This is a genomic window from Bradyrhizobium sp. SUTN9-2 (assembly GCF_003122645.1).
In the GTDB taxonomy this organism is placed as follows: domain Bacteria; phylum Pseudomonadota; class Alphaproteobacteria; order Rhizobiales; family Xanthobacteraceae; genus Bradyrhizobium; species Bradyrhizobium yuanmingense.
Window position 1 is genome coordinate 7,182,978 of record NZ_LAXE01000001.1, and the last position, 57,671, is coordinate 7,240,648.

The 57,671-nt window shown below is 63.3% G+C and carries 48 protein-coding genes and 1 pseudogene (1 of these 49 only partly in view); 24 read left to right on the forward strand and 25 right to left on the reverse strand.

Annotated features, from left to right (window positions below):
• The 4 genes from XF30_RS33300 to ggt all read right to left on the reverse strand — a co-directional run.
• The coding region (locus XF30_RS33300; RefSeq protein ID WP_146207816.1) for a xanthine dehydrogenase family protein molybdopterin-binding subunit at window positions 1-1,295 on the reverse strand (1,295 nt) is incomplete at its 3' end.
• Window positions 1,296-1,297: 2 nt separating this feature from the next.
• Complete coding sequence (locus XF30_RS33305; protein WP_109145028.1) at window positions 1,298-2,314, reverse strand: FAD binding domain-containing protein; 1,017 nt, start codon at window positions 2,312-2,314, stop codon at window positions 1,298-1,300.
• A 4-nt stretch (window positions 2,315-2,318) separates the two neighbouring features.
• On the reverse strand, window positions 2,319-2,933 hold the full coding sequence (locus tag XF30_RS33310; protein ID WP_109145029.1) for a (2Fe-2S)-binding protein: 615 nt from the start codon (window positions 2,931-2,933) through the stop codon (window positions 2,319-2,321).
• 166 nt (window positions 2,934-3,099) lie between these two features.
• Window positions 3,100-4,686, reverse strand: coding sequence for a gamma-glutamyltransferase (ggt, locus tag XF30_RS33315; RefSeq protein WP_036024766.1), 1,587 nt, complete (start codon window positions 4,684-4,686; stop codon window positions 3,100-3,102).
• 196 nt (window positions 4,687-4,882) lie between these two features.
• Between ggt and trhO the strand changes: the two genes are divergently transcribed.
• Together trhO and XF30_RS33325 are read left to right on the forward strand one after the other, a co-directional pair.
• A complete protein-coding gene (trhO, locus tag XF30_RS33320; RefSeq protein ID WP_109145030.1) occupies window positions 4,883-5,650 on the forward strand; it encodes an oxygen-dependent tRNA uridine(34) hydroxylase TrhO in 768 nt (255 codons plus the stop codon).
• Window positions 5,640-5,858 carry a SlyX family protein gene (locus tag XF30_RS33325; RefSeq protein ID WP_036024763.1) on the forward strand — a complete coding sequence of 73 codons (219 nt, stop codon included), beginning with the start codon at window positions 5,640-5,642 and terminating at the stop codon, window positions 5,856-5,858. Before trhO ends, XF30_RS33325 begins: the two co-directional genes overlap by 11 nt.
• A 6-nt stretch (window positions 5,859-5,864) precedes the next feature.
• Here XF30_RS33325 and XF30_RS33330 read toward each other — a convergent pair whose 3' ends face one another.
• Together XF30_RS33330 and XF30_RS33335 are read right to left on the reverse strand one after the other, a co-directional pair.
• Entirely contained in the window at window positions 5,865-7,766 is a 1,902-nt protein-coding gene (locus tag XF30_RS33330; protein WP_109145031.1) for a diguanylate cyclase, read from the reverse strand.
• A gap of 174 nt (window positions 7,767-7,940) precedes the next feature.
• Entirely contained in the window at window positions 7,941-8,156 is a 216-nt protein-coding gene (locus XF30_RS33335) for a hypothetical protein (RefSeq protein ID WP_036013926.1), read from the reverse strand.
• Between the two features lie 106 nt (window positions 8,157-8,262).
• On the opposite strand from XF30_RS33335, the gene hemE reads away from it, so the two are divergent.
• Entirely contained in the window at window positions 8,263-9,297 is a 1,035-nt protein-coding gene (gene hemE / locus XF30_RS33340) for a uroporphyrinogen decarboxylase (protein WP_109145032.1), read from the forward strand.
• A gap of 264 nt (window positions 9,298-9,561) precedes the next feature.
• Here the strand turns inward: hemE and hemC are convergent, their stop codons facing one another.
• The 3 genes and pseudogenes from hemC to XF30_RS33355 form a co-directional block, all read right to left on the reverse strand.
• Window positions 9,562-10,542 carry a hydroxymethylbilane synthase gene (gene hemC, locus XF30_RS33345; RefSeq protein ID WP_109145033.1) on the reverse strand — a complete coding sequence of 327 codons (981 nt, stop codon included), beginning with the start codon at window positions 10,540-10,542 and terminating at the stop codon, window positions 9,562-9,564.
• A 25-nt stretch (window positions 10,543-10,567) separates the two neighbouring features.
• Window positions 10,568-12,194: pseudogene (locus tag XF30_RS33350) on the reverse strand (GMC family oxidoreductase).
• Window positions 12,195-12,247: 53 nt separating this feature from the next.
• Window positions 12,248-12,838, reverse strand: coding sequence for a TetR/AcrR family transcriptional regulator (locus tag XF30_RS33355; RefSeq protein WP_109145034.1), 591 nt, complete (start codon window positions 12,836-12,838; stop codon window positions 12,248-12,250).
• 101 nt (window positions 12,839-12,939) lie between these two features.
• Here XF30_RS33355 and XF30_RS33360 point away from each other — a divergent pair, with 101 nt between their 5' ends.
• Window positions 12,940-13,305: a nuclear transport factor 2 family protein gene (locus tag XF30_RS33360; protein WP_036013913.1), complete on the forward strand. Its 366-nt coding sequence runs from the start codon at window positions 12,940-12,942 to the stop codon at window positions 13,303-13,305.
• 11 nt (window positions 13,306-13,316) lie between these two features.
• Here the strand turns inward: XF30_RS33360 and XF30_RS33365 are convergent, their stop codons facing one another.
• On the reverse strand, window positions 13,317-14,327 hold the full coding sequence (locus tag XF30_RS33365; RefSeq protein WP_225186851.1) for a hypothetical protein: 1,011 nt from the start codon (window positions 14,325-14,327) through the stop codon (window positions 13,317-13,319).
• A gap of 203 nt (window positions 14,328-14,530) precedes the next feature.
• Here XF30_RS33365 and XF30_RS33370 point away from each other — a divergent pair, with 203 nt between their 5' ends.
• From XF30_RS33370 to XF30_RS33380, 3 genes are all read left to right on the forward strand, one after another.
• On the forward strand, window positions 14,531-15,091 hold the full coding sequence (locus XF30_RS33370; protein ID WP_463671658.1) for a TetR/AcrR family transcriptional regulator: 561 nt from the start codon (window positions 14,531-14,533) through the stop codon (window positions 15,089-15,091).
• A 71-nt stretch (window positions 15,092-15,162) separates the two neighbouring features.
• Window positions 15,163-16,023, forward strand: a complete 861-nt coding sequence (locus tag XF30_RS33375; RefSeq protein ID WP_036013915.1) for a DMT family transporter — start codon at window positions 15,163-15,165, stop codon at window positions 16,021-16,023.
• 171 nt (window positions 16,024-16,194) lie between these two features.
• Complete coding sequence (locus XF30_RS33380) at window positions 16,195-18,156, forward strand: putative bifunctional diguanylate cyclase/phosphodiesterase (RefSeq protein ID WP_109145036.1); 1,962 nt, start codon at window positions 16,195-16,197, stop codon at window positions 18,154-18,156.
• A gap of 165 nt (window positions 18,157-18,321) precedes the next feature.
• On the opposite strand, the gene XF30_RS33385 is transcribed toward XF30_RS33380, so the two are convergent.
• The 4 genes from XF30_RS33385 to pgm form a co-directional block, all read right to left on the reverse strand.
• Window positions 18,322-19,302 (reverse strand): PDR/VanB family oxidoreductase, encoded by a 981-nt coding sequence (locus XF30_RS33385; RefSeq protein WP_109145037.1) that lies wholly within the window; start codon window positions 19,300-19,302, stop codon window positions 18,322-18,324.
• Window positions 19,303-19,313: 11 nt separating this feature from the next.
• Complete coding sequence (locus tag XF30_RS33390) at window positions 19,314-20,066, reverse strand: GntR family transcriptional regulator (RefSeq protein ID WP_036013918.1); 753 nt, start codon at window positions 20,064-20,066, stop codon at window positions 19,314-19,316.
• A 3-nt stretch (window positions 20,067-20,069) separates the two neighbouring features.
• On the reverse strand, window positions 20,070-21,119 hold the full coding sequence (locus XF30_RS33395; protein ID WP_109145038.1) for an aromatic ring-hydroxylating dioxygenase subunit alpha: 1,050 nt from the start codon (window positions 21,117-21,119) through the stop codon (window positions 20,070-20,072).
• Window positions 21,120-21,314: 195 nt separating this feature from the next.
• Window positions 21,315-22,961, reverse strand: a complete 1,647-nt coding sequence (gene pgm, locus XF30_RS33400) for a phosphoglucomutase (alpha-D-glucose-1,6-bisphosphate-dependent) (RefSeq protein ID WP_109145039.1) — start codon at window positions 22,959-22,961, stop codon at window positions 21,315-21,317.
• A 163-nt stretch (window positions 22,962-23,124) separates the two neighbouring features.
• Here pgm and XF30_RS33405 point away from each other — a divergent pair, with 163 nt between their 5' ends.
• Window positions 23,125-24,261: an alpha/beta hydrolase family protein gene (locus XF30_RS33405; protein ID WP_192893326.1), complete on the forward strand. Its 1,137-nt coding sequence runs from the start codon at window positions 23,125-23,127 to the stop codon at window positions 24,259-24,261.
• On the forward strand, window positions 24,188-25,084 hold the full coding sequence (locus tag XF30_RS33410) for a transglycosylase SLT domain-containing protein (protein ID WP_244609062.1): 897 nt from the start codon (window positions 24,188-24,190) through the stop codon (window positions 25,082-25,084). The genes XF30_RS33405 and XF30_RS33410 overlap by 74 nt, the downstream gene beginning before the upstream one ends.
• 68 nt (window positions 25,085-25,152) lie before the next feature.
• Here the strand turns inward: XF30_RS33410 and XF30_RS33415 are convergent, their stop codons facing one another.
• Window positions 25,153-25,956 carry a response regulator transcription factor gene (locus XF30_RS33415; protein ID WP_036024738.1) on the reverse strand — a complete coding sequence of 268 codons (804 nt, stop codon included), beginning with the start codon at window positions 25,954-25,956 and terminating at the stop codon, window positions 25,153-25,155.
• A gap of 247 nt (window positions 25,957-26,203) precedes the next feature.
• Here XF30_RS33415 and XF30_RS33420 point away from each other — a divergent pair, with 247 nt between their 5' ends.
• Complete coding sequence (locus XF30_RS33420; protein ID WP_109145042.1) at window positions 26,204-27,052, forward strand: MBL fold metallo-hydrolase; 849 nt, start codon at window positions 26,204-26,206, stop codon at window positions 27,050-27,052.
• Window positions 27,053-27,076: 24 nt separating this feature from the next.
• Here the strand turns inward: XF30_RS33420 and XF30_RS33425 are convergent, their stop codons facing one another.
• A complete protein-coding gene (locus tag XF30_RS33425; RefSeq protein WP_109145043.1) occupies window positions 27,077-27,964 on the reverse strand; it encodes an aldose 1-epimerase family protein in 888 nt (295 codons plus the stop codon).
• 181 nt (window positions 27,965-28,145) lie between these two features.
• Between XF30_RS33425 and XF30_RS33430 the strand changes: the two genes are divergently transcribed.
• The 7 genes from XF30_RS33430 (at window position 28,146) to XF30_RS33460 (ending at window position 40,492) form a co-directional block, all read left to right on the forward strand.
• A complete protein-coding gene (locus tag XF30_RS33430; RefSeq protein ID WP_109145044.1) occupies window positions 28,146-29,249 on the forward strand; it encodes a glycosyltransferase family 4 protein in 1,104 nt (367 codons plus the stop codon).
• A 253-nt stretch (window positions 29,250-29,502) separates the two neighbouring features.
• Window positions 29,503-30,642 (forward strand): glycosyltransferase, encoded by a 1,140-nt coding sequence (locus XF30_RS33435; RefSeq protein ID WP_109145045.1) that lies wholly within the window; start codon window positions 29,503-29,505, stop codon window positions 30,640-30,642.
• Window positions 30,642-31,982, forward strand: coding sequence for a hypothetical protein (locus XF30_RS33440; protein WP_109145046.1), 1,341 nt, complete (start codon window positions 30,642-30,644; stop codon window positions 31,980-31,982). The genes XF30_RS33435 and XF30_RS33440 overlap by 1 nt, the downstream gene beginning before the upstream one ends.
• Window positions 31,983-32,012: 30 nt before the next feature.
• Window positions 32,013-33,281 carry a glycosyltransferase family 4 protein gene (locus XF30_RS33445; RefSeq protein WP_109145047.1) on the forward strand — a complete coding sequence of 423 codons (1,269 nt, stop codon included), beginning with the start codon at window positions 32,013-32,015 and terminating at the stop codon, window positions 33,279-33,281.
• A complete protein-coding gene (locus XF30_RS33450) occupies window positions 33,278-34,669 on the forward strand; it encodes a hypothetical protein (protein WP_109145048.1) in 1,392 nt (463 codons plus the stop codon). The genes XF30_RS33445 and XF30_RS33450 overlap by 4 nt, the downstream gene beginning before the upstream one ends.
• A gap of 539 nt (window positions 34,670-35,208) precedes the next feature.
• The gene (locus tag XF30_RS33455) at window positions 35,209-39,117 is read left to right on the forward strand and encodes an RHS repeat domain-containing protein (RefSeq protein WP_109145049.1); all 3,909 of its coding nucleotides are present in this window, start codon (window positions 35,209-35,211) and stop codon (window positions 39,115-39,117) included.
• A gap of 250 nt (window positions 39,118-39,367) precedes the next feature.
• On the forward strand, window positions 39,368-40,492 hold the full coding sequence (locus XF30_RS33460; protein WP_109145050.1) for an acyltransferase family protein: 1,125 nt from the start codon (window positions 39,368-39,370) through the stop codon (window positions 40,490-40,492).
• A gap of 25 nt (window positions 40,493-40,517) precedes the next feature.
• Here the strand turns inward: XF30_RS33460 and XF30_RS33465 are convergent, their stop codons facing one another.
• Window positions 40,518-41,984 (reverse strand): lipopolysaccharide biosynthesis protein, encoded by a 1,467-nt coding sequence (locus tag XF30_RS33465; protein ID WP_158284434.1) that lies wholly within the window; start codon window positions 41,982-41,984, stop codon window positions 40,518-40,520.
• A 124-nt stretch (window positions 41,985-42,108) separates the two neighbouring features.
• On the opposite strand from XF30_RS33465, the gene XF30_RS33470 reads away from it, so the two are divergent.
• Together XF30_RS33470 and XF30_RS33475 are read left to right on the forward strand one after the other, a co-directional pair.
• Entirely contained in the window at window positions 42,109-42,942 is an 834-nt protein-coding gene (locus tag XF30_RS33470; protein ID WP_109145052.1) for a polysaccharide pyruvyl transferase family protein, read from the forward strand.
• A gap of 1 nt (window position 42,943) precedes the next feature.
• Window positions 42,944-44,056: a glycosyltransferase family 4 protein gene (locus XF30_RS33475; protein WP_050991697.1), complete on the forward strand. Its 1,113-nt coding sequence runs from the start codon at window positions 42,944-42,946 to the stop codon at window positions 44,054-44,056.
• Between the two features lie 17 nt (window positions 44,057-44,073).
• Here XF30_RS33475 and XF30_RS33480 read toward each other — a convergent pair whose 3' ends face one another.
• From XF30_RS33480 to XF30_RS33495, 4 genes are read right to left on the reverse strand one after another with little or no spacing between them, the layout of a single operon-like run.
• A complete protein-coding gene (locus XF30_RS33480) occupies window positions 44,074-45,165 on the reverse strand; it encodes an acyltransferase family protein (RefSeq protein WP_036035380.1) in 1,092 nt (363 codons plus the stop codon).
• Window positions 45,162-46,268 (reverse strand): acyltransferase family protein, encoded by a 1,107-nt coding sequence (locus tag XF30_RS33485; RefSeq protein ID WP_036013947.1) that lies wholly within the window; start codon window positions 46,266-46,268, stop codon window positions 45,162-45,164. Before XF30_RS33485 ends, XF30_RS33480 begins: the two co-directional genes overlap by 4 nt.
• A gap of 9 nt (window positions 46,269-46,277) precedes the next feature.
• Window positions 46,278-47,615: a hypothetical protein gene (locus tag XF30_RS33490; RefSeq protein ID WP_109145053.1), complete on the reverse strand. Its 1,338-nt coding sequence runs from the start codon at window positions 47,613-47,615 to the stop codon at window positions 46,278-46,280.
• Window positions 47,616-47,622: 7 nt separating this feature from the next.
• Window positions 47,623-48,735 carry an acyltransferase family protein gene (locus XF30_RS33495; protein WP_244609118.1) on the reverse strand — a complete coding sequence of 371 codons (1,113 nt, stop codon included), beginning with the start codon at window positions 48,733-48,735 and terminating at the stop codon, window positions 47,623-47,625.
• Window positions 48,736-49,429: 694 nt separating this feature from the next.
• On the opposite strand from XF30_RS33495, the gene XF30_RS33500 reads away from it, so the two are divergent.
• The 3 genes from XF30_RS33500 (at window position 49,430) to XF30_RS33510 (ending at window position 52,938) form a co-directional block, all read left to right on the forward strand.
• Window positions 49,430-49,996: a hypothetical protein gene (locus tag XF30_RS33500; protein WP_244609063.1), complete on the forward strand. Its 567-nt coding sequence runs from the start codon at window positions 49,430-49,432 to the stop codon at window positions 49,994-49,996.
• A gap of 31 nt (window positions 49,997-50,027) precedes the next feature.
• Complete coding sequence (locus tag XF30_RS33505) at window positions 50,028-52,259, forward strand: Wzz/FepE/Etk N-terminal domain-containing protein (RefSeq protein ID WP_109145055.1); 2,232 nt, start codon at window positions 50,028-50,030, stop codon at window positions 52,257-52,259.
• 391 nt (window positions 52,260-52,650) lie between these two features.
• Window positions 52,651-52,938 carry a hypothetical protein gene (locus XF30_RS33510; RefSeq protein WP_109145056.1) on the forward strand — a complete coding sequence of 96 codons (288 nt, stop codon included), beginning with the start codon at window positions 52,651-52,653 and terminating at the stop codon, window positions 52,936-52,938.
• A gap of 43 nt (window positions 52,939-52,981) precedes the next feature.
• Here the strand turns inward: XF30_RS33510 and XF30_RS33515 are convergent, their stop codons facing one another.
• Window positions 52,982-54,412, reverse strand: coding sequence for an undecaprenyl-phosphate glucose phosphotransferase (locus tag XF30_RS33515; protein WP_036035390.1), 1,431 nt, complete (start codon window positions 54,410-54,412; stop codon window positions 52,982-52,984).
• 615 nt (window positions 54,413-55,027) lie between these two features.
• Here XF30_RS33515 and XF30_RS33520 point away from each other — a divergent pair.
• Window positions 55,028-55,765, forward strand: coding sequence for a metallophosphoesterase (locus tag XF30_RS33520; RefSeq protein ID WP_109145057.1), 738 nt, complete (start codon window positions 55,028-55,030; stop codon window positions 55,763-55,765).
• Between the two features lie 65 nt (window positions 55,766-55,830).
• On the opposite strand, the gene XF30_RS33525 is transcribed toward XF30_RS33520, so the two are convergent.
• Window positions 55,831-56,106, reverse strand: coding sequence for a hypothetical protein (locus tag XF30_RS33525; RefSeq protein ID WP_192893327.1), 276 nt, complete (start codon window positions 56,104-56,106; stop codon window positions 55,831-55,833).
• A 632-nt stretch (window positions 56,107-56,738) separates the two neighbouring features.
• Between XF30_RS33525 and XF30_RS33530 the strand changes: the two genes are divergently transcribed.
• Complete coding sequence (locus tag XF30_RS33530) at window positions 56,739-57,002, forward strand: hypothetical protein (protein ID WP_109145058.1); 264 nt, start codon at window positions 56,739-56,741, stop codon at window positions 57,000-57,002.
• Between the two features lie 283 nt (window positions 57,003-57,285).
• Here XF30_RS33530 and XF30_RS33535 read toward each other — a convergent pair whose 3' ends face one another.
• On the reverse strand, window positions 57,286-57,633 hold the full coding sequence (locus tag XF30_RS33535) for a hypothetical protein (RefSeq protein WP_146207767.1): 348 nt from the start codon (window positions 57,631-57,633) through the stop codon (window positions 57,286-57,288).
• Window positions 57,620-57,671, reverse strand: partial view of a hypothetical protein gene (locus XF30_RS33540; protein WP_109145060.1) — the 3' end only. 896 nt of this gene lie beyond the right edge of the window; only the last 52 of its 948 coding nucleotides appear in the window; its start codon lies beyond the right edge, outside the window; the stop codon is at window positions 57,620-57,622. Before XF30_RS33540 ends, XF30_RS33535 begins: the two co-directional genes overlap by 14 nt.

Below are 57,671 nucleotides of genomic sequence, written 5' to 3' on the forward strand. Positions count from 1 at the left end.
TCGCCGTCGGATATCGATTTCGGCTGTGGCGAGCGCTGCGACCAGCCGAACGCCTTGGCGGCTTCGTCGAAGCACGCCATGAGCGATCGCGACGTGTAGGGCTTGCCATCGATGGGATCCCTGGTGGCGTCGTTGATGCGGCGAAGCTCGACTGGATCCATGTTCAGTTTCACCGCGAGCTCGTCCAGCGCGCTCTCCAGCGCGAACAGATACGGCACCTCGGGGGGCGAGCGCATGAAGCCGGGCGTGTTGCGATCGGCACGCACAATCGAGACCAGGCTGTCCACGTTCGGGCAGGCATAGAGCCGCGTGGTGGTCTTGGTGCCGCCGACGCAATAGGCGTCGGGGCGCGAGGAGACTTCGGCCCCCTCATGCCTCAAGGCGACCAGCCTGCCGTCGCGGCTCGCACCAAGCTTGATCTCGTGACGGGTCTCGGCGCGATGAGTGGTAATGGTGAAGCCCTGGTCGCGGGTCGGGACCAGCTTAATCGGACGGTTCAGGCGCCTGGCCATGGCGGCGATGATGGCGGTGCGCGGCGTCATCGAACCTCGCGAGCCGAATCCGCCGCCGACATAGGGATTGACCACGCGCACCTTGTCGGCGTCGATGCCGAGCTGCTCTGCCACGCCGTGCTTCAGGCCATGGACATACTGGCTGCCCTCGTAGATGACGAGATTGTCGCCCATCCAGGTGCAGCTGGTCGTGAACAGCTCCAGCGGATTGTGATGCTGCGTCGGCGTCTCGTAGGAGGCGGTCAGCTTGACCTCGGCCGCGTCGAACGCCTTGGCGAAATCCCCGACCTTCGGGTCTTCCTTGAACTGCGAGTTTTGTCCTTTCGCGGCGGCTGTCGTCGTCCCCGGCGAATCGAAAGTCGCGCTGGGCGTAGCAGCGCTATAGCTGACCTTGACGCGGTTGGCCGCTTCGCGCGCGGCCTCGTAACTCTCCGCCACCACCACGGCGATGATCTGGCCGTCATGGGCGATCTCGGCCGATTTCAACGGCTGGATCGTCGTGCCGGCATAGCCGCCATTGCTGTACAGTTTCGACTCGTTCAGCTTCGGGGCGTTCTCGTGCGTGACGATCTCGATCACGCCGCGGACGCGCTTGGCATCGTCGAGGTCGAAGCGGTCGATCCGGCCCTTGGCGATGGCGCTGGTGACCAGGAACGCGTAGGCCGGATTGTCCAGCGGCATGTCCGAGGCATAGGTCGCCCGCCCCGTCACCTTTGCGGCCGCATCATAGCGCGGCACGGGCTGCCCCATATTCGTCCTCGGCCCGGGAGCTGCAGCGGTCATGGTCAGATCTCCATCGTTACGGCCTGCTGGAGCGCGCGTGCCACGACACGCTTGCCGAGCGCAATCTTGAAGCTGTTGTGCCGGCGCCCGCGGGCGTCTGCGAAAGCTGCATCGGCGACGCGCTGTGCCAGAGCTTCGTCGAACCTCTGTCCCTTCAACAGCGCCTCGGCCTCACGCGCCCGCCACGGTACGGTGGCGACGCCACCGAGCGCGACGCGCGCGTCGCGGATCGTGCCGTCTTGGACGTTGAGCGCGATCGCGGCTGACGACAGCGCGAATTCGTAGGATTGCCGGTCGCGGGCCTTCAAATACACGGAGCGTGGCCAGCGGCCGGAGATCGAGAACGCCGAGATCAGCTCGCCGGGCTGAAGCGCAGTCTCGATGTCGGGCGTGCTGCCTGGTGCCCTGTGAAGCTGCGCGAACGGCATGCTGCGCGTACCGGCCTTGCCGGTGATCTCGACCATGGCATCGAGCGCGATCAGCGCCTGCGCGAAATCGCCAGGATACGTCGCGATGCACTGATCGGAGGTCCCGAGCACCGCATGAATGCGATTGACGCCGTCCATTGCGGCACAGCCGGAGCCTGGATTGCGCTTGTTGCAGTTCTCATAGGAGACATCGCGGAAGTAGTTGCAGCGCGTCCGCTGCATCACGTTGCCGCCGAGCGTTGCCATGTTGCGCAGCTGGGCGCTCGCGGCGAGCTTCAGCGAATCCGCGATCACGGGATAGAAGCGCTGGATCTCGGCGTGCGCGGCGACGTCGGACATCTTGGCGAGCGCGCCGAGGCGCAAGCCGTCGCCGCCTGGCGCGATCGCCGACCAGGCGGGGGCCAGCGGATTGATGTCGACGATCGCGGTGGGTCGCATCACGTCGAGCTTCATCAGATCGATCAGGGTGGTGCCGCCGGCAAGCGGCTGCGCCGCCGCCTTCGTCAGCGGATTGTTTGCAGCTGCGGCGACGCCGAGCGCCTGCACGGCCATGTCGGGGTCTGATGCTCTCTGATACGAAAACGGTCGCATGCGCCTAACCTTTCATGATCTCGGGCGCGGCCTGCTTCACGGCGGCGACAATGTTGGGATAGGCTGCGCAGCGGCAGATGTTGCCGCTCATATATTCGCGGATGTCGGCCTCGCTGCCGGCATGGCCCTCCTTCACGCACGCGATCGCCGACATGATCTGGCCGGGCGTGCAATAGCCGCACTGGAACGCATCGTTGTCGATGAAGGCCTGCTGCATCGGATGCAGGCGGTCGTCAGTGGCGAGGCCTTCGATGGTCGTGATCTCCTGTCCCTCGGCGGCGAGTGCCAGCGTCAGGCACGACAGCACACGGCGATCGTCGATCAGCACCGTGCAGGCGCCGCACTGGCCGTGATCGCAGCCCTTCTTGCTGCCGGTGAGCTTGAGATGTTCGCGCAAGGCATCGAGCACCGTGGTGCGCGCATCGATGCTCAGGCGCTTGTCCTTGCCGTTGACGTTCAGCGTGACCTCGACGGGAAGCGACGGATCCTGCGCGGCCGGCGCCCGGGCATCCTCCGACGCCGCGCGCGCCGTGATCGGGATCAGCGCGCTGCCCGCCGCGCCGGTCATGAAGGCGCGCCGGTCGAATCCGGATGATCTGGAACCTGGTTTGTCGGGCATGGCAGGCCTCCGCCGCTGATCTGCAAAGCAGCGCACGCCTGCACCGCTCATCGCCCCTTAACCTGGAGCAATGGGCGCAGTTCCGATGAGAGAAGGGCGGCGCAGCAAATGCCGCGCCGCCCTTGGTCAACTTTTCCTGATCTCGCGTGGGGAACTGCGCCGGCGATCAATAACCCAGCGCGCAGCCGTCCTTGCGCGGATCGGAGCCGCCGGTGAGCGTACCCTTGTCCCAATCGATCCAGATCGCCTGGGCACCGCCGAGCGGGCCGACCACGCTGGTGGTCTTGTGGCCGAGCTTCTTCAGGCCCTCGACGACGGCCGCCGGCACGCTGTCCTCGAGCTGATACTGTCCCTCGTAGTGCAGGCCGCGCGGCATGTCGATCGCCTCCTGCACGTCGCAGCCGTAGTCGAGGATGTTGGTCAGGAGATGAGTCTGGCCCGTCGGCTGGTACTGGCCGCCCATGACCGCGAACGACATCGTGGAACGGCCGCCCTTGGTGAGCAGGCCCGGCATGATCGTGTGCAGCGGGCGCTTGCCGCCTTCGATGCAATTGGGATGGCCCGGCTGGATTCGGAAGCCGCCGGCGCGGTTCTGGAACAGGACACCGGTCTTGTTCGAGACGATCGCCGAGCCGAAGGAATGCGCAACCGAATTGATGAACGAGCAGACGTTGCGGTCCTTGTCCACGACCGTGATGTAGATGGTCGAGGGATTCATCGGCGGCGCGACGTTCGGCAGGTCGAGCATGCCGTCCAGGCGGATCTTGCTGATGTACTCGTCGGCAAAGCCCTTCTCGAGCATCTCGGCGACGTTGATCTTCATGTGCTCGGGAGAGGCGACATGCATCTCGCGGTTCATGTAGGCGATGCGTGCCGCTTCCGCTTCGAGATGGAAGCGCTCGACGCTCACGGGCGCGTACTTGGTCAGATCGAACCGCGACAGGATGTTGAGCATCAACAGCGCGGTGACGCCCGGGCCGTTCGGCGGGCACTGCCAGACGTCATAGCCCTTGTACATGGTGCCGATCGGCGTGGTCACTTCGGTCGTGTGCGCGGCGAAATCGTCGAGCGTGTGCAGGCCGCCGATGCCCCTGAGGGTCTCGACCATGTCCTCCGCGATCTCGCCCTTGTAGAACGCGTCGCGGCCGTCCCTGGCGATCGCGCGCAGCGTCTTGCCGAGCTCGGCCTGGCGAATGACGTCGCCGGCGACCGGCGGCTGGCCGCCCGGCAACAAATAGCGCACGGTGTTGGTACCGTTCTTCAGCTTCTCGAACTGGTTCTTCCAATCGAAGGCAATCCGGGGCGCGACGACGTAGCCCTCCTCGGCCGCCTTGATCGCGGGCTGGAGCAGCCGGTCGAAGCCGAACTTGCCGTGATCGCGCAGCACGGTCGCGAAGGCATCGATCACGCCAGGGATCGAGACCGCATGCGCCGAGGTGAGCGGCACGGAATTGATCTTGCGTTCGAGATACCAGTCGGCATTCGCCGCCTTTGGCGCGCGGCCGGAGCCGTTATAGGCGACGATCTTGCCCTCGCCCCGCGGCTGGATCAGCGCAAAGCAATCACCGCCGATGCCGGTCGATTGCGGCTCGATCACGCCGAGCAGGGCCGAGCCGGCAACCGCCGCGTCCACCGCGGTGCCGCCCTCGCGCAGCACCTCGATCGCGGCGAGCGAGGCCTGCGGATGCGAGGTCGCCACCATCGCGTTGGTGGCGTGGACCGTGGACCTGCCGGGGAAATGGAAGTTTCTCATCGAATGTCTTGCTCTCTTGGCCGTCGGCGCGGTTGGCGCGCCATCTCGAAAACCGCGTCTACATGGCACATTCCCGCCCCGCGGGGCAATGCTGGCATACCAGGAAAATGGCTGCTATCCGCTGGGCGTATGGACCTTTTGCAGGCTCTTGCGATGCGGGTTTTCCGGGCGCGAGCCGCCTGCTAAACGAGCGGCCATGACGTCCAGCAATACGCCTTACAAGGTCTGCGCCTTCTATCAATTCGTCGCCCTCCCGGATTACCGCGAGCTGCGCGAGCCGCTGCGCGCCTGCTGCGCCGGCCTTGGGCTGAAGGGCAGCGTGTTGCTGGCGCAGGAGGGCATCAACGGCACGGTCGCCGGCGCACCGGAGGCGATCGAGGCTTTCGCTCACGAGCTCGCACGCGGCGACATGTTCGGCGGCAGGCTCGACAATCTCGAATTGAAATTCTCCGCCGCGGAGGCGATGCCGTTCGGACGGCTGAAGGTGCGGCTGAAGAAGGAGATCGTCACCCTGGGCGATGCGGCCGCCGATCCGACGCGTCGGGTCGGCACCTATGTCGATCCGCACGAATGGAACGCGCTGATCGCAGCACCCGATACCCTCGTGCTCGACACCCGCAACGCCTTCGAGGTCGCGATGGGCACGTTCGAGGGCGCGCTCGATCCCGGCATCAAGAGCTTCGGCCAGTTCAAGGACTTTGCCGCCGAGCAGCTCGATCCGGCACGGCACCGCAGGATCGCGATGTTCTGCACCGGCGGCATCCGCTGCGAGAAGGCGAGCGCGCATCTGCTCGCACGCGGCTTTGCCGAGGTCTATCATCTCAAGGGCGGCATCCTGAGATATCTGGAAGACGTGCCGGAGGCGGAGAGCCGCTGGCGCGGCGAATGCTTCGTGTTCGACGAGCGCGTGGCGCTCGGCCACGGCTTGCGCGAGCGAAACAAGGACGTAACGCGTGACGAATGAGATCAAGACGCTGAGCGAGCGCATCGACACGCTGGAGACGCGCCTCGCCTATCAGGACGATACGATCGAGACGTTGAACCAGACCATCACCGCGCAGTGGAAGCAGATCGACAGGCTGACGCGGCAGATCACCGAGCTCAATGCTCGGCTGCAGGACGCCGAGGCAAATGCGCCAGGGCCTGCCAACGAGCCTCCCCCGCATTATTGAACGGTGTTACTGGCCGGACGCCTTGGGCAGCAGATCCATGACCTCGCCGGACATTACCAGGCGGTTGCGGCCTGCGGCCTTGGCGGCATAGAGCGCCCGGTCGGCAGCTTCGACCAGCGCAGCGACCCCCGCGGTTCGTTCGAACGCCGGCCGGCAGGCTGCGCCGCCAAGCGAAGCGGTGACGCATCCAGCCGCCTCATTGCTGCCATGCACGAGGCCGGCCTCGTGAATGGCGTTGCGGATCCGTTCGCCGATCCGGGCGCAGCCGGCGGCATCGATGTTCGGCAGCAGCATGGCGAATTCCTCACCGCCGTAACGCGCCGCCAGATCGCCGGCGCGCTGCGCTTCGGCCGCGATGATCTTGGCGATCAGGCGCAGGCAGGCATCGCCCGCGGGATGGCCATATTCGTCGTTGTAGGCCTTGAAGTGGTCGACATCGATCATCAGCAAAGCAAGGCTGGAGCGGTCGCGATAGGCACGCGCCCATTCCTCCTTCAGGCGCTCGTCGAAGCGGCGGCGATTGGCAAGGCCGGTGAGGCTGTCCTCGATCGCAAGCGTCTCGAGCCTGGTTTCCAGCCTCTTGTGCTCGGTGATGTCGCGGGAGATCGCGACCACGCCATCGACCTGGCCATTGTCCTTGCGCGTCACCCGCATGGTCGATTCGAGCCAGATCTCGCCGTTCTGCCGATGCGAGTTGCGGTAGGTGAGACGCGCCTCCTCCTTCTCACCGCGCTTCATCGCGTCGACGATCGCCTGGACTTCCGGCAGGTCCTCCGGATTGATACCCGCGAGGGCCGGCGAACCGACCAGTTGATTGGGACGCCAGCCGACGATGCGGACCGACGAGGGCGAGACATAACGCAGTCGCTCATCGAGGCCGATCCGCGTCACCATGTCGCTGGAGCCTTCGGCGAGCAGGCGGAAATGCGCCTCCGTCTCGGTCAGCGCGACAGCCATGCGCTGGCCGCGCTGCAACTGCCGCACCAGCACGCCGCCGATGACTGCGATCAGCATCACCAGCGCGAACACGTAGAGCATGCGGGAGATCGCCGCCGCGCGCCACGGCGCGAGCAGCTCGTCCTTGTCGACGGTGGCGAGCAGGAGGAGCGGGAACCGACCGCTGCGATTGAAGAAGCTGACGCGTTCGACACCGTCCAGCGACGAGGTGAAATGATGGGCGCCGCTCGGCCGTTGCAGGCTCGGCTCGCGGAACAACGGCTTGTCGGCGACGCTGCGCCCGACGAATGTCTCGTTGCTGGGATTGCGCGCGACGATCAGTCCGTCGCCATGCGCCAGTGACACGGAGCTGTTGCGGCCGATCTCAAACTGCTTGTAGAAGTGCGACAGATAGTCCGAGCTGATGGTCGCGAGCACCACGCCGCCGAAGCTGCCGTCCTGCTTGCTGAAGCGGCGTGACAGGGTGACGACCCATTCGCCGTCCAGCAGGCTCTTCACGGGACGGCCGACATGGGCCTCGCGCTTCGGCGAGAGCTGGTGATGTCGGAAGAACGCATCGTCGCTGAAGGTCGTGCCGATCGTACCGGGTGAGGTCAGCCAGTTGCCCTGATCGTCGATGATGGCGAGGCTGTGAATGCGCGCGATCGCCTTCTTGCGCACATCCAGCAAGGTGCGCAGCTTCGCGATCGTGACCGGTGCGGTGCCGTCCATCTCCAACCGGCTGACCACGCCGACGACACCGGAATCCAGGAGATCGAGGCTGTCTTCGGCATGCTGGGTCAGCGAACGGGCCACGTTCGCCATCTCCATCTCGGCGGCCTTGAGCACCGCATCGCGTGCCGTCCATTCACGCCAACCGCTGACGCCGAGGATCGTCGCGCAGGTCAGCGCCACGAAGGCCGCCGCGCGCAGCGGCAGGCGGCTCCATCCGGCTCGTTGGGTAGCGCTCATGTGGCAGGGTTCTCCGATCGTTCGGAAACCTCTGCCGCTTCTGTTATTTAATTCTGAAATCGCTACCGGACTACGCGGCGGTTTCCGCCCTTTCCAGTAGTCTTACGGACGCGGCGATCGGTGCATCGCTAACAAGACATTAGCGGGCCGATCAGAATCCGGCGCCCGCCGCCGCTAGCTGAAGATGGCCTTGACCTTGGCCCAGAGCGAAGGATGCTCGGCATCGGCGTCGGCCTTCGAGGGCGTCGGCTGCGCCACGCTCACGGGATCGGACGCTGGGAACGTGTCCCTCAGCCCGTCGTCGAGCTTGGACTGCCGATCGGCAGCGAGCGCCTCGCGCAGGTCTTCGGCGTGCTTGTCGTGCGGCGCGGGATTGAATGTCTCAGCCATGATCTCCTCCATTGGCTGGTCAACGCGGCCCGATCATCCAGGTTCCCCTGTTCCGCTGCGGGCCGCGGCGGTGTATCAGGAAGCACAACCTGCTTCAGGACCATTCGTGCCCCAGTCTTCGACGAAACGCTTCATCGACGTCCTCTCCGGCCAGCGCCGGAGCGTCCCGCCCATGTGGATGATGCGCCAGGCCGGGCGCTACCTGCCGGAATATCGCGAGGTGCGCGCCAAGGCGGGCGGCTTCCTCGATCTCTGTTTCAACCCGGAGCTTGCCGCCGAGGTGACGCTGCAGCCGATCCGAAGGTTCGGTTTCGACGCGGCGATCATCTTCTCCGACATCCTGGTGATCCCCTATGCGCTCGGACGTTCGGTGCGGTTTGAGGCTGGCGAGGGCCCGCGGCTCGAGCCGCTGGACGATCCGGCCAAGGTGGCGACGCTGGCGACGCGCGCCGACTTCGGCAAGCTGGAGCCGGTGTTCGAGGCGCTGAAGATCGTGCGCGGCGCGCTCGATCCCAGGACCGCCCTGATCGGCTTCTGCGGCGCGCCGTGGACGGTGGCGACCTACATGGTCGCGGGCCACGGCACGCCGGACCAGGCGCCGGCCCGGATGATGGCCTATCGGCATCCGGAAGCCTTCTCGCAGATCATCGACGTCCTGGTCGACAACTCGATTCAGTATCTGCTGGCACAGCTCGCCGCCGGCGCCGACGCGTTGCAGATCTTCGACACCTGGGCCGGCGTGCTGCCGCCCACCGAGTTCGCGCGCTGGTCGGTCGAGCCGACACGGCGCATCGTGGAGGGCGTAAGGGCCAAAGTGCCGGACGCGAAGATCATCGGCTTCCCGCGCGGTGCGGGCGCGCAACTGCCCGGCTATGTCGAAGCGACCGGCGTCAATGCCGTCAGCATCGACTGGACCGCGGAGCCCGCCTTCATCCGCGAGCGGGTGCAGAGCAAGGTCGCGGTGCAGGGCAACCTCGATCCACTGGTGCTGATCACGGGCGGCGCCGCGCTCGATGGCGCGGTCGACAACGTGCTGGCCAATTTTGCTGCCGGGCGGCTGATCTTCAACCTCGGCCACGGCATCCAGCCGGAGACGCCGATCGCCCATGTCGAGCAGATGATCCGGCGCGTGCGGGGGTGAGGGCCGTCTATCCACGTCGTCATGGCCGGGCTTGTCCCGGCCATGCACGCCTTGCCATGCGACGCGAAGAACGTGGATGCCCGGGACAAGCCCGGGGATGACGAGCCGTTGTGATCGGGTCTTGCAAGAAGTGCAAAAAACAACCCCATGCACAGTAGGCAAGTCGTTGAAAATATTAGGCGGGCATGACTCGCCCGTGCGTTTTGACTTGTCGGGCAAAACAGGTGCAAAATGACGTCATCAGAGATCGTGATTTCGGCATGCTTACCGCGGCCGGCTGCGCTCGATGATCTCCGCCGCACCCTTCGTCAGCAGGTCCAATCCCACCGCGCGGCCGAGCTCGCGCGGACGGTTGGCCGGCCCCGTATGCGAGGCTTCGATGATGGTGTTGCCGGAGAGATCGAGCACCGAGGCGGTGAGCGACATCCGATCGCCCGTGATGGTCGAGAAGCCCGCCACCGGTGAATTGCAGTGGCCGTTGAGCACCCACAGCACCTCGCGCTCGGCGTCGGCGGAGGCGTGCGCAGCGGCGTCGTCGATCGACGACAGGATCTGCCGCGTCTGCCAATCCTGCGCGGCGCATTCGACCGCGACGATGCCCTGCCCTGCCGCCGGCAACATCTCCACTGCTGTGAATTCGTACGCGATGCGGTGGGACAGGCCGACGCGATCGAGGCCCGAGCGCGCCATGATCAGCGCATCGGCGGGCCCCACAGCGCCGCCATCCGGCAGGCGCTGTTTCTCGCCATTGTCGAGCTTGCGCACGCGCGTGTCGGCGGCGCCACGGAAGTGGATCACCTCGACATCAGGGAACAGCCGCCGCGCATAGGCTGCACGGCGCACCGCGTTGGTGCCGATCTTGAAACCCTTGCCGCGGGACTGCCGCAGCGCCTCCAGCGTCACATCCTCGCGCAGCACCAGCGCATCACCAGGCGGATCGCGCGACAGCGTGGCACCGATGACGAGACCCGGCGTGTCCTCGTTACCAGGCATGTCCTTTAACGAATGCATCGCCGCCTGGAGCTCACCCGACAGCACGGCGGCGCGGATCTGCGCCACGAAGGCGCCGCCTTTGCCGCCATGCGGCAGCAGCTTGCTGGTCTGGTCGAGATCGCCCGTGGTATCGAATTTGACGATCTCGACGTCGAGACCGGGCACCGCGGCGGTCAGGCGGCGCGCAATCTCTTCCGTCTGTGCCAGCGCCATGGCGCTCTTGCGTGTGCCGATCTTCAGTCGCGTAGCCAAGTCCGGATCCTTTCAAAGCGCGAAACTAACGCGCATCCTCCAATATCATGTCGGAGGCCTTTTCGGCGATCATGATGATCGGCGCATTGGTGTTCCCTGACACCAGATCGGGCATGATCGAGCCGTCGACGACGCGAAGGCCGTCGAGCCCCCTCACCTTCAGCCGCTGATCGACCACCGCGAGCGCGTCATTGCCCATACGACAGGTCGAGGTCGGATGATAGATGGTGCTGCCGCGTTCGCGGCAATAATCCAGGATCTCGGCATCCGAAGATACTTTCGCGCCGGGGTCGTACTCGCTGACCACGAACGGTTTCAGCGCCGGAGCGTTCAGGATCTTGCGCAAGATCTTGATGCCCTCGACGTTGGTGGTGCGATCGGTCTCGGTCGACATGTAGTTGATGCGGATTTCCGGCGGCACGGCCGGGTCGGCACTCTTGATGCGGAGGGAACCGCGACTTTCAGGACGGAGCTGGCAAACCGAAGCGGTGAAGCCGGAGAAATCGTGCAGCTTCTCGCCCATCTTGTCGGTCGAGAACGGCAGGAAATGAACCTGGATGTCGGGCGAGGCGAGGCGCGGACTGGTCTTGAAGAAGGCGCCCGCCGTGCCGGCTGCGATCGTCAGCCATCCCTTGCGAAACAGCGCATAGCGTGCGCCGGCCATGGTGCGGCGAAGCGGATGATTGATGGTGTCGTTGAGCGTGATCTTCTGCGAGCAGCGCATGACGATGCGGACCTGCATGTGATCCTGCAGATCATGCCCCACGCCGGCAGCATCGAGCACCACCTCGATGCCATGCTTGCGCAGGAGATCGCCGGGCCCGACGCCGGAGAGCTGAAGCAGCTGCGGCGAGTTGTAGGCGCCGCTCGACACGACGACTTCCCGCCGCGCACGGGCGCGGCGCAAGGTGGCGCCTTGCCGGTATTCGACGCCTGCGGCTCGGCGCCCTTCGAACAGGATGCGCTGAGCGTGGGCGGAGGTCTCGATCTTCAGATTGCTGCGCGCCTTCGCGGGACCGAGATAGGCCACCGACGTCGAGGCGCGCCGGCCGTTGCGCGTCGTGGTCTGAAACAGGCCGACGCCTTCTTGGGTCGCGCCGTTGAAATCAGGATTGTAGGGCAGACCGCTCTCGACGGCAGCGTCGATGAAGGCCTTCGACAGCGGATCGGTCACGATCATGTTGGACACCGGCAGCGGCCCGCCCGTGCCGTGATACTGGTCGGCGCCGCGCGACTGGTTCTCGGCCTTCTTGAAATAGGGCAGCACGTCGTCATAGCCCCAGCCGGTGTTGCCGAGCTGGCGCCAGCGGTCGTAGTCCTCGTGCTGGCCGCGGACATAGAGCAGGCCGTTGATCGAGCTCGATCCGCCCAGCGTCTTGCCGCGCGGCTGGAACACCTGGCGACCCTTTCAGCTCCGGCTCCGGCTCGGTCTGGTACATCCAGTTGACGCTCTTCTCCTTGAACAGCTTGCCGTAGCCGAGCGGGACGTGGATCCAGATGTTGGAATCCTTCGGGCCGGCCTCGAGCAGCAGCACGCTGTGCTTGCCGTTCGCGGTGAGGCGGTTGGCAAGCACGCAGCCGGCGGAGCCGGCGCCGACGATGATGTAGTCGAATTCGGGATCGGTGGGTGTGAGGGCGGAATTTGCGTTCATGCGCTACTGTTCTTCTTGTTAGAGCGGGCGTTTCGAGTTTGTGAGTAGCACACTCAGGCCTTGACGCGCAGCGCCTCGACCAGCGACTTGAACGCACGGGCATATTCCGCGCCGGCCTTGGCGATATCGGCGCGGCCGGCGCAGGCGACCGCGGCCTCCGTCACCGCGCCGAGCAGCAGCCGCGCCAGCGGCTCGACCGGCTGCCGCGCGATCAGGCCGGCCTCCATCGCGGCGGAGAGCGCACGCGGCATCTTGCCGCCAAAGTGCTGCGCGTCGATCTCGCGCCAGCGCTCCCAGCCGAGCACGGCCGGCCCGTCACGCAGAATGATCTGGCCGGTCGGCCCCTTCGCGGTCGCGGCAAAGTAATGCTGGGTGCCGGCGACCATGGCGGCGAGCACGTCCTTCTCGGCGCGTGCCGTGCGGTCGATCTCGGCAACGAGGTCGCGCGACACCTGGTCGAACACAGCCTCAAACACCGCCTCCTTGGTCTTGAAGTGATGATAGACCGCGCCTTTGGCCACCGAAGCGCCTTCGGCAATGTCGTCCATAGTGGTCGCGGCAAAGCCTTGCGTCCCGAACAGGCGCCGCGCCGCCGCCAGGATCGCCTCCGATGTCGCCGCCCGCCGCTCCGCCTGTTTGGCCATAAGCTCTCGTCTAGTCGAATTCGCGAGAGCCGGCCAGTTGACTTTTCGACTATCGGTCGGTAATTACCGACTATCAGTCGGTTTTAAATTGTGAGGTCACCATGCCGAGCCGTGAGATCGTGGAAGCCTTTGCGAAGCGGCTGGAGGATGGCGACTTCGTCGGCGCGATCCTCGACTACTACACCGCTGATACCGCGACCTATGAGAATCTCGCCGCGCCGGTGGTCGGGCGCGACAAGCTCGCGGATAAGGAGCGCGGCGTGCTGGCGGCGTTCAAGGAGGTCACTGCCGTGCGCCTCGGCCCGAGCCTGATCGATGGCGACGTCGTCGCCAGCCGCTGGAAGTTCTCCTTCACCGACGCCGAGGGCGCGACGCGGACGCTGGAGGAGATCGCATGGCAGACCTGGCGAGGCAATGAGATCATCGAGGAGCGCTTCTTCTACGATCCGAAGCAACTCGGACGCTGAGCGGGATTCCCCTATCGGTACAGCATGACCACGGCCAGACCGACGAGAGGCGCAAGAAACTGAACGGCCTGCCACCGAGAGCCATCGATCGACCACCGTCCGTAGAAGACGGTGCCGCCGCGTTGGGGCGGCGATGCCGGTTGATCCCGAAATGTCTTCCACCGCGCCTCGGCAGGCCCGAGAAAATCTTCCGCTTTGACCGCCATGTCGGCGCTGCTCAGCACCACCTGGATCGCCTCGCCTTTCGGCTGGAACATGGCCTCGGCCCCGGGTGGCGAGAAGAAGCTGCGCTTCGGGGCGATATGCTGCTCATAGAAGTTTTGACCGACCGTGACGGCCGCAGCGTATGGACTGACATACGGCACCCCCGAGATGCCGGGAACGACCAGATGGCCCACCCCGCGCACCTCCTGCCAGGGAATGAAGAGACCCTTGAGCCATGGCCTGTGAAAGTGGATGCCCGCGGAAGACATGGAGACGACCGCCCGATCCGCGTAGAAGTGCCGGTAAGCTGAAAACGCGATCCATCCGAAACCCAGATAGAGCAACATCCAGCCGAAAACGTTCAGCGATGGGTTCACGAGATGAGTCCAATAGTGACTGCGCATCGTGCCGACATAGCTGGAGCCGCCGCTTGGCCCGCCGACGAATACGCTGATCACACCGATCAAGCCGGAGACGATGATCAGGACCAGGACGCCGATCAACAACTCAAGCAGCAAGGGCAGGCCGGACCGCCCGATCAGGCTCGTCAGGGCATAGCCTGCGAATGCCAGCCCCAGCAGAGCCACATAGACGACTGCCAAAACCGCTCCATTCTGGCCGCGGCTCTCTGCGTGAAGCGCGATCGCAAGGCCGGCGACGCAAGCCCACATGGCCCAGGGAAGGCGGTCCATCCGCCATTTGTCCATCGTGTATTCGACCGTTGCCGACACGTCGGCTGAAGGCTCGCTCATGGACAGGCCCTCGGAATTTCGAACGCATCCGGTGCCGACGCGGCGCACGGTGGCCTGCCGGTCCACGAAACGTATCACGCGATCGAGGGGGCGTCTCGATCCGCTGACGAGAAGAAAACATCAGCGCAGATTCCGGTGTTGAGGTCCGGATAGGAGGCTGATGATCCCCGGAGCTTGGCCTTGTCATTTAATGACTGATCGGTCTATATATTGGCATGAGGCAAAATACTGCAACGCCGATGCCCCGTGGCCGGCCGCGAAGTTTCGACGTGGACGCTGCCGTCGAACGCGCGATGGATGTGTTCTGGTCGCGCGGCTATCACGCCACGGCGCTGCCAGATCTCCTTCGCGCGACCAGGCTGTCGCGGGGCAGTCTCTACGCCGCTTTCGGCGACAAGCATTCGCTCTTCTTGCGCGCGCTCGATCGCTACATCGCGGATGCCTTGGCGCGGATGGATGTCGAATTCGATCCCCGGAACGATCCGGTCGACGGCCTGCGGGCCTACCTGGCCGGCTACGTCGAGCGCACCAGCGGAAGCAACGGCCGGCGCGGATGTCTCCTGGTGGCCACGGCCATGGAATTAGCTGGCGGAGATGCCGACGTCGGTCGACGCGTTGCGGGCTTCTTCAAGGCGATGGAGGCCAAAGTGACCGATGCACTGTCCCGCGCGAAAGCGGCGGGCAGGTTGGCCGATGGTGTTGAGCCCGCAACGGCCGCCCGGGTTCTCGTCTGTTTCGTTGAAGGGCTGCGCGTGGTCGGCAAGACGGCACCGGCACGGACCACATCGCAAGCGGCCGTCGACGCTCTCATCGGTCGTTTCGTCAGGTAAGCAACCCGTGACGCCTCCGCTGATGGTGCGCCCATATTTGGACTGATCGGTCTTTAAAAAGGACATCCGCCGTGTCTGCCATCCAGATCGTCTGCGCGATCGCCGTTCCCCTGATCTGGGGTTATCAGTTCGTGGCCATCAAAGTGGGCGTTGCGGAGTTTCCACCGCTCTTCTTCCTCGCACTGCGCTTTCTGGCCATTGCGCTGCTGCTTGTTCCGTTCGTGGACAGGCCCACGCGTCAACAGCTCGGCCCTGTCGCAGCTATTTCGCTCTTCCTTGGTGGACTGAATTTCGGGCTGTTCTACGTTGGCCTCGGGCTCGGCTCGGGAAGCATATCGGCCGTCGCATACCAACTCGCCACGCCCTTCACGGTTCTGTTGGCCTGGCCGCTGCTGGCGGAGAGACCGTCACTTGCCACCTGCGCCGGAGTGATGCTTGCATTCGTCGGCGTGACCGTGCTGGCGGCGGAGCCGGGCCAGTCCACCAACCCGCTTCCGCTGCTGCTTGTAGTCGGAGCAGCTTTCGCCTTCGCGGTGTCCAACGTCTTGACGAAGCGTTATGGCCCCTTCGATCCCTTGATGTTGATGGGGTGGTCCTCGCTGCTCACGGTACCGCAGGTCATGTTGATGTCGCTGCTCCTTGAACATGGACAAGCGGCGAGCCTTGTGACGGCGGGCGAACTTGGCTGGCTGGCGCTCGCCTACACGATCTTCGCCGGGGGAATTGTCGGGTTTGGCCTCTGGTTCTGGCTGATCGCCCGTTGCTCGATGGTGCGCGTCGCGCCCTTCGGTCTGCTACTTCCGGTGTTTGCCTTGCTTTCGAGCGTACTGTTTCTCGGCGACCGGCTTACGCCCAAGCTGATCGTCGGCGGACTGCTCGCGATCTCCGGGGTCGCCATCACCCAGCTGAGACCGCGCCCCCGCCCCGTTTGATGTCCGGCCTGTCGGGCATTTGTATCGATTTGTTATCGATACTGCGTGAAGAGCACGCAGTAGTGGTCGCGGCCGGCGCGGCAAGCGGGGATAATTCATAGTTCGTCAAAGGTTTACGGCGAATTCTCCGGATCGAGCCGAAAAGAACGGCCCGTGCTGCTAGGCTATTGAATGCGGACTCAAACGACCAGCTATGTCGCACGGCTGTTCGCCGGCGATCTGTCGGCCTTTGGCGGTCCCGCAACGGACGAGGCCGTGGCCGGGCATATCCGCGCCGAGCAGATGTCGCTGGTGCTCGGCTATTCGGTCGGCATCATGCTGGCCAATGCCTGCAACGCCATCGTGCTCGCCATCGCGCTGTGGCAGTCGCCGGACAGGATGCCCGCCCTGATCTGGGCGGCGGCTGTCGCCGCCGCCGCGATCGGATTTGGCCTGCAATCCCACGTCGCGCGCCGCATCACCAAGCCGCAATTCGTCTCGCGTCGCGCGATGTACCGGCTGGTGCGCAACGCCTTCATCCTCGGCGCCGCCTGGGGCATCGTCCCGGTCGCCTTCTTCGCCGACGCTTCCAGCGGCGGCCAGCTCGTCATTACCTGCCTGTGCGCGGGCATGCTGGCCGGCGGCGCGCTCGCCTTCGCCACCATTCCGATCGCGGCGATCGCCTTCACGGCGCCGATCTTCCTCGGCATCGCCATCTGCCTCGGCCAGAACGGCGATCTCGCCTTTCTCCTCATCGCCTTTCTCGTCGTGGTCTACGGCAGCGTCCTTTTGCGCGGCGTGTTCGTCAATTCGTTCTCGTTCGCCCGGCGCATGATGCGGCAGATCGAGGCCGAGCGCACGGTGCGGCTCGATCCCCTGACCCACCTGCCCAACCGCGTCGCCTTCAACGAAACGCTCGATGCCGCGCTCAAGCGGCTGGCGCTATCGGGCGAGGAATTCGCGGTGCTCCTGCTCGATCTCGACCGCTTCAAGGAGGTCAACGACCAGTTCGGCCATCCCGCCGGCGACGAATTCCTGGTCCAGGTCGCCAGCCGCCTGCAACGCTGCACGCGCGCCGCCGAGCACGTCGCGCGGATCGGCGGCGACGAGTTCGCGCTGGTGATGGCCAATCTGACACGGCCCGAGGATGCGCTCGAGATCGCCGAACGCTTCGTCGCGGCCTTCAGCGAGCCGTTCCAGATCGAGGGTCGCCAGATCGTCGGCGCGACGAGCGTCGGCATCGTGCTGGCGCCACGCGACGGCAACACACCGCTCGACCTCATGAAGAATGCCGACGCCGCGCTCTACCGCGCCAAGAAGGCGGGGCCGGGCACAGTCTGCTTCTTCGAACAGGCCGACGACAAATCGTCCCGCGAGCGCAAGGCGCTGCAAGCGGACCTCGCAGGCGCGATTGCGCGCAACGAGCTGTTCCTGGTGTTCCAGCCGTTCCTCGATCTCGGCACCAACCGGATCACCGGCTTCGAGGCGCTATTGCGCTGGCAGCATCCTTCGCGCGGGCTGGTTCCGCCGAGTGAATTCATACCAGTCGCCGAAGAGACCGGGCTGATCCACGAGATCGGCGAATGGGTCATCCGCCGCGCCTGCGCGACGCTGGCGAATTGGCCCGAAGACATCAGGGTTGCCGTGAATTTCTCGGCCGCGCAATTTCACAACACGGCCATCCTCCAGACCATCGTGCAGGCGCTCGCCGAGGCCAGCATCGCCCCGCATCGGCTCGAGATCGAGATCACGGAATCGATGCTGCTGGCGAAATACGGTTCGGCCGCGACGGTCCTGAACGCGCTGCTGGAGCTCGGCGTCACCCTCGCGCTCGACGATTTCGGCACCGGCTTCTCCTCGCTGACTTACCTGCGCAAGCTGCCGTTCAGCCGCATCAAGATCGACCAGTCCTTCATCCGCGACATGCTGGTGCAGCCGGACTGCGCGGCCATCGTGAAATCGGTGATCTCGCTTGCGCGCGATTTGCGGATCGGCGTCGTGGCGGAGGGGGTCGAGAGCGCCGACCAGCTCGAATATCTCAGGCAGATCACTTGCGACGAGGTGCAGGGCTATCTGATCAGCCGGCCGGTGGCCGCGGACGGGGTGATGGCGCTGCTGGAGACGAAGAAGTACCGGGCGATTTACGCGGCGTAAGCACCAGTTTGGGATGCTCACGGTTCGACAGCGTCATGGCTGGGCATAGCCGTCCGAAGGACGGCGTCGCTTCCGCTCGCCTATGTCCCGGCCATCCACGCCTAACCTCACGCGGAAGAACGTGGATGCCCGGGACAAACCCGGGCACGACGACCTTTCCCAGTGTCAAACCGCATCCGCCCGCAGCAGCGTGTCCACCGTGATGGTGCCCCGCGCGCGGGAGACGCAGGCGCAGATCTTCTGGTTGCTCTGTTTCTGATGGTCGCTGAAGAAGACGTCGCGATGGTCGATCTCACCGTCGACATCGACCACGTCGATGGCGCAGAGGCCGCATTCGCCGCGCTTGCAATCGGATATCACCTCAAAGCCGCTGGCATTGAGCACGTCGAGCATCGAGCGCTCGCGCGGGATCTCGAGCTCGACACCGGAGTCCTTGAGGCGCACCCTGAACGTTTCGGTGGGCAGCGTGCCGCTGGAGCCGAACGTCTCGTAGCGGAGATCGGGGAGCGGATGGCCGGCGCCGATCCAGGCATGGCGTGCGGCGTCGAGCATGCGCATCGGGCCGCAGAACAGCGCTAGCGTGCCTTGCGGCAATGAGGCGAACAGGGCGTCCATATCGAGCCGGCTGCCTTCGTCGCTGGCATGAACGACGAGGCGATCGCCAAGCATCGCGGCGAGATCGTCGAGATAGGCGGCCTCGCGGCGCGAGCGTACGGCATAATGCAGCGTGAGATCCGCCCCGCGCCGCGCCAGCGCCTGCGCGGCGCCGAAGATCGGGGTGATGCCGATGCCGCCGGCAATCAGGCAGTAGTTCTCGCGCGCCCAGTCCACCGCAAGCAGCGAGGCGGGCTGGGTGATGTCGAGCCGCGCGCCCGGCTGCAAGGACCACATGTAGCGGGAGCCGCCACGGGAATCCTCAGCGCGGCGCACAGCAATTCGGATGCCGTGCGACGAGGCCTCGCCGACCAGCGAATAGGACCGCGTCTCCGGCAGGCCGTCGATGGTGACGCTGACATTGATGTGGCTGCCGACCGGATAGGCCGCGGCCTCGAACTGATCCGGCTTGATCAGGAATTCGCGGACGTTCGGGGTGAGATCGCGGGTGGCGACGAGCGTTGCCGGGGTCCAGGTCTCGATGAAGCGCATGGTGACTGCCCTCAATCGGTTGCGGTCTTGATCAGCGCGAGCGCCGGCAAGAGGTCGAGATGGGTGCGGTTGCGCAGCGCGAGCCTCAGGTTTCGCACCGCGAGCCGGGCATGCTCGCGCATGACGGCCTCGGCGCGCGCGCCTTCGCGGTTCTCGATGGCGTCGATCACGACGCGATGGTGCTCCTGGGCGATGATCAGGATCTGCTGTGCCTCCGGCAACGCCGATTGCGCCATCACGAAGCCGCTCGGCGAGGCAAACGGCAGCGCCGAGGCGCGGTCGATCTGCCGGATCAGCGGGGGGCTGCGCGACAGCTCCGTGAGCTGGGCGTGGAAGCGCGCATTCAGCGCGACGTAGGACGAGAAAGCATCGACCGAGATCGGGACCTGCCGCAGCAGCTCGTCGATCGCAGCAAGGCACTCCTTCAGCGGCTCGAGCTCGCGCGCAGAGACGCCGCGCTCGGCGGCAAAGCGCGCCGCCAGGCCTTCCAGCGTGCCGCGCAGCTCGATGGAATCGGAGATGTCGCGCTCCGAAAACGCCTTCACCATGAAGCCGCCGGAGGGGATCGCCTCCAACAGCCCCTCCTCCTCCAGCCGCACCAGCGCCATGCGCACCGGCGTGCGCGAGGCGCCTGTGGTCTCCACCGCCTGAAGCTCGGAGATGCGCTCGCCGGGGCGCAAGGCGCCCGACAGGATCTGGTCGCGCAGCGCGAGCTGCGCCTTCACGGTCTGCGAGATGGAGCGGTCGACCTCACGCTCGGCCATGTTCTACTCCGCGGCCTGAAGGTGCTTTGGGGCGTTTTCCTTCGCCACCATCCGATCGATCAGCTTGCGCGACCACATCGCGCCGGCGTCGATGTTGAGGTTGTAGAAGATGCGGTCGGGGTTTTCGTCCATCGCGCGCTGCTGCGCTTCGAGGATCAGCTCGTCCTCGCGGAAGATGCCGGAGACGCCCTCGCGGATCTCGGTGGTGAGGCGCTGCTCACTGATGCGATAATTGCGGACGAAGGACCAGAAGTAATGGCAGGTCTTCTCGGTCTCCGGCGTGATGGTGTTGAGCACGAAGCCGTTGACGCCCTGCGAGCGGTCGCCTTCCGGCGCACCGGTGCCCGTCGGCGCGACGCCGACGTCGATCGCGATGGTGCACGGCGCCTCGAAGCGGATGATCTGCCAGCGGTCGACGAGGCCGGGCTTGCCGAGCTGCTTGGCCCAGAACGGCGGCGGCTCGATGCCGCGCATCCAGCGCGTCACCGTCACCGTCTTCTCGCCATGGGTGACGTCGAACGGCGCCTCGGCGACGGCATCGTTGCCGATGGAGGAGCCGTGCACGAAGGTCTCGTGGGTGAGATCCATGAGATTGTCGAGCACGAGGCGGTAGTCGCAATTGACGTGGATGGTCTTGCCGTCGCCGGCCCAGGCCGGGTCGTGATTCCAGTGCATGTCAGGGACGAGCGCGGGATCGGCGAGCGCGGGATCGCCCATCCAGAGCCAGACGTAGCGGTGACGCTCGACCACGGGATAGGCGCGCACGCAGGCCGAGGGGTTGATGGTCTCCTGCGAGGGCATGAAGGTGCAGCGGCCCTGCGCGTTGTATTTCAGGCCATGATAGCCGCAGACGACGGTGTCGCCTTCGAGCCGGCCCTTGGACAGCGGCACCAGGCGATGCCAGCAGGCGTCCTCCAGCGCGGTCACCGCGCCGTCGGCCTTGCGATACATCACGACATGCTTGCCGCAGATGGTCCGCGGCAGCAGCGCAGCCTTGACGTCGGCGTCCCACGCCGCGGCGTACCAGGCGTTCATGGGGAAGGGTTTTGTCATGTCTCACTCCCACGGCTTATGAATACGTTATGTATACAATAGCTGAGGGATGGAATTGTTCAAGATGGAATAAGCTTTACCTTAATACCTTTATCCTCGTGATTGTATACATAACGGGGGAATGACCGCGTCCGGCTCCGGCTCCGCTTACCCTCCCCTGGGGAGGGTAAGACAGCGGCGACCTCTCGGAACAACTTACGCCGCGAACACCTTGGCTAGGCCCGCCTGGGCTTCCTCCTGGATCCGTTTCAGGTGCTCGGGGCTGCGGAAGCTTTCGGCGTAGATCTTGTAGACGTCCTCGGTGCCGGACGGCCGCGCGGCGAACCAGCCGAAATCGGTTTCGACCTTGATGCCGCCGAAGGGCTGGCCGTTGCCGGGCGCCTTGCTCAGCGTCGCACGAACCGGATCGCCAGCGAGGTCCTTGAGGCCGAGCTGCTCTGGCGTGAGGGACTTCAGGATGTTCTTCTGCGGCCCGGTGGCGGCAACGTCGATGCGCGCGTAATGCGGCATGCCGAATTCGGCGGTGAGATCATTGAAGATCTGGCTGGGATCGCGGCCGGTCTTGGCCATGATCTCGGCAGCGAGCAGGCCGAGGATGACGCCGTCCTTGTCGGTGGTCCACACCGCGCCGTCGCGGCGCAGGAACGAGGCCCCTGCACTCTCCTCGCCGCCGAAGCCGAAGCCGCCGGTGACGAGGCCGTCGACGAACCATTTGAAGCCGACCGGCGTCTCCACCAGCTTGCGGCCGAGCTTTTTGGCGACGCGGTCGATGATCGAGCTCGACACCACGGTCTTGCCGATCGCCGCATCCTTGCCCCAGTCCGGACGGTGCGCGAACAGGTAGGAGATCGCGGTCGCCAGGTAATGGTTCGGATTCATCAACCCGCCGGTGCGCGTGACGATGCCGTGGCGGTCGGCGTCGGTGTCGTTGGCAAAGGCGACGTCGAAGCGGTCGCGCATGCCGATCAGGCTCGCCATCGCGTAAGGCGAGGAGCAGTCCATGCGGATCTTGCCGTCCCAGTCCACCGTCATGAAACGGAAGGTCGGATCGATCGCCTCGTTCACGACATTGGCGTTGAGGCCATAGCGCTCGATGATCGGATGCCAGTAATGCACGGCGGCGCCGCCGAGCGGATCGATGCCGATCTTGACGCCGGCGGATTTGACGAGGTCGAGATCGACGACATTGCCGAGATCGGCGACGTAAGGCGTGACGAAGTCATAGGCGTGGACATTCGCGGCCTTGCGCGCCTTGGCATAGTCGATGCGCTTCACGTCCTCGAGCTCGCCGGCGAGATAGGCGTTGGCGCACTTCTCGACGGCAGCGGTCACGTCCGTATCGGCCGGGCCGCCATGAGGCGGATTGTATTTGTAGCCGCCGTCCTCGGGGGGATTGTGTGACGGCGTGATGACGACGCCGTCAGCAAGACCAGAGGTGCGGCCCTTGTTATAGGTGAGGATCGCATGCGAGATGACGGGCGTCGGCGTGTAGCCGCCATCCTTGTCGATCATGACCTCGACGCCGTTGGCTGCGAACACCTCGACGGCGCTGACCAACGCCGGCTCGGCCAGCGCATGGGTATCGATGCCGATGAAGAGCGGGCCGGTCAGGCCCTTCTCCTTGCGGTAATCACAAATCGCCTGCGTGGTCGCGAGGATGTGGCCTTCGTTGAAGGTGTTCTTGAACGAGGTGCCGCGATGGCCCGACGTGCCGAACGCCACGCGCTGTGCCGGATCGGACGCATCCGGCTTGCCGGCGAAATAGGCCGTCACCAGCTGCGGAATATTGGTGAGCGCGTCCGGCGAGGCCTGCTTGCCCGCCGCGGGATGAACATCAGCCACTGGAATACCCTCGTCCTGTCGTGAGTGCGGGACACCATAGCATCGGCCAAGCCTCCGCCAAGGGCACAACACGCGCGACGGGGAAGGCGTTCCTTGGAGGCGCTGCAGTCCCCATGAGCAGGTTCGTGCTATGCTCGGCAGCACCGCCCTTTCGAATCGTCTGATGATCCCATCGCGCAAGCTGCTCGTGCTGATCGCCGGCCTGACCCTCGCCGGTGCACCGGCGCGCGCCGCGGAGTTCTACACCGAGGACCTGCGCATCCCGATGGCGGAGGCCGGACCGCAGGGGCTGGAGGCCTTTCTGGTCCGACCAGTCGGGACCAAGCGCTATCCGCTGGCGCTGCTCAGCCATGGCTCGCCGCGCAAGTTCGAGGACCGCGCGACCATGTCGGCACACAAATACTATGGCATCGCGCTGGAATACGCCCGGCGCGGCTTTGCGGCGCTGGTGGTGATGCGGCGCGGCTACGGCACCTCGCCGGGCGGGCGCGTCGACAGCGTCGGCGGTTGCGCAAAGGCCGCGTACCTGCCGGCGGCCGCCGTCGCGGTTGCCGATCTGCGCGCCGCGATCGATGCGATGGCGCACCGGGGCGACGTGACGACATCGGGCATGATCGCGGCCGGCCATTCCGCAGGCGGCCTTGCAACGGTGGCGCTGAGCGCACAGGCGCCGGCGGGCCTCGTCGCCGCAATCAATTTTGCCGGCGGCCGCGGCTCGCGCAACGACGACGATGTCTGCAATCCGGATGGGCTGGTGCAGGCCTTCGCCACCTTCGGCAAGACCTCGCACGTGCCCATGCTGTGGGTCTATGCCAGCAACGATTCCTATTTCGGTCCCGACCTCGCGCGCCGGCTCCATGACGGATTTCGCGCGGGCGGCGGCAATGCGAGGTTCGTCGCGGCGCCGGCTTACGGCGAAGACGGGCATTATCTCTATTCGGTCGCGGGCCGGCCGCAATGGACACCGTATCTCGACGCCTTCCTGCGCGAGCGCGGGCTCGGCCATGACCTCCTGAGCCTGCCCGATCCGCTGCCGCCGCCACGCCAGCTCAACGAGGCCGCGCGGGCCGAGTTCGCGCGCTATCTCGCCAGCCTGCTGCCGCACAAGGCCTTTGCGGTGTCGCCGAACGGCGGCTACGGCTGGCGCGCCGGACGGGCGACGACTGAGGAGGCCCGGCGCGACTCGCTGGCAGCCTGCATGAAATGGTCGCCCAGCTGCACGCTCTATGCGGTCGATGACCAGCTGGAGGAGCCGTCGCAGGCCAGATCCACCGACCAGAGCGCCCGCGCGCGACCGTGACGCACACACGCCTGAGGCCGGTTTGTTAACTCCGGCGCTCTATGACAAGCCCATGCTGCGGGATTGGGCACGCTTCATTCTCGGCGCGACGTGGAGGCACGTCGCGGTCGTCCTGCTCGTGTCGGCTCCGATCGGCGCACATGCGGCTGACGGCAGCAGCGAGCTCGGCGCCGGGGAAACGCCGTCGTCGCGGACCACGATCCGGAAGATCATCGAGAGGGAAACCAAGAGCACCAATCTGCCGGCCGATATCGCCGAGGCGGTCGTCTTCGTCGAAAGCGGCTACAACCCGGCGGTCATCGGCAGCGCGGGCGAAATCGGCCTGATGCAGGTGCGCCCCGAGACCGCGGCGATGCTGGGCTTCCGCGGCAGCAGCGCGGAGCTGGCCGAACCCGACGTCAACATCCATTACGGGGTGCTCTATCTCAGCCAAGCCTGGCGGCTTTCGGGCGGGGACCTCTGCCGCGCGCTGATGAAATACCGGGCGGGTCATGGCGAAGTGGAGATGAGCGCGCGGTCGCAGGTCTATTGCAACCGGGCCCGCAACCGGCTTGTCGCGATGAGCGCGATGCCGGGAGACCGCGAAGCTGCGGCTGCTCCGGATCCGGCGTCCACGGTTGCAGCTGCCGTTGCGGTTGCGGCTGCGGCGCCCGTGAAACCGGCGAGCCGCCCGAAGATGCCGGTGCAGCCGAAGGCGGTCTATGCCCGCTATCGTCAAGGCACCGCGGCCGCCAGCCGCGCCTATTGGGCGGCCCATGAGGCCAGGGTCAGCCGGATCAAGGCGCGCATCGAAGCACGTTGGAAGCGCGTCGCATCGCGCTGACGGCGATGTTGCTATTGTCTGAGCATGATCTTGCCGGAAAACCGCTGCACGCTTTTCCGGATCTTGCGCTACAGCCGCTCGCTGAGCGCGAGCTTGTAGCCGACGCCGGTGACGGTCGCGATCACGGGCGTGCCGCTGCCGACGAGCTTGCGGCGCAGCCGCGCCACCAGCGCATCGACGGTGCGGATGTCGACTTCGGCCTGGCGGTTGCTGACCACCTCGATCAGATAGTCGCGGCTGAGCGGCCTGCCGTCGGCGCCGACGAGCGCCGCCAGCAGGTCGAATTCGGCGCGCGTCAGCGCCACCGGCTTGCCGTCGTTGCCGAGCAATTCGCGCCGGGTCAGGTCGATGATCCAGTCGCCGAACGCGATCGAATTGTGGTTGCGCGCCGCCTTGCGGTCGATCGAGCGACGCCGCAGCACGCTGCGCGCACGCGCGAGCAGATCGCGCAGGTTGATCGGCTTGGTGACGTAATGGTCGCCGGCGACCTCGAGGCCGAGGATGCGGTCGACGTCGGTGTCGCGCCGCGTCACGAAGATGATGCCCGCGTTGCTGGTGGCCTGGATCTCCTTGGCGAGCTCGAAGCCGTCCCCGTCAGGCAGTTGCACGTCGAGGAAGACGAGATCGGTGCGCGCGCGCAGCGCCTGACGGCACTCCGTGCAGGTGCCGGCGCCGACCACGTCGAAATTGTTGTCGCTGAAATAGTCGACCAGCATGGTCCGCGTCACCGGATCGTCCTCGACGACGATCAGCCGCTCGCGGCCGGGCGGACGAGCGGAAGCTACCGCCGTCCTGGCGGTCCCATGTGCCTGCGTCCCGACCTGCAGATTCAAGTCGCCGCGCAACGCGCCGTCATGTGAACGGGCATTCACAGCCTGTTCGAGCCCCCGAAATTGCCTGCCGCGATACTAGGCGCGTTGTGATGCGCAAACAATATTGGTCATGCTCTTGGCACATTAAGTATGAATTGGCCCACAATTCTCATTTTGCGCACCGTTGCGCCGGCAGTCTCCCGATTTTCGGAAAAGCAGATCGTACTTCGGGCGGCGCTCTGCGGCTTGCTCCCCTGTGAGCTTCGCATCTACTGTGCCTCCAAAAGCCTGCACTCGGAGGTGGCGCATGGAGGTCATACTGCTCGGCACCGGCGGCCCGCGCCCGGACCCGCGCCGCATGGCGACGACCACGCTGATCAGGCTTGGCGAGGAGAACATCCTGTTCGACGCCGGCCGTGGCGTCATGGTGCAGCTTCACAAGGCCGGCGTGCCGCTCGGCGCCATCAACACGGTCTTCCTCACCCATCACCATTTCGACCACATCGGTGATCTCTACGATGTGATGTTGAATTCGTGGATGCACGGGCGCAAGGACGATCTCCGCATCTATGGGCCGCCGGACACTGAGCGGCTCGTCAACACGCTCATCACGCAGGTCTACGACAAGGACATCATCTGGCGGGACCAGGGCGAGCCGAGCTTCGGCGGCTGGAAGCCGGTCGCCGCAACGGACATCATCCCAGGCCCCGTGCTCGACACCGGTCGCTGGAAGATCAGTGCCGAACTGGTCTCGCATGGCGATGGCCTCGACATGCCGCCGGCCTTTCTGGCGCGCTGGATCTGTCTCGGCTATCGCTTCGAAGCGGAAGGCAAGGTCATTGCTATTTCCGGCGACACCGTCCCCTGCCCCGGGCTCGAGCGGCTGGCCGAGGGAGCCGACCTGCTGGTGCAGTGCTGCTTCCTCGCCACGCCGGAGATCAACAACGAGCATTTGCGCCGGCTTGCGAAATACACGATCGCCTGCGGCGACACGGTCGGGAAGATCGCGGCCAGAGCCGGCGTCAAGAAGCTCGCGCTGACCCATCACCGTCCGCGCACCGACGATGCCATGCTGAACGCATTGCTTGATGACGTCAGGCGGGACTATGCAGGACCGGTCGTGCTCGGCGAGGATCTCACGCGCATCGAGGTCTGATCATCATCGATCAGCTCGCCGGCCTCAGGACGATCCGACCTCGATGCGGAACGACAATTGCTCTTCCGCGCCGGCTGCGATGTGCATCAGTCCCGGCTTGTCGGTGAACTCGCCTTGGAAGTCGGCGGGACTTGCGTAGCCGCGCCAGGGCTCGATGCAGAGGAACGGCGCGCCTGACGGTTTCGACCAGACGCCGAGCTCGCGAAATCCGCGCCAGGACATTTTCAGCCATGGCCCGGTCGATGCACCGCCCGCCGCGGCATAGCGGACCGAAGTGCTCTCGATGCGGTCGAAGATGATGGCGTCGTCGACGAACAGGGAGTCCGACAAGGGAAGCGAGGTGCCTTTGACCGGGCTCGGCTCCGCTGCCGGCCGCAGCAATCCACCTTCGAGACGGCGGACCGGAGACGGTTCGGCGCTCGCGAAAGTCAGCGCATGGCTCTCCTTCGCCGCGCCGGGCTGCAGCGGCCAATTGAAGGCGGGATGACCGCCGAGCGAGGCCGGCAACGTCTCCTTGCCGGTGTTGGCGATCGTGAGCGTCAGATCGAGGCCGGACTCATCAATCGCATAGGCTGCCGTCAGCCGGAACGGGAACGGATAGAGCGCGCGCGTCGTCTCATTATCATCGAGCACCAGGGTGCAGCGGCTCTCGCCGCGTTCTGCCCACACGAAGCGGCTGTCGCGGGCGAAGCCGTGCTGCGTCATCCGATACGTCTTGCCCTGATGCCGCAATTCGTCGTTGGCAAGGCGCCCGACGATCGGAAACAGCAGCGGCGCGTGACGCGGCCATTCCGGTCCCGCCTGCCAAAGGAATTCGGTGCCGCCGCCCTTCAGCGAGCAGAGCTCGGCGCCGTGCGCCTTGACGGTCGCGGTGAGCGAGCCGCAGCGGAAGGAGTGGGTGTCATCGGTCATGGCCGACCTCTACACCCCGGCCTGGCACGCAGCAAGGCGACGCCGGGCCATGCAGGCGGCGCCTCCGAGCCATGCCCGGCTGCGTCATATTTCTGTACCTAACGATTGCTCACGTGCGGCTCCTCCACCGCGAGCTCCCCGCGAACCCGGCCGGAACTCCATGAACCATCGTGGTCCCCAATTGAAATTCTTCATCAACGGCCGCTTTCTGTCGCAAAAGCTCACGGGCGTGCAGCGTTATGCCGCTGAAATGGTCAAGGCGATGGACGTGCTGCTCGCGTCGGAGCAGATTCCGGCCTCGCTGCGCAACGCAGACTGGCAATTGTTGAAGCCCGCGGATGCAAGCGAGGAACTTGATCTCGACCGGATCAAGATTCGCGCTGTCGGCCGGCTGCATGGGCACGCGTGGGATCAAATCGATCTCGCCCGCGCTGCCGCCGGGAGCCGCTTGATCAGCCTGGCCAATTCCGGACCCGTCCTCCATCGCGACCACATTGTGGTGATTCACGACGCCCAGGTCTTTCGCAGGCCCGACTTCTTCAACTGGCGCTATCTGACCGTCCATCGCACGATGGGGCGGATGCTCGCCCGGCACGCAAGCATCGCAACGGTGTCGGGATTTTCCCGCAAGGAGCTTGCGGATGTGCTGAATCTCTCGGCATCGCGCATTCCCGTCTTCCCCAACAGCGCCGAGCACTTTGCAGCCACGCAGCCCGATCCCGGCATCCTGGCCCGACTTGGCGTTCAGCCGCAGAAGTTCTTCCTCTTCGTGGGCTCGAAAACCAAGAACAAGAATCTGTCCGTCGCGATCCGCGCCATCCAGCTGCTCGACCGGGCAGACGTTCCCCTGGTCATCGTCGGCGGCGACAACAGCAAGGTCTTTCAGGATAATTCGGGCGAAGGGGCTTCCGGCCTGGTGCTGGCCGGCCGTCTGACCGACAGCGAGATTGCCGCGCTCTATGCGCACGCATCGGCCTTCGTGTTTCCCTCGCTCTACGAGGGGTTCGGCGTGCCGCCGCTCGAAGCCATGATCTTCGGCTGCCCGGTCATCGCCTCGAGGGCCGACGCCGTCGTGGAGACGTGCGGCGACGCGGCTGCGTATTTTGACGCCACGGATGCCGAGGCGTTGAAGCAGCTCATGCTCGAAAGATTGGCAATCGGCGCGATCTCGGACCAGGAACGCCGGCGGCAACAGGATCGCCTTGCACTCTATTCGTGGAAGAAATCGGCGAAGACGTTGCTCGATCACCTCGCAGTGCCGGCGAACGTCGCCAGCGCTGCGTGAAACGCGGCGCGGTTCGCCTATCGCGCGCAACGGTTTTTGCACAAACGGTTTGCAACTCGCGGCTCTTTGCCTGGTTCCATGAAATTTCTTCTTCGTTCTTGCGATGATCGCAAGCACGAGCGCCTTGGCGCAACATCACCACATCGCTGCCCCAATATCGCTACGTATTCGAGGAACTGTGTTTCGCACTAGCGAACACAGAACAGGGATACAGATGTCCGGCTCTCCAACGCGGCCCTACGCAAGGCAAACGATGAAAGTGCTGCACATCGCCGAAACGATCCGTGGCGGGATCGCGAGCTATCTGAACGAGTTGCATCCTCAACAGCAGGCCAGCTTCGGTGCCGAGAACGTACATTATGTCGTGCCGTCGGATCATCGGGGCGACCTTGGCGCGATCGATGACAACCAGATTACAACATTCGAACGATCCGGCCGCAGCGTCGCCGGCCTATTCCAGATGCTGCGTGCCAGCATGCAAGCGCTGGATGCCTTCAGACCGGACGTGGTGCACCTGCATTCTTCCTTTGCAGGGCTCGTGCTCCGGGCCGCGCTGGCAGCCCGCTCGGGCGGACCGCGCGTCGTCTATTGTCCGCACGGCTGGGCATTTTCGCGCGAGACCGGCCGCTTCAGTCATAAGCTGACGAAGGCGGCGGAGAACCTGCTTGCGCGCACCTCGGACCGAATCATCTGCATCTCCGGCGACGAGTACAACGAAGCCGTGCGCGCCGGAATTCCTGCCGACCGCCTCACCGTGGTCCACAACGGCATCTCGAAGAGCCGCACGCCGCAGCCCATCTCCGCGGACTGGACCTCTAAGAAGGTCAAGGTGCTGTTCATCGGACGCCTGGACCGGCAGAAGGGGTTCGATCTGCTGATCGAAGCGGCACGCGCGCTCGAGGATGTGCTGGACGTCCGCATGATCGGCGCCTCCGTCGTCAACAAGTACGAAGGTCCGACCGTCCCGTCCAACGTGTCCCTGTTGGGCTGGCTCGACCGCCCGACAATCGAGACCCAGCTCGAGGCCGCCGACCTCGTCGTGATCCCGTCACGATGGGAAGCCTTCGGCCTCGTTGCCCTGGAAGCGATGCGCGCGGCCAAGCCCATCCTTGCGTTCCGTAGCGGAGCTTTGCCCGAGATCGTCGTCGACGGCGTGACCGGCGTGCTTTGCGAGCCCGTCGCGGTGCAGCCGCTCGTGGATGGTTTCCGGCGCGCACTCGATCTCGATCTCAAGGTGCTGGGACAGCGCGGCTACGACCGCTTCAAGCAGCTCTATGACGTCGAAAAGACGCATGCGCAATTGCAGCAGGTCTATGTCGAGCTGCTTCAGGACGACCAGACGCCCGTCGAAGCGAAGGCGGGGCTGCAGTCGGATCTCTCCAAGAATTTCTGATGGCTGCACCGCTCCCACGCACCTTGGTTCGCGACAGTCTCCGCCTCGCGAGCCTCTTCGCATCCATTTTCCTTCCGGTCTCGGTCTGCGCACAGCAGGCGCAACCGCTCGATGCCCGATTCCTGCTCGGGGTCGGCACGCATCAGGGGCTGGGTGGCCCGGTGAGCGCGCGCGGATACGTGCCTTCGGAAAACGTCGCCCAGATCAAGCAACTCGGTCTCAATTCCTTTCGCGATGATTTTCCCTGGTCCGAGTTCGAGGTTGGGGGACGCCGGATGGGCTTCACACCCCGACTTGGCAGGCTCGAAGCGCAGGTCAAGTCCGGCGTCGCGCGCCCTCTCCTGATCCTCGCCTTCGGCCATCATCTCGTTCCGAATTCCTCGCCACCGACGACGGACGAGGCGCGGCAGCGATTCGCCGATTATGCGGCGGCGGCGGCGCAATCGGTGGTGGCGCAGCATCCGCTGTTCGAGCTCTGGAACGAATGGAACCTGGCGGCGAGGAAAGATCCTGCGTTCTCGCCGGAAAACTATCGAGCGCTTGCCGAGGTCACGCGGCCGGTAGTCAAGCGGGTGGCGCCAAATGCGCCGTTTTTGGTCGGCGCGCTCGGCGACGATCTGGGCTGGACATGGACCGAGAAGATGCTGCGGACCGGCATTCTTCAATATGCGGACGGCGCATCGATCCATCTCTACAATTTCTGCATGGGCCCGAGCAAACGCACCTCGGCCGAAATCATCGACAGGCTGACGGCGTTTCACCGCCTGGTCGGCCAGGCGAGCGGAAACCCCGATTTTCCGATCTATGTCACCGAGACGGGGTGGACCACGGCTGCCACCAATAAATGCGGCGTCAGCGAACAAGCCCAGTCCGACAATACGGCACAGCTCATCTTGTGGGCATCGACCGCGGCGCGCTGGCTCAAAGGAATGTGGTTCTACGAACTCAAGGACAGTGGAAAGGACGCATCGGACCTGGAGCACAATTTCGGACTCTATCGTTTCGATAACTCCCCAAAGCCGGTCGCCTGCGCGGCTCAGGGCGCCTGGGCTTTCATCCGCTCCAGCCTGAGCGCCGAGAAACGCGAGCTCACCAGTGGCGTCGTGTCGATCAATGCAACGACGACGTCCGGCGCCAGAGTTGCGGTGTGGTCCGAGACTCCCGAGCGGCGTTACGAGGTCAGGATCAAGGGCGATCAGGACGGCGCAACCTTTGCGATGCCGTGCGACTCGGCCCCAAGACCTACGTCCGGTGCCTGGATTCCGGTTTCGACCACGCCGGTTCTCATTGCAGCGAGCAACGGTGCCATGCCCGCTTTGGAGATAAGGCCGGCGCGGTAAGCGCGATTTTGCAAAACATGAGGTTCAGTGATGAAAGTTCTTTTGACGTCCACGCTTTATCCGACGCCTCAGGCCCCCAAGATCGTCGGCGGTGCAGAGATCTTCGCGCGGCGCTTCGCCGAAGGCCTGGTGCAGCGCGGAGACGAGGTCGAGGTGATCCGCAGCGCATCCGCGCCCGAGCAGGCTCGTGAAAGCTGCAACGGCATCAACGTCTATTCTGCGCCGGTGCGCAACTTCCATCTGCCCTTCTCGCTGCCGAAGAACATCGTAAAGCGCAGCATCTGGCATGCGGTCGACGACTGGCAGATGCAGGCGCCGCTGATAGCGGAACGCATCCGGGCCTTCAAGCCGGACGTGCTGCACTCCAACAATTTGTCGGGTCTCACCACCGCGGTCTGGCGCGTCGCCGCCCAGCTCGGCGTGCCGGTGCTGCATACGCTTCACGATTATTATCTGACCTGCCCGCGCTGCTCGCGCTTCGACAAGGGACGCTCTTGCGAGCACACCTGCACGAGCTGCGGGATCCTGACCTTCCATCGCAAGCGGGCGACGCACTGGCTGAGCGCCGTGGTCGGCGTGAGCGAGCGCGTGCTGTCGATCCATACCGACATGGGCATGTTCGCGGAGACGCCGATCCGAACCGTGATCCGCAACGCCTCGACCGAGCCGCCGCGCGAGCCCTACCCTCGCCCGGTCTGCACCACGGAAGTGACGTTCGGGTTCATCGGCCGCCTCACTGAGGAGAAGGGCATCGACAACCTGATGCATGCCCTTGCCATGCTGCCCCCCGACCGCATCCGAATGATGATCGCCGGCCGGGTCAGCGAGGAGGAGCAGCGCCGCCTCAAGGCGCTCGCGCCGCATGCGCGCATCGAGTTCATGGGCTTCGTGGCGCCGGACGATTTCTACAGGCAGGTCGACGTGGTGGTCGCGCCCTCGATCTGGCACGACCCCGGTCCACTCGTCGTCGCAGATGCCAAGGCGGCCGGCAGGCCGCTGCTCGGAACGCGCTTTGGCGGCATGCCCGAGGTCATCGAGCACGGCGTGACGGGTTGGCTGACCGAAGCCGATCCCCAATCCCTGGCCGACAGCATGCTTGCAGTCGCGTCTGATCCGCACAAGATCGACGAGATCAGCCGGCGCCTGATCGCAGATACCAACAAATGGGTATTTGCCGACGTGCTGTCATCCTACAAGAATCTGTATGAGCAATTGCGCGAGCAGCGGATGTCGCGCGTGCGCGCAGCAACGACTGAAGCCCCGCGGGCCGTCGGCAAGGAGCGCCTCATTCCGAGATGACACGCCTCTTCGCGATGGCGGGCTACCTCTATCAGAGCGCCGCGGCGATCATCCTGATCTTCGCGATCAGTCATCTGTTGCCCGCCGCCGACTACACCAATTTCTCGTTGGCACTGGCCTCGAGCCAATTGCTCTGCGTCCTGATGTTCGAGTGGCTGCAGCTCGCCGGATTGCGCTTCCTGGCAGCAGCCGGGGAGAACGAGGCGGCGCGGCTGAGGTGGTCGCTCTTTGCCGCGGGCCTGTCGAGCGCGGGCGCGCTCGTCGTGGTCGGCGGCTGCGCATCGCTGGCCAGCGTGCTCCCGGCCGGGATCATCGCGCTGGGCCTCGGCATTTCCGTGCTTCAGGGCCTGACCGACCTCTATTTGCTGTCGGTCCGCCTGTCCGACCGGCTGGGTATCGCCTCCTCTCTCCTGGCGTTTCGCGCCACCGCCCTTCTGACCGGAGCCGCCGCGGGCGCGGCGATTTGGGGAACGGCGGAGGCGGCGCTGCTCGGCGTCAGTGCGGGCCACGCCGTGGGCCTGCTCGCGGGGCTGGTGGCCTATCGCACCCCCCTGGAGCGCGTTCCGCTGCCGACGATGCTGGCCGACTGGAAGGATTTCTCCCGCTACGGCATGCTCGCGGCGGGTGCGTCCGTCATCCATCTGTCGGTGCCGGTGCTGCTCCGCTTCATCATCATCGGCCGGCTGGGCGCGACGGGGGCCGGCGCTGGATTTTCGATCGCGCTCGACCTGCTGCAACGGCCGTTCTGGGTCCTCAATGCGGCGATCCACACCGTGAGCTATCCCGATGTCGTGAAGGATTTCGAGCACGGAACCGTCATGAAGTCGGTGCAATCGACGCGGCGAATGTTCGAGTTCATGGTCTGCACGACCCTCGTGCTGCTCGGCGGCCTCGTCGGCTTCATTCCGGATGCAGCCCGTATCCTGGTGCCGCGGGAGAGCCTTGATGGCTTCCTGACGACGGCACCTGTTGTGGCCGTCTTCTATTTCCTGCACACGCATCTCCAGGCGACCGTCGCGGTCGTTCCGCACCTGGAGAAGCTCGCAACGAGGCTCGTGATCGTTGCGGTCGGCCAGCTCGCGATCGTCGCTGCCGTCGCGCTGGCCGCGGCATGGGCCGGCCTGTCGCCGCAACAGGCGGTCGGCTGCGCTTGCCTCGCCACGCTGGCAGCGATTCTGTTTGCGCTCGGTCCGACCCTGCGGTTCGAGGCATTCCCTCGCTGGTCACTGGTCGCGCAGGCGCTGGTGGCCGCCGTCCTGATCGGATCACTCGGCGCGATGCCGACCGAGCCCGCGACATGGCTTGCCGGCAAGATCGTGATCGCCGCGCTCGCAACGGCGATCGTCGGATGGCGCGGCGACTTTCTGATGCTGGCCCGTCGCGGCTAGCCCAATTCGCCGCATCCGGCACGGATCGGAACACAGCGGGCGAGCAACTGAGCCGTTGGGCCACGGCTCAAATTCAGGTCCTGGACGGAACCATTGCGCCTCCCCGATCAAACCAAGCGGTCATATCCGGGAAAATACGGATACAACCAGTGCGATAAAATCTTTCAGATTGATCGCCCATGAAAATGGCATCTGCCGACTCCCTGTGCCATCCGATGACGCAGACGAAAGAGTCGCACCCCTGCGCCGCGTTCGTATGACACGCTCTCAAGCCGAAGCGTTGGATCGAACTCGCACGGCTTGCGCATATATTTAGCAGCGTGAATCGTGGAAATCTTGAAAGCGCCATTCTCACGCCATCCTGCACGGGCATCGCATCAGCATTCTGCTGCAATACGAGTCGAAGTGTTCCTGCACAAGGAACCGCATTTCACTCGCGATTTGTAGCTTCGATTTTTATCTGAAATTCACACTCGACAGAGAAGCTTCGACGCAAATCCCTGCGAGCAATTTCGTTCGCGCTGAAACTCGAGTTTGCAATGCCTGATCAAACAATCCTGTCCGCCAGCAGCTTCATCAACTCCATCGGCGTCAACACGCACGCCGGTTTCGGATGGACCGGCTACAACAACCTCGCGCTGATGGCCGACAGCCTCGAATATATCGGCGTCACCCATCTCCGCGACGCGATGGGGACGAACCCCGCTGCGCAGCCGGTCGTCGAGGGCCTGGCCGCCGCCGGCTACAAGTTCGACTTTCTGGTATCGTCTGCGCTGCCCCAGTCCGGTACGGTCGGGTTGCAGAACTACATCGCCTCGCTCCAAAAATTCGCGACGAGCTATTCGGGCAGCATCACCGCCATCGAGGGGCTCAACGAGGCCAATCACCAGCCCTTCAGCTACAATGGCAGCTCCAGCCTTTCGGCCGCGGCCCAGTTCCAGAGTGCGCTCTATCAGGCCGTCAATGCCAACGCGACGCTCGCCAGCATCCCCGTCTACAATCTGTCACTGGCCTACAACGATCCGCAAGGCTACAGCCAGCTCGGCAACATGTCGGGCTCGGTCGACTATGCCAACGCCCACGCTTATGTCAGCACCGGCCTCAATCCGAGCAGCTCCATTGCGGCGACGCTGAGCGCCGTCATGGCCGCGGCTCCGGGAAAGCCTGTCGTCATCACGGAAACCGGCTACACCACGCAAAACAACACCCAGTATCTCGGCGCCAACGAGACGGTGCAGGCCAAATCGATCCTGAACACGCTTGTCGTCGCCTACAAGGCCGGCGTGAGTGCAACTTACCTCTACGAGCTGTTCGACCGCGACTCGTCTGCAGCCAACACCAATCCCGAAGCCAATTTCGGCCTGTTCAACTCCGACGGCACGCCCAAGCTCGCCGCGACGGCGATTCACAACCTGACGACCATTCTGGCCGACGACGGCAAGGGCGGCCTGCAGCCGACTGACCCATTGAACTACACGTTGAGCAACATGCCGGCCACCGGCAACAGCATGGTGCTCGGCAAGAGCAATGGCGCCTACGAACTCGTCGTCTGGGCCGAGCCGAAGCTCTGGAACGATGCCACCGATACCGAGCTGTCCAATGCGGCCCAGACGGTGACGGTGAACCTCGGCGCCGTCCATCATACCGTGAAGGTGTACGACACGCTGACCGGCACCACAGCGATCGCCAGCTACACCGACGTCAGCACCATCACCATTCCGGTCAGCGATCACCCGGTGATCATCGAGATCGACGCGCCCCCGACGACGCCGCCCGCCCCGGACACAAGGACCAGCGTCACCGGAACGGCTGCGGAGATCGTGCCGCAACTGTCCGATCTGAGCGACTCGACGGCGCTGCAGACAATCACCCTGACCGACTCCCACGTCCTGCAGGTCGCGTCGAAGGCGACCATGGACTACATGATCGCCCATTACGGCAACGCGCTCTCGAAGATCCAGGGCGGATATTCGTTCTCGGTGACGAACTCGGCGGCGACCTGGACCAGCACGAGGACTTACGATTCGAGCGGCAAGCTGCTCTCGAAATCCGACACCGGCCTCAATTCAAGCGGGCAGCCGACCTCGACCACCATCGTCCACAGCGACGGCTCCAAGGACGTGATCAGCTACACCGGCGGCGTGCAGACTAAATTCGTTCATGTCGGAACCGACGCAACCCGGACAACCGACACCTACAACACGGCCGGCACCCTGCTGAGCGAAGTCGTCCAGAAGCCCGACGGCTATTACTCCACCACGCTCTACACCAACGGCGTGAAGACAGCCGCCTACGTCAAGAACGCGGACCGCTCGCAGGACAACTATACTTACAATATCACGGGCAAGAGCTTCACCACCCAGGTGCAGCATCTCGACGCTTCGGGGAAAGTCACTTCGGTGATCCGCAGCCATGCCGACGGCTCGCTGGACTCGACCCAGGTCTACAATAGTGACGGCAGCAGCGTGATCACGTTGTACAGCGCCACGGGAGTGAAACTGATCGAGACGGCCTACCATGCCGATCGCAGCAAGGATGTCTGGACGTACAACATCAAGGACCAGAACTATACGACCCAGCACGACGTCTACGATTCGACCGGATTCCTCACGACCCTGACGCGCCTGCATGCCGACGGCAGCCTGGCCTTCGAGCTGATGCAGACCGCCGACGGCACCAAGACGACCAACTGGTACAATGCCGCCGGCAGCCTCACCAGCGAGGTGGTCCAAAAGGCCGACGGCTTCGCCTCGACAACCCTCTACAGCAACGGCGTCAAGACGAAAGTTTACATCAAGAACGCCGACGGTAGTCTGGACAACTATGCCTATGGCATCACCGGCCAGAGCTACACCACGCTGATCCAGCACATCGATCCGTCCGGCAAGGTCACGTCCGTCACCCGCAAGCACGCGGACGGCACGCTCGACTATACCCAGGTCGTCAACAACGACGGGAGCAGCGTCGTCACCATCTATGACTCGACGGGAGTACGGACGAAACAATCCGAGTACCACGCTGATGGCAGCAAGGATGTCTTCCTCTACAACATCACCGGCCAGAACTACACGACCGAACACAATGTCTACGATGCAACCGGCTTCCTCACGACGCTGATCCGGAAGCACGCGGACGGCAGCATGGCGTTCAAGCTGGTGCAGAGCAAGGACGGGACCAAGACGACGGACTGGTACGATGCCAAGGGGGTCCTCACCAGCGAGGTGATCACGAAGGCCGACGGTTACAGCTCGACAACGGTCTATACCAACGGCCTGAAAACTGCGGCCTACATCACCAATGCCGACCTGAGCCAAGACAATTACACCTACAACATCACCGGGCAGAGCTATGCCACGCAGCACCAGCATCTCGATCCGACCGGCAAGACGACGGAGGTGACCCGCTGGCACGCCGACGGCACGCTCGACTATACCCAGGTCGTCGGCAGCGACGGTGGCAGCGTCGTGACCAATTACGACGCTTCAGGCCTCAAGAAGACACAAACCGACTATCACTCCGACGGCTCGAGGGATGTCTATCTCTTCAACGTCATCGGTCAGAACTACACGAAAGAGCACGATACCTACGATACCACCGGTTTCCTGACGCACATCGTGCGGACCCACGCCGACGACAGCCTGGCATTCACTCTTGTGCAGAGCGCCGACGGCACCAAGACCTCGGGCTGGTATGACGCCAAAGGAATTATCACCAGCGAGGTGACGACCAAGAGCGACGGCTACAGTTCCACCACGGTCTACACCGGCGGTATCAAGACCGCTGCCTACATCAAGAACGCCGACGGCACGTCGGACAACTGGAACTACAACATCACAGGCCAGTCCTACACGACGCAGCACCAGCACCTCGATGCCTCGGGCAAGATCGTCGAGATCACAAGGACCCACGCCGACGGCACTCTGGACTATACCCAGGTCATCAACAATGACGGCAGCAAGCTGACCGACATCTATAACAGCGCCGGCATCAAGACCCAGGAGATCGCCAGCCACGCCGACGGCTCGAGGGACGTCTTCCTGTTCAACTTCAACGGACAGGCCGGCGTCACGCAGCACGAGAGCTACAACACCGCCAAGGCGCTCGAGTTCATCGATCAGACCAAGTCCGATGGCACCCACAACGTCACGGCCGTCGCCAGCGGCGTGACGATCCAGGGCGGGGCCGGCAATGACGTGTTCTCGGCGGCGCCGAACTCGACGACCATCGCGTACGACCACGGCCAGGACCAGATCCTCAACTTCCAGGCCGGCAGCGGGACGACGCACGACACGATCGCGATCTCGAAACTGCTGGCGGAGGACTACAGCCAGCTCCAGATCACGCAGTCCGGCACGAACGCGCTCATCACGTTCTCGGCGACCGACTCGATTCTGCTGAAGAACGTCTACGTCTCCAGCCTGACGAGCCACGACTTCGTGTTCGTTTGAGCCGGTGAGACCTGCCCAAACGGGCGCCAACGTCGCTGGGGGCCGGGACCATGTCCCGGCCCCTGATCGCTCGTTGGTCGGGCGCCTGCCTCATCGATGAGCAAAAGGCTCTCTGCCATCCGCAATTGGATGAGCCCCATGAATTCGGAGGGATCGTCGCGTTGTGCCGCCATCGGCCGCCGCGCTTGCGAACTTGCGTCACAATTCGTCTCTAGAAGAGCGACGAAACGTGCAAGGAAACCGAGCCCCGATGGAAGCCAGTGAAGCAAGACGTTTTGTCGTTCTCGACTTCTACCGCTTCGTCGCCGCGCTCGGGGTCTTCATCTTCCACCTGAAGCTGATCGACAAGGGCATCTCACCGGCCTGGAACGGGTCCTATGGCCTGTTCGTGGACATGTTCTTCATCCTGTCCGGCTTCGTGATCTCCTATTCCTATCCTTCAAGCTCGACCGGCCTGCGCTCCTATGCGCGCTTTCTCGTTAGGCGGATCGCGCGGATCTACCCCTTGCATCTGCTCACCTTGTTGATATTCGCGGTCCTTGCTCTCATGGGCATATCCGGTCCGACCTCGCACGCGAGCTTGACGGATTTCATTCAAAACCTCTTCCTCGTGCAGGCGTGGGGTATTACAGATCATCTCAGCTTCAACTCGCCGGCTTGGTCCATCAGCGCCGAGCTGTTCTGTTACCTATTATTCCCATTGTTCATGCTGCTGGCCGGGAGGATCTCGCCGCTGATGCTGGCGATCATCGTCGCGCTCTCTTACGGCATCCTTGCCCATGCTCACCTGCCGATCTGGCAGGAACGCTCTCAGATGTACGGGGCAACTTTCGATTTCGGGATGTTACGGGCGCTTCCGAGCTTCCTGAACGGGATTCTCCTAACCGTCCTGTTCAGGCTCTCGAGCGACTATCGCAAGAAGCCGGTTGCATTCGCCGGAATAGCGCTGTTTGCCGTCTCGGTTCTGGTTCTCAACTTCTTTGCCAAGCCCGACCTTGCAATCATACTGTTCTCTCTCGCGATCCTCGTCACAGCCACGGGAGAAAGCGCCTTCGCGCGGTTTCCCGGCTCCGATTGGCTCGGCCGCCTCGGCAACACGTCATATGCCATCTACATGATGCACGAAGTGCTGTTGATCCTGCTCTTCAAGCCGGCCTGGCACTATTTCGGACTTCAGCCAAGCATGTTTCCGGTGTTTGCATTGGTCTGCTGCATCGTTCTGACAGTCGTTGCCGACGTGACATATCGCTACGTCGAAGATCCCGCTAGAAGAGTGATCAACCGGCTTGCGCCTGGCGGGGCAAGATCAGCCCGCGTCCCGAAGCCCGAGCCGCTCGATCTTGCCGAGGCCAGACAGGCGGCCAACGCAAGCTAGCTGGTGCGTGCAGGCCGAATTCTGGCTAGGTCTTAGACGATCGCCGCACACGACCCCAGACTTCCTGGCATATCCGCACCACGGCCGGCCGGGCGACCGCCATGACAACGGCAAGATAGACCGAAGAACCAAGCAGCACGAGCGCGGAGAGACGCAGCCATGGCGACGTGGCCGGCATGGTAATGGAGGCAGCAACCACCGCGCAGGCCATCACCGCGGAGCCCGCAAGTGCCGGCATCAGCGCCGCGGCATAGGGCCTGATGCCGAGCGCCAAGATCCGCATCGAGGCTCCGGCGGACAGTGGATACAGCAACAAGGCGCGAACGACATAGCCGACAGCGATGGCGATAAGGCCAAATGGCGCAGCGAGGATGAAGATCGTTATGTTCGAAACCGCGTATATCAGCGTCAGCCAAGTCTGCCAGTGCGGTTTGCCGAATGCCAGGATCACCGAGTGATTGTAGAGGCCGATCGTGGTCAAGAACCCGGTGATCGACATGATCGCGAGTAGAGGGGCGGCCTCGCCCCACTTGGATCCGAAGAAACCGACGATGAGATCCGGTGCCAGAGCCGCTATGCCCGCGAAAAGCGGGGCCGTCAGCAGTGACGTGTACTTGACGAAGTCGACCAGCGTCGAACGCGATGCTTCCCGGTCATGCTGGAGGCCAGCGATGGTCGAAAAGAACACGCGGTTCAACGCATTCCCGATCACGGTACTCACGGCGTTGACCAGGCGCTTGGCAAGGCTGTAGAAGCCCGCGCCGGCGGCGCCGGTATACCAAGTGACGAAAATCAGATCGGAATTGGCATTGGCAAAGTTCGTGATTCCCGTCAGCGCCACGTAGCGCGCATAGCTCAGGAGATCGATAACAGCCTGCCGGCTGACCCGGAGCCGAGGGCGCCAGGGCGTCAGGATCCAAAGGCTGACCAGCGAGATCAACGAAGTCGAGACGAGCTGTCCGACCAGCGCAACGACCCCGTAACCCTGTATCGCCAGCGCGATCCCTACGGCTCCGCCAACCGAGATTGAAGAAAGCGAACGGATGGCGAGGGATCGAAAGAGTTGATTGCGCGTCAGCCAGGCTTCGTGCGTCCGTGACAGGCCTTGCACGGCCACCACGATGCAAAATCCTTTGAGAACGATGGCAAGATCCGAAAGACCGGAGAATCGTTCGATGGCGCCGCTCGAGGCGAACAGTGCGAGTGCTGCAAACAAGGAGAGGCCCGCGATGAGCCAAAACGAGGCAGTGTAATCCTCATCCTTCGGATCGGGACGCGCCTGGACGGCAATCGCGATGCTCTCGATCAGGACTGCCCGGCAGAACTCGAGCGCCAGCGCTCCCGTTGCCACGATGCCGAGAATCTGCGGCGACAGCAGCCGCGCCATGATCATGTAGATTGCGAGCGTGAGCGCCTGCCCGACCGCGGAATCGAGCGCCGACCAAATGACGCCCGAAACGATCGAGCGCGGCTTGATAATCTCGTGGCGCAACTGGAAGCCTGTCACAATTCGGGGTTAGGTCGACATTCGTCGATGAGCCATTGGCTGCTATGGTCCAATAGTCGCCTTGTTTACGAGGACACTACGGCAAGAAAGCAGCTACATCCGAGGCAGCATGAATTTTCGAGGCAATCTACGACGGCTGATCAACGAGGTCGGCTGCGACTTTATTCATCAACTGCCCTATCCGCACGTGGACTTGTTCTTCTGGCGTCCCGACGACGGAACGATCAATTTCGGTGATCATCTTTCGATCGTTGTCGTTGACCATCTCTTGCGGCAATTCGGCTATACGCTCGCCGATGAGGTGCCGCGGCAAGCGCGCTTGTTCGCGATCGGCTCCGTGCTCCACTACGCGCGAAATGGCGATGTGATCTGGGGAAGCGGCGTAAACGGACGCCCCGGCCAAGGTGACCTCAACCATCGCGTGCAGAATTTGGACGTGCGAGCGGTGCGCGGCCCCCGTACCCGGGAAGTTCTGCAGCGCCGGGGCATCGCGGTTCCCGAAGTGTTCGGAGATCCGGCCTTGCTGCTTCCTCAGCTGTTTCCAAATCGTTTTCGCCCTACTGCCAAGAAGCTGTGGGTGTTTGTTCCGAATTTGCACGATTTGAACATCGTCGACCCTGCCGCCGATACGGTGGTCTCACCGCTGGGATCCTGGAACCGGCGAATTGACGCCATTCTCGAAGCTGAACTGGTGCTGGCCAGCTCGCTCCACGGCATCATCGTCGCCGAGGCATTCGGGATACCGGCTCGATACGTACGGCTGAGCAGCGGAGAGGCCGAGTTCAAGTATCATGACTATTATGAGGGCACCGGCCGGTTCGCCGTCGAGTTTGCGACGAGTATTGACGAAGGTCGCGAGATGGGGGGAGCTGCGCGCCTCAACTTTGATCATCGTGCCTTGATGAGTGCATTCCCGATCGACCTCTGGAGCGGAAAGAACTAACATGGCCAAGCGCCTTCGCGTGGCCATCTACGCGCCGCATTTTGCGGAATATTCCTACCGCCTCGCATCGGGATTGGCGCATCATTGCGACGTTCGGCTTGTGCTCAACCGCAAAGACGCGAACCAGCAATGGGAGCTTGCCGATATCGCTGTGACGGCGCCGTTCGAGACACGGATTCGCGACCTCAGTCTGCGGCGCGGCGGCGCAATCGGCATCCCTGCCTCGTTCATCGACATAATTTCCTTCCGCCCGGACGTGATCCATTGTCACGAAGTTCCCGAGATCTACACGTCCAAGCTGATTCAGCTCCTGCGTCCGCTCGGCATTCCCTTGGTACTGACCGTTCACGATGCTATCCCGCACTCGGAGGGCGGCTCCGGCACCTCGCCCCGTGAAGATGCCTGGCGCGGGCGCATGCGTGCGGCCGCCTCGATCGTCACGACGCACGGCGAGAGCTGCATTGCAGATTTTCATCGCGCTTCGCCCGACTTCAAGGGCGAGACAGTTTGCAGCATGCACGGCGTGCTGATGGTTCCGCCGGACAAAAGCTCGTTCACCGAGCCCGAATCCGGACGCATCCTGTTTTTTGGGCGGATGTGGGCTTACAAGGGCCTCGACGTCTTCATCGACGCGATCGACATGTTGGCCCAGCGCGGCGTCGCGCATGAAGCGATCGTCGCCGGGCGCGGCCCCGAGATGACACGGCTCGGCGCCCGGATGGAGGCAATGCCGACGGTCAAGACCATCAATGCCTACATTTCGCCTGCGGATACCGGACGTCTATTTCAATCTGCTACGGTGGTTGCCTTGCCCTACAAGGATGCATCACAAAGCGGGGTGCTCGCATCCGCCTATGGGAATGCGCGTCCCGTCGTCGCCAGCGCCACCGGTGGCATTCCCGACGTCGTGACGGACGGCGTCAATGGTCTTCTGGTCCCTCCCGGCGATGCCACTGCGCTCGCCGATGCACTCGAGCGCGTGCTGACGTCGAATTCACTCGCCACAACGTTGGCTGACGGCGCGCGGCAGACCGCGGCCGGCCCTCTGAACTGGGACCACATTGCCGAACGGTTGCTTGGATCCTATCACAGGCTCGCCGGTCGTACCGTGTGAGCGCGACACGCGCTTTCTCAAGCCGATTGCCCCACTTTCAGCGGTCGAAAGAACGTGCTGCGGAACGCGCCGTCCAGCAAGCGCCTCAGCCGGACCTCGATCAGTTCATAGCTGATCGCACTTGCAGCCAGTGACATCACCAGCCCGAGTCCGATGAAAGCCGCCCATAGCAGCCAGCGGTCGACGCCGGCGGCAACCAGCTTCAGGCCAACCACTTGCAAGGGGAAGAGCACGAAGGGGTGCACGAGATAGAGGCTGTAGCTGATCTTGCCGATATATTGGAGCGCCGGCGTGCTCAGAGCCTTCCCGAGGCCTGATTCCGGGGCGAGCACCATGGCGAACAGCAGAATTCCGGGAATGAGGCCCACGAACGGATGAAACAGCACCAGGCTCGCGTACAGCGCGGCCCCGCAGACGAGCCCTGCGACCAGACCGAGCCGTCCGGGAATGGAAATGCGAAATCCCGTCGCGCTGAACAGCATCCCGATGCAGAAGAACGCGGTGATCGGCCAGCGCATCAGGCAGGCCACGCCCAGCAGGATCAGAGGCGCAGCCAGCAGCCTGCCGCCGGCGCGCCACATCGAGAATGTCAGCGCAAACCAGATGTAGAATGCCCACTCATAGGTCAACGTCCACGCATTCTGCTGGGCAATGGGCAGGCCGAGCGCGTCCTGCACGAAGAACAGGTTGGCCGCAAAGATCCCGAGATAGCTGGTGAGATCGATGCCGCGGAAGAACTTGTAGGCCACGATCGGCCCGATCGCGAACAGCGCAAGATGCAGCACGACGAACACCGGCATGATGCGCAGGACGCGGTCGAAGAAGAACCGCGACAGCGAACCGTGGCGTATCAGACTGGCCGGGATCAGGAAGCCGCTGATCATGAAGAACAGCTCGACACCGTGCCCGCCGACATTGATCACCGACTGCAGCCAGGGCCAGAGCGGCGGCAGAAAACCGGGATTCGGGATGTCGTACATGCCTGCCTTCGGCATGTCGTAGAAATGATCCATCAGCACGCTCAGCGCCGCGATGGCACGAAGGCCCTGGACCGAAGGAAGGAACGATCCATCATAGGCGGCGCCCGGCTGGTGAGGTGCCTTGATCACTCTGCGGCACCCTGGGTGCTGAGCACTGGCTCGAGGACGACAGGCTTTCTTCGCGCGGAGCGGAATCTTTGCCCGAAGGAAATGCTGGGCTTCTCGATGAACGTGTATGTCATCCAACTGACGAGGATCGACAATGCCAGGATGACGACCAGGAAGATCGACCATCCGAGGGGTCCGTCGCCGAACCATACCAGGCGGTGGACGTAGACGATCGCGAACGGCGACATCAGATAGACCGAATAGCTGATCACGCCGACGAATGCCATCGGACGCCAGGCCATCCGTTCGCCGAACACGGCAAAGCCGATGAAGACAAGCGCCGCGGAGATATAGGCCGATCCGATCGAATAACTGTAGAAGAAATTCTCGTGATACACGCCGCCGAACCGGCGGTCGGACAGGGTGGCGGCGAAGACCGCATACAGAAGCGTGCAGACGGTCACATGCGTCCACCGCAGCTTGCCGCCAATGACGGTGTCGCGGATGATCTTGCCCAGGAACATCGCCGAGAGGTTCAAGCCGACCTCCATCACCGAGGAGACTGCCCTGCTCTCAACGAAAAGTGCAGCTGTGGTTCCCACCAGCGCGGCGGCAACGACGATGGTCACCGCCGTGAAGCGCCGGTTGAGCAGCCCCATCGCAAAGAGAATGGTGCATCCGACGTAGAACAAGAGTTCGATCGCCAGCGTCCAATAGAACACCCAGAGATTCGGGACGTTCACGAAAGTCTGCAACATCGTCACGTTAGCGGCGATCTGCCCCAGCGGAAAACTCTTCGAATCCAGCAGCTGCACCGACACGAGCCCGACAACGATCGAAGTCCAATAAGCCGGATAGAGCCGGAAGAAGCGGCTGATTGTAAAATCGCGCACAGGCGTGGCGCTGTCCGGGAAGCTGAACGGAATGACGAAGCCGCTCACGAAGAAGAACAACACGACCCCGAACCGGCCAAAGTTCATGTAGTAGCCGAATATGTCGTGGAGGGGCCCGTAATAGACACCCGTCGGGTGCTTTTCCAGGATGACCTCGAATACGTGCTGGACCAGGACGGCCAGCACGGCAATGCCGCGCAGCGTGTCGATGAATGCGAGCCGTTTATGCATTGTTCGTTCTCACCTGCTTCCGCTCGCCGCCGGTACATCCGGGCGGAAGCCTTCTAATGACGGCATCGGTGGCCGTACGATGATTGGCACGGTGTCGCCCGCCCGCGCGGTGGTCGCGCGCCGCGAGAACACCTCGCTGAAGCTCAACGCGATGATCAGCAGGCCGGACGCCGGGCCGTAATTCAGAACGGTGATCGTGAACAAGTTGACGACGAAGATCAGCGTCAGCTTGTAGACGTCGGTCGTGCCGAACGTCGCCCGGAATACCATCACCATGAATGCGACGAACGGGAGTCCGAACATCAGATACGTGCCGATGTAGAAATTGTCGACGGGAACCCAGAAGGCGGCGAGCGGCGAGAACAGCTTCTGCGGATAGTTGAAGCAGCCCACGCCGCAGCCGGTCACGAGACCAACGGGCATGAGCTGGCTCAGGTAGACGAACGGCAGTTGCCAGCTGTTGTTGATGCGGTCGACGATGCTGAACAGGGTCGTGTGCGGCACCGCGGCGGTACCCGAAGCGAGCACGATCATGAAGAACGGCACCAGGATCGCGGCAAACGACCACAATGCAATGTTCCGTATCGCGGTGAAGCGCGACTTCTCCGGGAGCATCCGCACGAACACCAGCAGAATCAAGTAGAGCACGAGGACGATCATGGTCGTCTTGCTGGTCGTCAGACGGATGATGTAGACCGCAAGGGAGCCGTACAGAAGGCACCAAATCGTGCTCTTACGGATCGACGTAATTGCGAAGGACACGAGTATGAAGAAGGCCGCCATGGTACTTTCGGCAGCAAAGCCCGTGAGACGCTGATCGTCACCGCCATAGGCCCACCATAAGCGACCCGCCTCACGAACGGCGCCGAAGGACTCATATTTGTATCCGACCCAGGGCATGAAGTAGAATTTCGTCAGCAGCACGCCGATCAGCGAGAGGTAGAACGTCGCGGCGATGACCGACAGCAACTTCTTGTAGGAGCCCAGACTGGCGTCGCAGAAACAAAATCCGACGAACACCGGGAGCATCATCTTAAACGACGACATCGCCGCGTTGACCGTCCCCAGCATGAAGTAGCCGAGCACCAGCGACAGCATGATCTGCACGAGGACAACTGCAGCCATGATACTGCGATTGCGCAAGATGCAATGCACGATGAACTGGACCAGGCACAGAAGCGCAATACCATCCGGCACGAACCAAAGCGCGTCCAAATGCATGATGCTGGTGTAGTACCGCATCATACCGCCGAAGGCATCCCGGACCAGATAGGCTGCGAGCGCGATCGCCTCGATATTGAGGCTGATCAGCATCATCCTGCGGGGTTGCAGCGCGAAGGTGCTCATGCGCGGCTCAGTTGCTCAGCCGCGCCGATCGGGCGGGGGATGGCGCAAAATCCGGGGGGCTTCCGAATGCATTTCGCAGGAGCCTGCCGCCGGGAATTTCGACATAGAGATAGGTGAGGTGCGAAACCGCGAGCACGGCGGCCAGTGAAACGACGAGATTCAGCGTCGCCGGCAGGCCTGCCCAGATCGAATCCAGGGCGGCGATTCGCCCCGCCCCCACGCCCCGCACGAAGTATTCAGCCAGCAGCACCACGAGCGCGTGCACCATATAGATCGAATACGAACGACGCCCCAACCAGATCAGCGGCTTGGCCACCAGGATCCGCGGCACCAGCAGCGCATCCGGAAAGGCCACCAGGCTGCCGAGGAAGATCGCGAACATCACTGGCGCGAGGAAGGTCGCGGCAGGATTGGCCTCCGCCAGGGACACCAGGACGATGCTCGCGATCATGGCGACGAATTGCAATGCGCCCTGCACGGCAGGCCCCGGCTTGGCCGGCAGGCGATCGACGATCCTCACCATCAAGACGCCCAGGAAAAAGCCGACGAAGCAGCGTAGCAAGCCGAAATCCGTCTGAAGCTCGATGCTCTTCTTTTCGAGCACGAAGATGATGAAGACGAGACTTCCGACCGCGAGCAGCCCGGAGAGGACATAAAACCACGCCAGCGAGCGCATGCGCAGGGCAATGAGAACGATCAGACCAAACACCAGGTAGGTGTAGAACTCAACGCTGATGCTCCAGCTCGGCGCATTCCAGCTGAGATAGTCGATGAACCCCATCGAGTGGAGAAGCAGGACGTTGAGGCCGAAGGAATAGGCATTGTTCACTTCGAACGCCGCAGGCGCGGCGACGACCACCCCCGCCATGACCAGGCCGATGCGCAGCAGGCGAAAGACGAGGTTTGCCAGCAGCATGACGATATGCAGCGGGTAGACTCGCGCCAGGCGCCGTACCATAAATTCGCGCAGCGAGAAGCGCGTGAAGTCGTTCTCGACATAGCTGAGCGCCATGACCATTCCGCTGAGAACGAAGAACAGATCGACCAGCAGCCATGCACTCCTGAAGAAGGAGCAGTTGATCCAGGCGTTGTGCGAGAATGCCGCGAGAAAGGTTGGCATCAGCAGCAGATGGTGGATCACCACGGAAGTCGCGGCGATCCCCCGGATGCTGTCGAGCGGCAGGACGTGCGCCTTCTCACGATGAACCAACTCCGTCACATCAACATTCCGTAGCTGTTGCACCGCAGCAGTGTGTATCAGGTCTCAACGCGTGATCAATCTCTGCAATCGCGGAGCCGCATTCGATGCATGACGACCGACAATAATTTCAAAGCTTGCAGATCATTCGGACATGCGAGCGCCAAGTTCATGCCACTTTTCATCCGACGTGCGCCTGCTTCGGCGCGCAAGCCAATCGACATGGGATGATTGCGAGTATTTGCGCGCAAAGTGTGCGCGAAATTCGGCACTGTTGCGATCGAGGCCCTTGCAGCACATTGATTGCTGCGTGCCAATGTCGCGCGAAAAAATCTTTCGCCAATGGGGAACAATAAACGCGCGTCGTGACTTGTGTGTCGGTTTTGCGACGAGCGGCTGCGCGAGTGCCCGATATGTTTTCAGGTTGCAACATTCATGGGCGTGATTTGCCGATCTCGCAGGCATTGTAGAACTTGTTTTTGCAACCGGCGAACAAGCGGGCTCGCGTTTGTTTTGTCGCCAGCTTTGCACCAGCTTTTGCGTCGCACAAAAAGATGACACAGTTACCTGTCAAGTTTCGCCTGTTCTCCTATTGCAACAGAAGCAAGGAACACGGATGGGCCGCGGACTAACACGTCGTCATGCGCAGCCGCGATGGCTAGCGATTGTCTTGATTGGTTCTGCGCTGATCGTGTCGAGCGCTGGTGCTTGCCGCGCGCAGTGCGTCGAATTCTCGGACCGCGCCTCGCAACTCGAACTCGACACCTTCGTGAAGTCGCCGTCCTCGCTCCTCGAGCGGTTGCGCAATGACAAGGAGAAGTTGCGGTATTGGCTCGCGCGCTATGTCGCGACGAATCCGTCGGTGCTGCCGTCCGTCCAGACGCTCATCTCGGCGTCGGCTTCAGCCGATCGCTCGTCCATCGGCGCTGCGCTGCGCCTTGCCGAAGCAGGTTGCACGTCCACCAAGCCGGACGCCGCGCGCAAGATCAGGGATTTCGTGCAGCGGATCGGCGATCTCAACGTGCAGGCCGGTTATTCCGGCGCCGGAGAGGACGGCTCCGGCGTCCAGGCCCAATCGCAAATCAAGACCTCGCCGCAGCCGGGCCGTGGCGGAGCACTCCTCGAAGGCGAGTGGAGAACCAAGCTGGCCAATCCATTCAAGCCCGTCCCCCTTCCGAATTGATCCATGATCGTCAAAGGCAGCGAATTAGCACATGTACCAGCCTAGGGAACATTTCCAGTCGGGGCACCGATTCGGCATCGAATTCGGCGGGGCGGTCCTCAGCTTCGAGCGCGTGGCCGACGTCCTTCGCCGCCAATGGCCGATCATCGCGGTCTGTACGGGAGCTTCGCTGGCCCTGGTGATCGTCTACCTGGCCATGGCGCAGCCCATGTATACGGCAAATGCCCGCATCATGATGGATACGCGGCAGACGCAAGTTCTGGACAAGGACAGCAACGCCAGCAGCGCCCTGATCGACACGGGCTACGTCGACAGCCAGGTGGAGATCATCAACTCGGACGACCTCATTCTGTCCGTCGTCCGCCGCCTGAAGCTGACAGAAGACCCGGAGTTCAACGGCTCCAAGCCCGGCCTGCTCTCTATCATCATCGGCAAGCTGACATCGCTATTCGGCTCCGGCGAACCAGCAAGCCAGGAGCGAATCGAACATGCAGTCGTCCAGCAGATTCAGAAGAATCTGCGTACGGAGCGCGTGCTGACGACATATGTGCTGTCGCTGAGCTATAAAGCGCGGAGCCCCGACAAAGCCGCCAAGATCGCCAACGCGATCGCCAATGCCTATCTCGTCGGCGCCCTGGAGGCCAAATATCAGTCCACCAAGCGGGCCACCGAATGGCTGCAGCAGCGCAGCCTCGAGCTGAGCGAGCAGGCATCGGCCAGCGATCGCGCCGTCCAGACCTTCAAGGCCGAGAACAACATCGTCGGAACCAGCCGCGGCCTGATGTCCGAGCAGCAATTGTCGGACCTCAACACGCAGCTAGTTCAGGCGCGGGCTGCGACCGCCGAAGCCAAGGCCCGGCTTGACCGGATCGACACGATTTCCGATCAGGATGTTGCGCAATCAACCGTGACGGATGCCCTCAACAACTCGGTGATCACCCGTCTGCGCGCTCAATATCTCGACCTCCAGGCCCAATATTCCGACTGGTCCAGGCGCTACGGCAAGACCCACCTTGCGGCGGTCAATCTGGCCAACAAGATGGACGAGCTGCGCAAGAACATCGCCGACGAGCTGCGTCGGATCGCAGACGCCTATCGCAGCGACTACGAGATCGCGAAGAGCCGGGAGGCCTCGCTCGAGAAGAACGTGAAGGAGCTCGTCGCCCAGGCCGGCAACAAGGGCCAGGCCGAGGTCAAGCTGCGCGATCTCGAAAGTGCCGCCGACACCTACCGCAATCTCTACAACAACTTCCTGGAAAAGCTGCAGAGCGCGACGCAGAACCAGAGCTTTCCCCTCAGCGAGGCCCGCCTCATCAGCACCGCCACCAAGCCGGACCGCAAGAGCTCGCCGCGAACGGTCCTCGCCCTCGTGGGCGGCCTGGTCGGCGGCCTCTGCCTCGGCTTCGGCGCGGCATTTGCGCGTGAACTGCTGAGCGACGTGCTGCGGACCCCCGGCGAGGTCGAGGATGAGCTCGGCGTGAAATGCCTCGGCGTGCTGCCGGACATACGTCCGCCGACGACGGCCGGCACGTTGCTCCCGACGTCAGCGAAGACCGGCCCTCCCGATCTCTCCCGCTACGTCGTCGATCATCCGTTCTCACGCTTTGCCGAGACCTTGCGCAACATCAAGGTTTCGATCGACGTCGCGCGTCTGACCCGCGAGATCAAGGTGATCGGCATCGTCTCCTCGCTTCCAAAGGAGGGCAAGACGACGGTGGCCGCCAATTTCGCGCAGCTGATCGCCCTCACCGGGCATCGCACGGTTCTGATCGACGGCGATCTGCACACGCGCTCGCTGACGCGGGAGCTCGCGCCCAACGCCAAGACCGGCCTCGTGGAGGCTCTCAACGATCCCGCGAACCTCGGCTACCACGTGCAGCGAAGCAAGGAAACGGGACTGGATTTCCTGCCCTCCGTAGTGGCCTCGCGCATGGTCAATTCGGCCGACGTCATCGGATCCAAGGCAATGGCCGAGCTGCTCAAGGTGCTGAGGGAGCACTACGAGTACATCGTGATCGATCTCGCCCCGGTGATGCCGGTGGCCGATTCCAAGGCCGTCAGCTTCCTGATCGACGCCATGGTCTACGTGATCGAATGGGGCCAGACCACACGAACCGCTCTGCAGGAGTCGGTTTCGGGTTCGGAAGTCCTCCAGAAGAAGCTGATCGGCGCCGTGCTCAACCGCGCGAACCCGAAGATGCTCAAGCGCATCGAGGCTTACAAGGGCAAGCACCACAACAGCTATTACGTCGAGCACGCCTAGGCGGAGGCGAGGCGCCGCTCCCACTGAACAACTGGAATGAGCTCGGGCCCGTTGCCAATTGGCAGCGGGCCTTATTCGTGCTTGGCGGTCGCTTAAAGGGCATCCCGTGCGCCCCGCACACGGACCGAGATGCGGCAAGGGCTCCGGACCTGCTCGCGGGCTCCGTATTCGTCCGGAATCCACAACTTGCAGTTATTGCTCTAGCCAAAAGCAAGGATTGACGGATACGGTGGTCGCCGGGAAAGTTGTGCCGGTGCCATCAGCTGTCAATAAGACGAGACGATCCGAGCCTTGATGCCTGAAAATGCCGAAACTTTAGGCATCTTTCTTTCTCGGTTCCCCGGGGCTAATCTCGGTTCATTACTCGCAGTTATTTTTCCGGTAGGCTCGGATGCTGATCGTCCTGACGATTTTGACTATTTGGGTCCTGCTCAACATTCTGTTCGTGTTGATCGTGGTCCCTCCACGCAAGCCGCACCGCCACCCCATGGCGACGACGCTCTCACCCGCGCCCATCGACCCGAACCGGCGCCAGATCGAGCAGGACGAGCCTTTCTCGATCCGCCATGTCATCGTCTCCGTCGCAATGGGAGCCTTCTTCGTGCTCGTGCCGCCGCTGCTCGCGCTGCGCGATGCGATCATGCGGCTCTTCCGCAGGCCACCGCGAAATGGAACCTGAGGCCCCGGGGACGGAGGTTTCCGGCGATTGAGAGATCGAGCGGCTAATAGGCCTCTTGGAACATCACGGCGGACGCGGTGCGGGCCATGATCTTCAGGTCGAGCCAGATGCTCCAATTGCTGACGTACCAGACGTCGTACTCGACCCGCTTTTCCATCAGATCGATCGTTGGCGTTTCGCCCCTGAATCCGTTCACCTGAGCCCAGCCCGTCAGGCCCGGCTTCATGTGATGGCGGTAGACATACTTGCTGATGAGCTCGTCGTAGTAATTGTCATGGGCGAGCGCGTGCGGACGCGGTCCCACCAGCGACATGTCCCCCCGTAGCACGTTCCAGAGCTGCGGCAGCTCGTCGATGCTGGTCATGCGCAGGAAGCGCCCGATCTTGGTGACCCGGGCATCCCCCTTGGTCGCCTGGGTCACCGTCTCGCCATTCTCGGCAACCGTCATGGTGCGGAACTTCCAGATCTCGAACGGCTTGCCGTTGAAGCCGCGGCGCGACTGCCGGAATATGACGCTTCCCGGCGAATCCAGCTTGATCAGCACGGCTACCGTCAGCAGCAGCGGCGTCAGCAGCACGAGCGCGAACAGAGCGACGCCGACGTCGAGACAGCGCTTCTGCAGCCGCTCGAGAATGGTGAGCGGCGGCCGCTGGATCTCGACCGCGACGGTTCCGCTGACCGGCAGGAACGGACGGGTCACGAGGTCGGCAACGGAATCGTCCGGCAGCAGGCGAATGGGCTGCGGAACGGCGCGCAAATATGGCCCGAGCTTGCGCAGCATCGGCAATTCGTTCCAGTCGATCGCGAGCAGATATTCGTCGACATCGGCCGCGCGCGACTGACGGATGACGTCGCGAATCTGCCGCTCCCATTGGCCGTCATCTCGGTCCTCTCCGAGCACGAAATGGCGCATGACGTCGAAGCCGTTCCTGCGCAAATCCTTGAAGCGGCTCGAGGTGAAGTCGAGCGGCTTCAGGCTGAGCAGGATCACCTTGCGGTCGACCAGGCGGCTTCTCGCAAAGCTCGTGCCGAACACGGCCTGCCAGACGAAGCGCAGGCTGATCAAGCCGAGCCCGCCGATCACGGCAAAGACGATGACGGTGCCGCGCGACAGATTGTCCGTCGATTTCAGCAGGAAGGCCGCAACGGCGAGGATCGTGAGCGACGTCAGCCAGATAAAGGCCGCCATTCGAAGCTGCCAAACCAGATTGAGCAGGCGATGCGTGGAATAGACGTCCCGGAAATAGGCGATCCCGACGAACACCACACCGACAAACAATCCGGCTCCCACCGATGCACCGTCGGGTGGCGATGCGACCACCACGCCATACAGCGAAGCTCCCGCCGCGTAGCTCAGCAGGATCAACAGAAAGTCAGCAGCGATGACGACGACCTGAAAGGGCCTCTGAAGCGCACTGCCGCGCGCAGATGACAGCGCATGAGCGCTTTCAGAACCGTAAGTTGCAACAGCCATTCGAACCTCTGCGTATCGAGAGAGTGCCTGACGCTCATCGTGATGCTGAAGACTCGTCAATTCCCCGCACGGAAAGTGTTGGTCGATCGCAGCGACATTGTGGCGCTGCACGCGAAACTTTTGCGGCGCACGGACGATGTGTCGCGTTGAGATGCGCGGCGAAATTCGATGCGCTGAAAATGTCGTCACAGTGCTGACATACGAGCGAACGAACTGCCCTATTTTGAATCAAGTTCCGCATCTCATGCGATGCTATCGTTGCACGAGACGCTGTTCGCTCAAGTTTGAGGCGCTGCTTGCTGCCGACGAACGCAAACATCGGATCACTTGCGAGAGTTTCCAGGGATTTCTATCTGCGGCTGTATGCGAGAATCTGCAACGAGTCATGCAGACTTGCTGCACGCTTCGAGCCAGCGATGCAATTCCTGCGGACCCCTCTCGTTCCTGAAGTCCATGAAACAAGTCGGCAAAAAATGCCGTGCCCTTCTTTTGGCGTGATCGGGACCGACAACGAGCTGCGGCCCCCACGGAACTCGCGTTGTTCGCGTTGGATGGACGCTCTCCGGTGCCGGTGACTTGGGGATATTTTTTCCGACCACCCGATCGATGAGCGCCATGAAATCTTTCGCGCGATCCCACCCGTCGCTTCCCAAACCGCAATTGCCGGACGGCGTCCGCATTTACGCGATCTCGGATATCCACGGCTGCGCGCATCTGCTCGAGCCCATGCTGCGGGTGATCGACGCCGACGTTGCGCGGAGCCGGCCGCGCTATGCCGTCGAAGTCTTCATGGGCGATTACATCGATCGCGGCCCGGATACGCGGTCAACCCTCGACATCCTGGTCGAGCGGAGCCGCCGGGGAAATGCGGTCTTCCTCAAGGGCAACCACGAGGCCTTTCTGGTGAGGGTGTTCGAAGACCCTTCCCTATTCGAGGACTGGATTGCCTTCGGCGGCACCCAGACATTGATGTCCTACGGGCTTGCTCCCCCCGATCTCAAGCGCGACGAGCCGGCATCGATCCTGCGCGACTTGATTCGCGCCATGCCGACCGAGCATCTGGAATTCCTGGACAATCTGCGGTTGAGCTTCAGCTGCGGAGACTTCTTCTTCGTCCACGCCGGCGTTCGCCCGGGCGTGCCGCTCGCCGAGCAGACCGAGCGCGATCTGCTCTGGATTCGCGAGGAATTCCTGCGCAGTGAGGAGCAGTTCAGCAAATATATCGTCCACGGTCATACGCCGGTCCGCAGCGCCGAATTGCTGGCCAACCGCGCCAATATCGACACCGGTGCCTATGCGACCGGCAACCTCACCCTGATGAGCATCCAGGGAAGCCGCATGCTCGCGGTGTGATGATCTTCAGCCTCCTGCCACCGAGGCGCGAGACGGTCTCGGGAGGGAATGGACGTTCACCATTTTCAGTTGAGACACGGCAGCGGCGACTGCGCACGCGTCTGGGCCATCCAGTCGCTCCAGGCTCGCTCGTGCTTGACGTAGAGCTCCACCCAACGTTCGCCATGCCTGGCCTCTCGGACGCGCGCCGCCTCCCCGAGCAGCTCGGCGCCGGGACGGGTGTCCGGCTTGTCCAGCGCTTCGAACTCGATCGTTTCCGAGATCGTCAGACCGACAAGCACGCGCTGTCCGGCGCCATCCACGATGTAGCGTCGCGGCGCATCCTTCTTGGGCTCACTCATGTCGTCATGTCCGATCGGGTTCAGTGTGAAGCTGGATACCGTCATCGAATGGGACGATGCCTAGAAGGCTCGCCGGGCGTGGCCGAACGTCGAGGTCGGAGCGGGCCGCGAGGGCCGGCGCGAGGCGCTGCTAGATGAGCTCACGGCTCTTCGTTGGACGCGCCAGGCGCGTAGCGCGTATCCGAGAATGAGACCAGCGCCGAAAATGGAAGCAGAGACAAACGCAGAAGTCATGAGAGTCGTCCTGGGAATCGTCCTGGATCGTGCGCGTCCTATCAAGAGTGAGCAGTGTGTCGACATCATGGTTCTCGAGGATTCACGAGCGCCGAAAAAATGTTCAAGGTTCGATCGCTTCCATGCATGCCGCGCGCGTGGCAAGGCTGCCGACCTCTGCCTGATCTCGTCTCGGCCGGAGGAGGTCCTCGAACACTCTATATATGGCGACGACATATCTAAGAGACGTTCTCGCAGGCGGATGCATCAAGTCCCGTCGCGGTCGATCCGACGCGCCTTGGCGAGACCATGCGCCCCTGCAACCGGAAGTTCGGCGTCAGCCGGCCTGCCCGTGCCCTTGCAACCGTCCGGAACCCATCGCATTATCACCCATCGCATTTGATGAGGGATTCAATCCAATGAACTTCCGCGCCGTTGCTTCATCCATTGCCCTGGCCGCTCTCGGCCTCACTTTGGCAGCATCCGCGACATCAGCCGCCGAGCTCGCGCTTGCCCCGTCACAGCGGGCGGCCGCCATCCAGGGCGGGCTTGTGTTCTGGGACAACGTCTACCCACCGGCGGTCTATGGCCCGCAGCTTCGCCCGGCCGAAGAAGTCGCAGCGATGAAGGCGCAGGCACGGCCGGTGTCCCAGCGCTGGTGGGGATATTGGTACGTGCGGTAAGCGCGTAGACGCGCCTGGCTGAGCACAACCTGACCGTCTCAACGACCGCCGCCGTTCCGGAAAAACGGGCCGGCGGCTTTGTTTTGAGCTGCGAGAAAAGTCGAACCAGCATGGCCAATGACTGATTCAGAGGTAAGACGACCGGCCCGCTGCGGGCGCGGCTCGACTCTGTCATCACCAGCTTGAAGCACTTCACCGCACATCCCGCAGAACGAACCCAATTGTTAAGCAAGAACCCTTGATGTATCTGAAATCACAACGAAATTTGCAGTAGGCGAACTCATTAAACGATATTTTTCAGTTTTGATCGGGCGCGCTCGAGATAGCGATCGAGCGCGGCAAGTCTTTTTAATCCTTCAAACACCAAATCCGACGATTGCGATGCCATCAATTCGTTGACTGAGCATGCCAGCTTGAAGCGCTCGTCCTCGATTTGAACGATGCGAGCCCAAATTTCCGTCACTGAAGTCGATGATTTCTGATCCCAGTTTTTGTTTTGCTCCGGCTCCTTCGCCGCAAGTCCATGGCGAAGCGCATTCATCCGAGAACGCATTTTGCCCTGCTGCGTACGCGGCCCGGTGCTCCGGGCCGCGTTACGTCGATTTGCTGCAATCTGCTTACGCGTCGCCACCCTCGGCCGCCTTCTTGGATTCCTCGCGCAAGCGCTCT

Excerpts from the sequence above, each read along its gene's own strand:
- XF30_RS33425 (WP_109145043.1), bottom strand. The coding sequence starts at position 27,964 with ATGACCGATGACACCCACTCCTTCCGCTGCGGCTCGCTCACCGCGACC.
- XF30_RS33515 (WP_036035390.1), bottom strand. The coding sequence starts at position 54,412 with ATGGCTGTTGCAACTTACGGTTCTGAAAGCGCTCATGCGCTGTCATCT.
- XF30_RS33455 (WP_109145049.1), top strand. The coding sequence starts at position 35,209 with ATGCCTGATCAAACAATCCTGTCCGCCAGCAGCTTCATCAACTCCATC.
- XF30_RS33510 (WP_109145056.1), top strand. The coding sequence starts at position 52,651 with ATGCTGATCGTCCTGACGATTTTGACTATTTGGGTCCTGCTCAACATT.
- XF30_RS33490 (WP_109145053.1), bottom strand. The coding sequence starts at position 47,615 with ATGAGCACCTTCGCGCTGCAACCCCGCAGGATGATGCTGATCAGCCTC.
- XF30_RS33505 (WP_109145055.1), top strand. The coding sequence starts at position 50,028 with ATGTACCAGCCTAGGGAACATTTCCAGTCGGGGCACCGATTCGGCATC.
- XF30_RS33475 (WP_050991697.1), top strand. The coding sequence starts at position 42,944 with ATGGCCAAGCGCCTTCGCGTGGCCATCTACGCGCCGCATTTTGCGGAA.
- XF30_RS33310 (WP_109145029.1), bottom strand. The coding sequence starts at position 2,933 with ATGCCCGACAAACCAGGTTCCAGATCATCCGGATTCGACCGGCGCGCC.
- XF30_RS33520 (WP_109145057.1), top strand. The coding sequence starts at position 55,028 with ATGAAATCTTTCGCGCGATCCCACCCGTCGCTTCCCAAACCGCAATTG.
- XF30_RS33495 (WP_244609118.1), bottom strand. The coding sequence starts at position 48,735 with ATGCCAACCTTTCTCGCGGCATTCTCGCACAACGCCTGGATCAACTGC.
- XF30_RS33305 (WP_109145028.1), bottom strand. The coding sequence starts at position 2,314 with ATGCGACCGTTTTCGTATCAGAGAGCATCAGACCCCGACATGGCCGTG.
- trhO (WP_109145030.1), top strand. The coding sequence starts at position 4,883 with ATGACGTCCAGCAATACGCCTTACAAGGTCTGCGCCTTCTATCAATTC.
- XF30_RS33355 (WP_109145034.1), bottom strand. The coding sequence starts at position 12,838 with ATGGCCAAACAGGCGGAGCGGCGGGCGGCGACATCGGAGGCGATCCTG.
- XF30_RS33440 (WP_109145046.1), top strand. The coding sequence starts at position 30,642 with ATGGCTGCACCGCTCCCACGCACCTTGGTTCGCGACAGTCTCCGCCTC.
- XF30_RS33360 (WP_036013913.1), top strand. The coding sequence starts at position 12,940 with ATGCCGAGCCGTGAGATCGTGGAAGCCTTTGCGAAGCGGCTGGAGGAT.
- XF30_RS33470 (WP_109145052.1), top strand. The coding sequence starts at position 42,109 with ATGAATTTTCGAGGCAATCTACGACGGCTGATCAACGAGGTCGGCTGC.
- XF30_RS33420 (WP_109145042.1), top strand. The coding sequence starts at position 26,204 with ATGGAGGTCATACTGCTCGGCACCGGCGGCCCGCGCCCGGACCCGCGC.
- XF30_RS33330 (WP_109145031.1), bottom strand. The coding sequence starts at position 7,766 with ATGAGCGCTACCCAACGAGCCGGATGGAGCCGCCTGCCGCTGCGCGCG.
- XF30_RS33445 (WP_109145047.1), top strand. The coding sequence starts at position 32,013 with ATGAAAGTTCTTTTGACGTCCACGCTTTATCCGACGCCTCAGGCCCCC.
- XF30_RS33435 (WP_109145045.1), top strand. The coding sequence starts at position 29,503 with ATGAAAGTGCTGCACATCGCCGAAACGATCCGTGGCGGGATCGCGAGC.
- XF30_RS33380 (WP_109145036.1), top strand. The coding sequence starts at position 16,195 with ATGCGGACTCAAACGACCAGCTATGTCGCACGGCTGTTCGCCGGCGAT.
- ggt (WP_036024766.1), bottom strand. The coding sequence starts at position 4,686 with ATGAGAAACTTCCATTTCCCCGGCAGGTCCACGGTCCACGCCACCAAC.
- XF30_RS33500 (WP_244609063.1), top strand. The coding sequence starts at position 49,430 with ATGGGCCGCGGACTAACACGTCGTCATGCGCAGCCGCGATGGCTAGCG.
- XF30_RS33385 (WP_109145037.1), bottom strand. The coding sequence starts at position 19,302 with ATGCGCTTCATCGAGACCTGGACCCCGGCAACGCTCGTCGCCACCCGC.
- XF30_RS33525 (WP_192893327.1), bottom strand. The coding sequence starts at position 56,106 with ATGAGTGAGCCCAAGAAGGATGCGCCGCGACGCTACATCGTGGATGGC.
- XF30_RS33450 (WP_109145048.1), top strand. The coding sequence starts at position 33,278 with ATGACACGCCTCTTCGCGATGGCGGGCTACCTCTATCAGAGCGCCGCG.
- XF30_RS33485 (WP_036013947.1), bottom strand. The coding sequence starts at position 46,268 with ATGCATAAACGGCTCGCATTCATCGACACGCTGCGCGGCATTGCCGTG.
- XF30_RS33335 (WP_036013926.1), bottom strand. The coding sequence starts at position 8,156 with ATGGCTGAGACATTCAATCCCGCGCCGCACGACAAGCACGCCGAAGAC.
- XF30_RS33460 (WP_109145050.1), top strand. The coding sequence starts at position 39,368 with ATGGAAGCCAGTGAAGCAAGACGTTTTGTCGTTCTCGACTTCTACCGC.
- XF30_RS33405 (WP_192893326.1), top strand. The coding sequence starts at position 23,125 with ATGATCCCATCGCGCAAGCTGCTCGTGCTGATCGCCGGCCTGACCCTC.
- XF30_RS33530 (WP_109145058.1), top strand. The coding sequence starts at position 56,739 with ATGAACTTCCGCGCCGTTGCTTCATCCATTGCCCTGGCCGCTCTCGGC.
- XF30_RS33390 (WP_036013918.1), bottom strand. The coding sequence starts at position 20,066 with ATGGCCGAGCGTGAGGTCGACCGCTCCATCTCGCAGACCGTGAAGGCG.
- XF30_RS33410 (WP_244609062.1), top strand. The coding sequence starts at position 24,188 with ATGCGGTCGATGACCAGCTGGAGGAGCCGTCGCAGGCCAGATCCACCG.
- XF30_RS33395 (WP_109145038.1), bottom strand. The coding sequence starts at position 21,119 with ATGACAAAACCCTTCCCCATGAACGCCTGGTACGCCGCGGCGTGGGAC.